This window comes from Streptomyces sp. NPDC050988 (genome assembly GCF_044456225.1).
GTDB lineage: Bacteria > Actinomycetota > Actinomycetes > Streptomycetales > Streptomycetaceae > Streptomyces.
The window spans coordinates 1-57,671 of record NZ_JBITFQ010000005.1; the positions used below are offsets into that span (position 1 = coordinate 1).

The window sequence follows — 57,671 nt, forward strand, 5'->3', positions numbered from 1 at the left end:
AAACGCCCGGTTACATTCCGAACCCGGAAGCTAAGCCTTACAGCGCCGATGGTACTGCAGGGGGGACCCTGTGGGAGAGTAGGACACCGCCGAACAAATATTGCAGAAAGCCCCCGCACTTCGGTGCGGGGGCTTTCTTGCGTTTCAGGGCTGTTCTGCAGTGGTTAAAGGCGGCCCGCTGCCTTGAGTGCCAGATATGCGTCCGCCAAGGCCGGCGGCAGGTCGTTCGGGGTCGCGTCGACGACAGTCACGCCGTGGCGCGTGAGTTGTTCCGCGGTGCGATGGCGTTCCGCCTGGGCTTGCGCTGCCGCAGCTGCCTCGTACACGGCTTCGGTGCTTCCCCGTGCGGCTGCCATTTGCTCTATGTGGGGGTCGGACACCGAAGCGACGAGGACTGTGTGGCGCTGGGTGAGGCGGGAGAGTACGGGAAGCAGGCCTTCCTCGATGGGGGCCGCGTCGAGGGTCGTGAGGAGCACGATCAGGGAGCGGCGGGGGGCCGTGCGGAGAGCGGTGGAGGTCAGACCGCGGGCATCCGTTTCGAGGAGTTCCGGTTCGAGGCGGGTCATGGCGTTGACCAGGGAGGGAAGGACATCGCCTGCGGATCGGCCCTGTACGAGGGCGCGTACGCGGCGGTCGTATGCGAGGAGGTCCACGCGGTCGCCGGCTCGGGAGGCCAGGGCCGCGAGGAGGAGGGCCGCGTCCATGGAGGCGTCGAGGCGGGGGATGTCTCCGACGCGGCCCGCTGACGTGCGGCCCGTGTCGAGGATCAGGAGGATGTGGCGGTCTCGTTCGGGGCGCCAGGTGCGTACGGCGACCGTGGACTGGCGGGCCGTGGCGCGCCAGTCGATCGAGCGGGTGTCGTCGCCGGGGACGTACTCGCGGAGGCTGTCGAATTCCGTGCCCTCGCCTCGGGTGAGGACGCTGGTGCGGCCGTCGAGTTCGCGCAGGCGGGCCAGCTTCGAGGGGAGGTGCTTGCGGCTGGTGAAGGGGGGCAGGACGCGTACCGTCCAGGGGACTTTGTGGCTGCCCTGGCGGGCGAGGAGACCGAGAGGACCGTACGAGCGGATGGTGACGCGGTCCGCGTGGCGGTCGCCGCGGCGGGTGGGGCGCAGACGGGTTGTCACGCGTCGGCGTTCGCCTGCGGGGACCGTGAGCTCGTGGCGGGACGCGGCGATCTCCGTGCCGGGCTGCCAGCTGCTCGGGGGCCAGGCGTCGCGGATGCGGGCGCGCAGCGGGCGGCCGGAGGTGTTGGTGACCGTGAGGGTGACGTCGGCTGTTTCGCCGAGGCGTGCCGAGGTGTCGCCGGAGCGGGTCAGGCCGAGGCTGCGTACGGGGGCCGCCAGGACGAAGTCGCAGGCGCAGGCAAGGGCCAGCGGGACGTACACGCCGAGGATGCCCGTCCAGCTGGGTTCCCAGAAGCCGACGGGGAGGGCGCCGAGGGCCGCCAGGAGCGCGGTGCGTCCGGTGAGGGCCATCAGCGGGGTACGGGGACGTGGGCGAGGATCGCGTTGATGACCGAGTCGGCCGTCACGCCCTCCATCTCAGCTTCCGGGCGGAGTTGGACGCGGTGGCGGAGGGTCGGGAGCGCGAGGGCTTTCACATCGTCCGGGATGACGTAGTCGCGGCCGGTCAGCCAGGCCCAGGCGCGGGCCGTGGCCTGGAGCGCCGTCGCGCCGCGCGGGGAGACGCCGAGGGTGAGGGACGGGGATTCGCGGGTGGCGCGGCAGATGTCCACTACGTAGCCGGTGATTTCGGGGGAGACCGTGGTCTTCGCGACTGCGGCGCGGGCGGCTTCGAGGTCGGCCGGGCCCGCTACGGGGCGTACGCCGGCGGCGCGCAGATCGCGCGGGTTGAAGCCCTCCGCGTGGCGGCTGAGGACGTTGATCTCGTCCTGGCGGGACGGGAGGGGGATCGTCAGCTTCAGGAGGAAACGGTCCAGCTGGGCTTCGGGGAGGGGGTACGTGCCCTCGTACTCGACCGGGTTCTGGGTCGCGGCGACCAGGAACGGCTCGGGGAGCGGGCGGGGGGTGCCGTCGACCGTGACCTGGCGTTCCTCCATCGCTTCGAGGAGCGAGGACTGGGTCTTGGGCGGCGTGCGGTTGATCTCGTCGGCGAGGAGGAGGTTCGTGAAGACCGGGCCGGGCTGGAAGGAGAACTCGGCGGTGCGGGAGTCGTAGACGAGGGAGCCCGTGATGTCGCTCGGCATCAGGTCGGGGGTGAACTGGACGCGCTTGGTGTCGAGTTCCAGTGCGGATGCGAGGGCCCGGACGAGCAGCGTTTTCGCCACTCCGGGGACGCCTTCGAGCAGGACGTGTCCGCGGCAGAGGAGGGCGACGACGAGGCCGGTGACGGCGGGGTCCTGGCCGACCACGGCTTTGGCGATCTCGGTGCGCAGGGCTTCCAGGGAGGAGCGGGCGGTGCCCGGATCCCCGGTGTACCCGGCGTTGTCAGTGGTCGGGGCCATCATGGACGGCGTACCTCTCTTTCGAGGGCGTCGAGTTGGTCGGCGAGGGCGATGAGGGCCGCGTCGTCGCTGGGTGGCGGCCCGAAGAGGAGGGAGTGCAGGGCCTGTCCTTCGCGGCGGAGCTGGGCGGACAGGGCGGGGAGCAGGGCCTCGGGCGCGTGCGCCTGGGCGGGGGAAACGCCGACGAGGGGGGCGAGGCGGGTGCGGGTGGTGGAGCGCAGAGCCGCGGAGGCGCGGTCGCGTGCGTTGGACTTGCGGTAGAGGCGGGCGCGGCCTTCGACGGTTTCGGAGGCGCGGATCGCGACGGGGAGTTTCTCGGGCACGAGCGGGCCGAGGCGGCGGGCGCGCCAGAGGGCGGCCAGGATCGCGGCGAAGAGGAGCTGCAGCGTGCCCCAGAGCCAGCCGGAGGGCATCAGGTCGAAGAAGCTGCGGTCACCGGCGTCGGTGGCCGAGTCGTCGGAGAGCGAGGGGAGGTACCAGACCAGGTGGGGGCGGGAACCGAGCAGTTGGAGGGCGAGCGAGGCGTTGCCCTGCTTGTCGAGGCGTTCGTTCTGGAGGATGTCGGGAGCACCGAGTACGACGGTGTCGCCGTTGCCCTCGGCCGCCGGGATGCGCAGCAGGGTGGGCATGCTGTCGCCGGGGTAGCAGGAGTCGGCGCCGGCCGCGCTCGTGGTGTAGCGGATGCCGCCCGTTTCGGCCTTACCCGCTCGTCGGGCGGCGGGCAGGGAGCACTGGGGCGACAGCGTGGTGTCGAAGCTGGGCGCGGGGTCGGCGTCCACTCCCGGGGCGAGGGTCCCGACGGACGGGGTGGTGGGGGCGACGAGGACAGTACGGCCGCCGGAGTTCGCGAACGCCGAGTGGAGGCGCTCCTGCTGACGGTCGGTGAGCAGGTCGGGGCGGGCGACCAGCAGGGTCGTGTCGGAGCCGGTGGCGGCCGCGGCCTCTTCCAGGGTGGTGACCACGCGGGTGGACACACCTTGGTCGGCGAGGAGTTCGGCGACGGCGCGGCTGCCGGAGGGGGTTGCGGAGCGCGGGTCGAGGCTGCCGCTCTCGGCGTCCGAGCGGACCGCGGCGATGGCGACGGCCGCCGCCAGGAGGATCACGAGTGCGAGCAGCACACCGCGCGAGCGGGTCCACAGCTGACGGGCGGTGGGAGAGGCCGAGGTGGACGGCGGGGTGGCCTTGGGCGTCTCGGGTGCGGGGGCCTCGGTGGTCACTCGGCGGCCCCCTGGTGGGCGCTGTGGGCCGTGCTGTGGGTGCTGCTCGCGAGGACCGGCCGGGTGCGTTCCAGTTCGCGGTCGAGTTGCGAGAGGCGTTGGTACGTCTCCGAGCCGGCCGTTCGTCCGCCGTACGTCACGTCGTCGAAGTCCCGGGCGGCGGCGCGCAGTCGGTCCGTGTGGGCGGGGAGTGTGCGGCCCGCTTCGGCGGCGGCCTCGTCGGCGGTGCGGCCGGGGCGGGGGTCGAGCAGGGCGCGTTCCTCCAGGGAGCGCACGACGGCGCGCATGCGCTCCTGGACGGCCTGGTTCCAGTGGGCCTGGGCCGCGTGTGCCTCGGCGGCCGCGCGGTGCTCGGCGGCGCTGCGCGGCCGGTCGTCGAAGAGCGGGGCCGCTGATGTCGGGCCGCGGCGTGGGGTGCCGAGGCGCCACCAGAGGGCGCCGATGAGGGCCAGGGCCGCCAGGACGACGACGAGGAGGCCGAGTGCGCCGCCGGGTGTCGCGGCGGAGGCGGCGTTGAACAGCTTGTCGACCCATTCCCAGAAGGCGTCCAGGGCTCGTTCGACAAGGCTGGGGTCGTTCTCGTGGTACATCCGCTTGGACAGCTCGCGCCGGGCCGCCTCCTGCGCGGGGTCGCGCGGGATGGTGACCGGCGGTTCGCCTTCGCCACGCGACAGCGTGAGTACGGTTGTGCCGTTGGCGCGTGGCAGCGCCAGTACCGCTGTGAGAACTCCCCCCGCCAGGCTCACTCCGTCAGCTCCCCGGGGTGGAGCCGGGGGTGCCGGAGCCGTAGTCCTGGACACCGGCCGCGCGGGCCAGGTCGAGGTCGAGGGCCTCGCGGCGGATGCGCTGGTCGATGTAGAGGAGCACGGAGACGCCGGCGGTGATCGGGAACGTGAGCATGGAGCCGATCACCGCGCCGATCCCGCTGATGATGAGGAACGTCCAGCCGAGGTCGCCGGTGCCGGTGTTGAGGAAGCCGGTGACCCCCTCCCCGCTGAGCGCGGAGGCGAGGAAGGCGAAGGGGATCACGATGATCGACGCCACGATGTTCGCGATGATCGTGGCGAGCAGCTGGATGCCGAAGACCCGCCACCAGGAGCCGCGGACGAGCTTCGCGGAGCGGCTCATCGACTTGAAGACGCTCTGCTTCTCCAGCATCAGGGCGGGCGAGGCCAGGGAGAAGCGGATCATCAGCCAGATCGCGACGACTGCCGCCGCCAGGCCGCCGAGGACGGCGAGCGCGATGGCGCCGTCACCTCCGCCGGCGAAGGCGACGAGGATGCCGGGCAGTGTGCCCAGGGCGCCGACGGTGATGGCGATGAGCGGGAGCAGGAAGGTCAGGCCGAAGAGCTTGGGCAGCTGCGGCCGTGCGTCGCTCCAGGCCTCCGCGGTGGTCACCGACTTGCCGAGTACGGCGCGGCTGGTCACGGTCGTGAGCAGGGCGGTCGCCACGATCGTGCCGAGCAGGGTGATCAGCAGGACGGCGCCGGAGTTCAGGAGGCTGTCGCCCAGGGCTCGCGACAGTTCGCCGGCGGTGGCGCTGGGGTCGTTGAGGGTCTCCGTGCTGGCGCTGTCGTCCAGGACGAAGCCCTGGAGCAGGATCACGGCGATCTGCGTGAAGACCGCCACGGTCAGCGAGATACCGAGCACGGTGCGCCAGTGCGTACGCATCGTGGACACCGCGCCGTCGAGGATCTCGCCGACGCCGAGCGGGCGGAGCGGGATGACGCCGGGCTTGGCTGCGGGCGGGGGACCGCCCCAGCCGCCTCCCCAGCCCGGGTGGCCGCCGGGGCCGTAACCGCCGGGGCCGCCGTAGCCACCAGGGCCGCCGGGACCTCCGTAGCCGCCGTACCCGCCGTACCCGCCGGGGCCGGAGGGCGGTTGGCCGCCCCAGCCCGGGCCCGCGGGGGGCTGGCCGCCCCAGCCCGGGCCGGGCGGTGGTGGCGGGGCCTGGGGCGGGGTGTCCTGGGGGCTGCCGGGGGACGGCCACTGGGCCGGCGGGGGCTGCTCCTTGGACCACTTCGGGCCGGGGCCGGACGGGTCGGCGCCCGGCTGGCCCGTGGGCTCCGTGGGCTCCGTGGGACCGGGCGGGTCCGCGGGCTCGGCAGGAGGGCCGGAAGCCGTCGGCTCCTGTCCGTTCTGCCCGTCGGAGGGGGCAGATCCGGGCGATGCCCAGCCCGGAGTGTCTTTCATCGTCGCTCCTTCACGGTGCCCGTCCGCGGTCGCGGCGGCAGGTTGGCAGCCATCGTGCCACGGTGTGGCCGGGAAGTGACCGGCTGCCGTATGGGCTGCACACCTTCAATTGTCCGGCCGGTACGGGGCAGACTGGGCGGATGGCTGATCAGTACGCGCAATCCCGCGAGAACCAGCGGCCCACCGAGACTCCGGCGATCCGTTGGGACGAGCCGCCGGAAGGCCCTGTGCTGGTCCTCCTCGACCAGACACGGCTGCCCGCCGAGGAGGTCGAGCTGGTGTGCACGGACGCGCCCGCCCTGGTGGAGGCGATCCGTACGCTCGCCGTGCGCGGGGCGCCGCTGCTCGGCATCGCGGGGGCCTACGGGGTCGCGCTCGCCGCCGCCCGGGGGTTCGACGTGGACGAGGCCGCGGCCTCGCTCGCGAGTGCTCGGCCGACCGCGGTGAACCTCTCGTACGGGGCGCGCAGGGCCCAGGCGGCCCACCTCGCGGTCCTGCGGGGTGGCGGTGACCAGAAGCAGGCCGCCGATGCCGCGCTGGCCGCAGCGAAGGCGCTGCACGCGGAGGACGCCGAGGCCAGCGCCCGGATGGCCACGCACGGGCTGGCGCTTCTCGACGAGCTTCTGCCCGGCGGAAATCACCGGATCCTGACGCACTGCAACACCGGTGCGCTGGTGTCCGGGGGCGAGGGCACGGCGTTCGCGGTGGCGCTCGCGGCGCACCGGGCGGGGCGGCTTCGCAGGCTCTGGGTGGACGAGACGCGGCCGTTGCTGCAAGGTGCTCGCCTGACGGCCTATGAGGCGGCGCGGAGCGGAATGGCGTACACCTTGCTCACGGACAACGCGGCGGGATCGCTGTTCTCGGCGGGAGAGGTGGACGCGGTGCTGATCGGTGCCGACCGGATCGCGGCCGACGGTTCGGTGGCGAACAAGGTGGGGAGCTATCCGCTCGCGGTGCTGGCCAGGTACCACCACGTGCCGTTCATCGTGGTGGCGCCGGTGACGACGGTGGATCCGGACACTCCGAACGGAGCAGCGATCGAGGTCGAGCAGCGTGCCGGACATGAAGTGACGGAGATCACAGCGCCCCAGGTGCCGGTGGCGGGAGCGGAAGCGGGAGGCGGGATACCGGTGGCACCCCTGGGGACCCAGGCGTACAACCCGGCGTTCGACGTGACGCCGCCCGAGCTGGTGACTGCGATCGTCACCGAAGAGGGCGCCGTGTCTCCTGTGACGGCTGAGGCGCTAGAAGAGCTGTGTGACAGGTCACGCCAGGTAACGATTTAGTTAATGGGATGATGTCGTTTATGAAGGGACGAGTCCTTGTCGTCGATGACGACACCGCACTGGCCGAGATGCTCGGCATTGTGTTGCGTGGTGAAGGTTTTGAGCCGTCTTTCGTAGCCGACGGCGACAAGGCGCTGGCCGCTTTCCGTGAGAGCAAGCCCGACCTGGTGCTCCTGGACCTGATGCTTCCCGGCCGGGACGGTATCGAGGTGTGCCGCCTGATCAGGGCGGAGTCCGGGGTACCGATCGTGATGCTCACCGCGAAGAGCGACACCGTCGATGTCGTGGTCGGCCTGGAGTCCGGCGCGGACGACTACATCGTGAAGCCGTTCAAGCCGAAGGAGCTGGTGGCCCGGATCCGGGCCAGGCTGCGCAGGTCGGAGGAGCCGGCGCCCGAGCAGCTCGCCATCGGTGATCTGGTCATCGACGTGGCCGGTCACTCTGTGAAGCGGGAGGGGGCGTCCATCGCGCTGACTCCGCTGGAGTTCGACCTGTTGGTGGCGCTGGCCCGCAAGCCGTGGCAGGTGTTCACGCGAGAGGTGCTCCTGGAGCAGGTGTGGGGCTACCGCCACGCGGCGGACACCCGGCTGGTGAACGTCCATGTGCAGCGGCTGCGCTCCAAGGTCGAGAAGGACCCGGAGCGGCCGGAGATCGTGGTGACCGTCCGTGGCGTCGGTTACAAGGCCGGACCGAGCTGACATGTCCCGGGACAGTGCCGCTTCGGCGCCCGGCCAGCCGGGGACCCGCGCGGGGCGGCCTGTCGGCCGGAAGACGACGGGCTCCCGCTGGGGACAGTTCACCGAGGGCGGGCTGCTGCAGGGCGGAGTCCAGGGCAGCCCGGTCCTTCGGCTGTTCATGCGCTGGGTGCGCCGTCCGCTGCTGCCCGTCATGCGGCTGTGGCGGCGCAACATCCAGCTCAAGGTCGTCGTCACGACCCTGCTGATGTCGCTGGGGGTCGTTCTGCTGCTGGGCTTCGTGGTGATCGGGCAGGTGCGCAACGGCCTGCTGGACGCCAAGGTGAAGGCCTCGCAGAGCCAGGCCACGGGCGGGTTCACGGTCGCCAAGCAGGAGGCCGACGACGCGGCGGGCGCGGGCGGGGACGACCGTTCCGGCCCGGACGACAACCCCGTCCAGAACGTCAGCGGGTGGATGAGCTCCCTCGTGCAGTCGCTCTCCAGCGGCGGTCAGGGCGCGTTCAGTGTCGTGACCCTCGGCACCACCTCCGCGGACAGTGACAGCAGGGGCCTCGGACCGCGTGCCGCGGGGTACGTCGACCCGAGCCTCAGCGTGCCCCAGGAGCTGCGCGAGCGGGTGGACGGCGGCACGGGCGCGGCCCAGAGCTATACCCGCATCTTCTACACCAACGGCCAGGCGTCCCAGCCGGCGCTGATCATCGGCACCCAGCTCAACGACCCCAAGAACGCCCCGTACCAGCTGTACTACCTCTTCCCTCTCACGCAGGAGGAGAAGTCGCTCAGCCTCGTCAAGGGGACGCTCGCGACGGCCGGCCTGTTCGTGGTGGTGCTGCTCGGGGCGATCGCCTGGCTCGTGGTGCGCCAGGTCGTCACGCCCGTACGGATGGCAGCCGGGATCGCCGAGCGGCTGTCCGCCGGGCGCCTCCAGGAACGTATGAAGGTCACCGGCGAGGACGACATCGCGCGGCTCGGCGAGGCCTTCAACAAGATGGCCCAGAACCTGCAGCTGAAGATCCAGCAGCTGGAGGACCTGTCGCGGATGCAGCGGCGGTTCGTCTCCGACGTGTCGCACGAGCTGCGTACGCCGCTGACGACCGTCCGGATGGCGGCCGACGTCATCCACGACGCGCGCGTGGACTTCGATCCGATGACCGCGCGGTCGGCCGAGCTGCTCGCCGACCAGCTGGACCGGTTCGAGACACTGCTCGCGGACCTGCTGGAGATCAGCCGCTTCGACGCGGGCGCGGCGGCCCTGGAGGCCGAGCCGATAGACCTGCGGGAGGTCGTACGCAGGGTCGTCAGCGGGGCCGAGCCGCTCGCCGACCGCAAGGGTACGCACATACAGGTGGTCGGGGACCAGCAGCCGGTGGTCGCCGAGGCGGACGCCCGGCGCGTGGAGCGGGTGCTGCGCAACCTCGTCGTCAACGCCGTGGAGCACGGCGAGGGCAAGGACGTCGTGGTCAAACTCGCCGCGGCGGGCGGGGCGGTCGCGGTCGCGGTGCGCGACTACGGAGTGGGGCTCAAGCCCGGCGAGGCGACCCGGGTGTTCAGCCGCTTCTGGCGGGCCGACCCGGCACGCGCGCGTACGACCGGGGGTACGGGCCTCGGGCTGTCCATCGCCCTGGAGGACGCGCGGCTGCACGGCGGCTGGCTGCAGGCCTGGGGTGAGCCGGGGGGCGGCTCGCAGTTCCGGCTGACGCTGCCGCGGACCGCGGACGAGCCGCTGCGGGGCTCGCCGATACCCCTGGAGCCCAAGGACTCGCGGCGCAACCGCGGACTGAACGACGCGGGACTGCCCCTCGGCGGCACCCAGAAGCTCGCCACAGTGCCCGCGCAGCCCGCCAGCGAGCGTGCCGTGCCGCCGCCGATGCTCGCCCCGCGGGTGACGGGCGCCGTGGACCCGGCCGCTCTGCCCGGCAACGGCGCGCGCGTGGTGCCGCGGCCCACCGCGGAAGCGCGCGGCCCGAGCACCGAGACGGCGGAGGAGGCCCCGTCCGAGGACGGCCGGGGAACCGGTGAGAGGCCGGAACAGTTGAAGCAGGGGGAGGAATCACGTGGGCGCTGACCGCGATCGGGGCGGCCGTCGGCGTCCGGTGCGTCTGATGACGTACGGCGTCTGCGGGGCCGTACTGCTGACCGGGTGCGCCTCGATGCCGGACGGCGGGGATCTGCGCGGGGTCGAGGCCTCGCAGCGGCCGGACCCGCAGGTCCGGGTCTTCGCCATGCCGCCGCGGGAGAACGCGCAGCCCGAGGAGATCGTGCAGGGCTTCCTGGAGGCTCTGACCAGCGACGATCCGGGATTTGAGACGGCACGCAAGTACCTGACGGGCGAGGCGTCCAAGGAGTGGCGTCCGAACCAGTCGACGACGGTGCTCGCGGACGGGCCGAACACCGCGGCGGAGCACAGCGGCAGCCGGGAGGCGACCGGTGACTACGTCTACTCGCTGACCGGCACCAGGGTCGCCAAGGTGGACTCGCAGTTCGCGTACGAACCCGCCGCGGGAACGTACAACGAGCTCGTGCACCTCGCGAAGTACAAGGAGAAGGACGGCAGCAAGCAGTGGCGCATCGACGAGCTGCCGCAGGGCCTCGTGATGGGGAAGTCCGACTTCCAGCGCAACTACCTGTCCGTCAACAAGTACTACTTCGCGTCGAACACGTCGGGCGGGACGGACGATCAGCTCGGGGCGGTCGCCGACCCCGTCTACGTGCGCGAGCAGGTGGACCCGGTGACGCAGATGGTCCGCTCGCTGCTGAAGGGGCCGACGAGCTGGCTCAAGCCGGTCGTCAGGTCCAGCTTCCCCACGGGTACGGCGTTGAAGAAGGGCGTCAAGACACTCGCGCCCGACGACCAGAACCGGCTGACGGTGCCGCTGAACGACAAGGCGGACCGGATCGGCCAGTCCGTGTGCACCGAGATGGCGGCCCAACTCCTGTTCACCCTCCAGGACCTGACGCCCACGGGCATCGACGAGGTGGAGCTGCAGCGTTCGGACGGCACGCAGTCGTGTGCGCTCGGAGCGAACAAGGCCGAGATCTACGTCGCCCACGGCCCGGCGAAGCGCGCGGAGTACGAGTACTTCATCGACGGTGAGAAGCGGCTCGTCCGGATAGCGAGCACGGGCAGCGAACAGGAGCCCGAGCCGGTTCCGGGTGCGCTCGGCGACGGCGACAAGGCGCTGCGGTCGGCCGCGGTCTCGCGGGACGAGGACAGCGCGGCCGGGGTGTCGCTCGACGGGCGCTCGCTGTACGTCGGGTCGCTCGCGTCGGGCGGTTCGCTCGGGGAGCCCGTGCTGCGCAGCAAGGCCAAGTCGGAGAACGATGGGCTGACGACTCCCAGTTGGGACGCGAGCGGGAACCTGTGGGTGGCCGACCGTGCCCCGAAGACCTCCGAACTGCTGCTGCTCGCCAAGGGCGCGGGTGAGCCTCTGGCCGTCACGACGCCCAGCCTCGACGGGCGGATCGAGGCGGTGCGGGTGGCCGCCGACGGGGTGCGGATCGCGCTGATCGTGCGGAAGGACGACCGGACGACCCTGCTCATGGGGCGCATCGAGCGGCAGAACGGATCGGACGGGAAGCCGTCCGTCTCGATCCACGAACTGCGGTCCGTGGCACCGCAGCTGGAAGAGGTCACGGCCATGTCCTGGGCCGGCGACAGCCGACTGGTCGTGGTCGGGCGCGAGGCCCGGGTCGTGCAGCAGATCCAGTACGTCCAGGTCGACGGCTCGACACCGGTCGGCCCGGCCCCCGCCGCGCTCACCGGCGTGAAGGAGATCGCCGCCTCCGAGGACGAACGGCTGCCCCTGGTGGCCCACTCGGAGGACGGGATCGTGCGGCTCTCGTCCGGGTCCCAGTGGCAGACGGTGGTCAAGAAGGGGATGGCGCCGGTCTATCCGGGGTGAGGTCTTGACGGGCCGGCCGGCCTGGGCCGGCTCGCTTTTCCTTTCCGGGCGCCTCACTCGTGTGGGTGACAACGTCCCTGTGGTTGCCCGGAGTTGTCCACAGGGAGTTGTCCACAGGGGTGGCCGGGGCGCTCGGGCGTTGGCACAGTGGTGGACATGCGGGGGTGGTGGCGGGACCTCACCGACCTGGTGCTGCCGGCCGAGTGCGGAGGCTGTGGGAGACCTCGCACGGTGCTCTGCCCGGAGTGCCGTGCCGCCCTGACGGGGGCCGTACCGAGCCGGGTGCGACCGGAGCCGGAACCACCGGGGCTGCCGGTGGTGCACGCGGCGGCTCCGTACGAGGACGAGGTGCGCGCGGTGCTCCTCGCCCACAAGGAACGGGGTGCGTTGATGCTCGCCGGGCCTCTGGGGGCGGCGCTGGCGGGGGCCGTACGGGTGGGGCTCGCGACCGGCGGCGGAAGCGGGGCGGCGGGGTTCGTGGCTGGTGGTCCCGTCGGAGCGGGTGGCTCCAGGACTCCAGTGTCGCTCGTTCCCGTGCCGTCCGCTCCCTGGGCGGTCCGGGCGCGTGGGCACGACCCGGCACGGCGGATCGCGCTCGCGGCGGCGGGTGAACTGCGGCGTACGGGGACACCGACCCGGGTAGTCGCCGTACTGCGGCAGCGGCGTGCCGTGGCCGACCAGTCGGGGCTCAACTCCCGGCAGCGGCTGGACAATCTCGCCGGCGCCCTGGAGGTGCCCGCGGGAGGAGCGCGGCTGCTGGCAGGCGGCGGGAGGGTCGTGATCGTCGACGACCTGATGACCACGGGCGCGTCCCTGGCGGAGGCGGCACGGGCCTTGAAGGCCGTTCTCGTGGCGGGAACCGGTCCTTACGGCCGAGTAACACCCAAAGTGACAGGGGAAGGTATGTCTCGAGCGACTGCGAGAGGTGTAGGCCGACCAGAAGCGGTCAGGGAAATGAGAGGTACGAACGGCGCCGAAGGCATGCTCGCAGCGGCTGTGGTCGCGGCGACTCCGGCATCTTTCGAAATAAACCGGAACTGACAGAGAAGTTGCGTCGTTGCAGGTAGTGAGAGGTTCCATTCACCTGAATGGAGGTACGTCGCAGTAGAGGGTGACGCCATCCGTCCAGGCGAGATATGTTCGGTTGTGAGGGAATGGCGGACGCCGTCCCTCGCATATCGGAATGCCGTGCCGTGGGTTTTCTGCAATCACCCGCGACGGTGGGTGGAGATCTTGCCCGCGGGGGAGGAGGAGGTGGAAGTCACCGAGTCCGAGGCTCCGCGAGTCGCTGGAGCCTGGTGCAAAAGGGAGATGCTCCGCCGTCGATGCGGAGTGATCCGGGAACGGAGTTCTGCGTGGACATCGTCGTCAAGGGCCGCAAGACCGAGGTGCCCGAGCGGTTCCGCAAGCACGTGGCCGAGAAGCTGAAGCTGGAGAAGATCCAGAAGCTCGACGGCAAGGTGATCAGCCTCGACGTCGAGGTGTCCAAGGAGCCCAACCCCCGACAGGCCGACCGCTCCGACCGAGTGGAGATCACGCTTCACTCCCGCGGTCCGGTGATCCGGGCGGAGGCAGCGGCAAGCGATCCGTACGCGGCGCTGGACCTGGCGGCAGACAAACTGGAAGCGCGACTGCGCAAGCAGCACGACAAGCGGTACACGCGCCGTGGAGCCCGCAGGATCTCGGCAGCCGAGGTCGCCGACCACGTCCCGGGCGCGGCCACGCTCAACGGGAACGGCAGTGTGGTCCACGAGGAAGAGCCCGAGGCGGTGCCGACCAAGAAGATCGGCTCGCTCGAGGTGAAGGGTGACGGCCCCCTCGTCGTCCGCGAGAAGACCCACGTCGCGTCCCCGATGACGCTCGACCAGGCGCTCTACGAGATGGAGCTGGTCGGGCACGACTTCTATCTGTTCGTCGACTCCGAGACCAAGGAACCGAGTGTCGTCTACCGGCGGCACGCGTACGACTACGGCGTCATCCACCTCAGCACGGACCCGATGGTCGCCAAGGCGCAGCAGGCCCCGGCAGGCGGGGCGCTGGGCGGCTGACCTCGCCCGGTGAGCTCCTCCGGCTTTCGGCCGGGGGGGAATCCCAGCGGTGCCCCTGGAGTGCCCGTGCGCCCCCAGGGGCACCGGTGTGCGACCCCTTTGTGCCCCGCTCTGTCGTCCCGTTGTAGCCCGGGCATGAAATCATGGCCGTACCGGCCCAACCGGTGGGCCGTTGCCTCGGGTTGGCGATGGCACAAGAAACACAGGCCACGGCCTTCAGGGGGAGGAACCATGGCGGACAGCTTCGGACCGATGCGTGACGAAGATGCCGACGACGGCGTCGTCGGCATGGGCCCGGACGCGGGGTCCCCACGCAAGGAACCCATCAGGGTCCTTGTCGTGGATGACCATGCCCTCTTCCGTCGCGGCCTGGAGATCGTGCTCGCCGCTGAGGAGGACATCCAGGTCGTCGGCGAGGCGGGTGACGGTGCGGAGGCGGTCGACAAGGCCGCCGATCTGCTGCCGGACATCGTGCTGATGGACGTACGGATGCCCAAGCGCGGCGGGATCGAGGCGTGCACCTCCATCAAGGAGGTCGCACCCAGCGCGAAGATCATCATGCTGACGATCAGCGACGAGGAGGCCGACCTCTACGACGCGATCAAGGCGGGGGCCACCGGATATCTCCTCAAGGAGATCTCCACGGACGAGGTGGCCACGGCCATTCGTGCCGTTGCGGACGGGCAGTCGCAGATCAGTCCGTCGATGGCGTCGAAACTGCTCACCGAGTTCAAGTCGATGATCCAGCGCACGGACGAGCGGCGGCTGGTGCCGGCGCCTCGGCTCACCGAGCGTGAGCTGGAGGTTCTCAAGCTTGTGGCGACCGGGATGAACAACCGGGATATCGCCAAGGAGTTGTTCATCTCCGAGAACACCGTGAAGAACCATGTGCGGAACATTCTGGAGAAGCTGCAGTTGCACTCCAGGATGGAGGCCGTGGTGTATGCGATGCGGGAGAAGATTCTTGAGATTCGTTAGCGGCAGCAGCGTGGTGGGGGCGGGGGTCGGTTCGTAGCTGCGGGTCGGTGGGGGCTTGGCGCGCAGTTCCCCGCGCCCCTAAAGGGGCACTCCTAGCCCAGCGTCCGGCTCAACTCCGTTGTCAGGGCCTCTCGCAAGGCCGGAGTGTTCGCTCGCTCCACCCGGATGTTCGTGCAGTCGACCCAGGTGGCTGCCTCCAGGAGGGCCTGGGCCACTGCCGGTACGGCCTTGGGGCTGTCGAGGGTGACCTGCTTGGCGACCAGTGTGGCGCCCTCGCGGGCCGGGTCCACGCGGCCGACGAGGTGGCCGCCGGCGAGGACCGGCATGGCGAAGTAGCCGTAGACCCGCTTCGGCTTGGGGACGTAGGCCTCCAGGCGGTGGGTGAAGCCGAAGATGCGCTCAGTGCGTGCCCGTTCCCAGACCAGGGAGTCGAACGGCGACAGGAGCGTGGTGCGGTGGCGGCCCCGCGGAGGCGTCTCCAGGGCCGCGGGATCCGCCCAGGCGGGCTTGGACCAGCCCTCCACCGTGACCGGGACCAGACCGGAGTCCGCGAGCACCGCGTCCACCTGCTCGCCCCTGAGGCGGTGGTAGTCGGCGATGTCCGCGCGTGTGCCGACGCCCAGCGACTGCCCCGCGAGCCGGACCAGACGGCGTAGGCACTCCGTGTCGTCCAGCTCGTCGTGGAGCAGGTCGCCCGGGATGGCGCGCTCGGCGAGGTCGTACACCCGCTTCCAGCCTCTGCGCTCCGTGCACACCACCTCGCCGTACATCAGCGCGCGCTCGACCGCGACCTTCGTGCCCGACCAGTCCCACCACTCGCTGGTCTTCTTCGCGCCGCCCAAGTCGGTGGCCGTGAGCGGGCCTTCGGCCTTCAGCTGCTTGATGACCTGGTCGTACGTGCCGTCCGGCAGGTCGTGGTTCCAGTGCGGGCGAGCGCGGTAGGCGCGGCGGCGGAACGCGAAGTGCGGCCACTCCTCGACGGGGAGGATGCAGGCGGCGTGAGACCAGTACTCGAAGGCGTGCGGGCTCGGCGGAGCCGTGCCGTCGGACGCGGGCGTCCAGTAGGCGCCGTCCACCGTCTTGCGGCCGACCGCGCCCAGGCGGGCGTACGGGATGAGTTCGTGGGAGCGGGCCAGGACGGAGATCGTGTCGAGCTGGACCGCGCCCAGGTGCCGCAGTACGCCTCGGACGCCGCCCCTGCGGTCGGGGGCGCCCAGGAAACCCTGGGCGCGCAGGGCGATTCGGCGGGCCTCGTCGGCGGTGAGTTCGGCGGTGGGGCGCGGCAGACTCGTCATGGTCCGCACGATATGCGGTGCCACTGACAATGGTCCCTGAGCTGCGAGAACTGCCGGATGAGGCAGCCGGGGGGACGGGCGGGTGCCGGGAGTTCAGCCCTCTCCTGGAGTGGGCAGGTAGGGCGCTGTCGACGGCAGGCCCAGGTCCGACGGGAGCAGGGATCCGATCCAGCAGTCGCGGCGTACGCCCTTGTTGTTGATGCCGGAACGAAGGGTGCCTTCGATGGTGAAGCCGGCGCGTTCGGCGACCGCGCGGGAGCCCGTGTTGCCGACCTCGGCCCGCCACTCGACGCGGTCGATCGCCAGCTGGGTGAACGCCCAGCGGGAGGCGGTGAGGGCGGCCTCGGTGATGTAGCCGTTGCCCCGGTGTTCCTTCGTCGCCCAGAAACCGATCTCGCCGACCCCCAGGGAGCGCATCGTGATGGCGAGCATGCCGGCGAGTTCACCGCCGACGGGCAGGAAGACACCGAAGGTGAACATCGAGCAGTCCACCCAGCCGTCGGGCACCATCTGCTCGGTGAAGGCCGTGGCGTGCTCGGGCAGATAGGGCGACGGGATCGTGGTCCAGCGCTGGATGTCGGGATCCTGGACGGCGTCGTACACGGCGTCGGTGTCGTGCGGTCCCACCGTGCGCAGCAGGAGCCGTTCGGAGGTCAGTGTGACGGGGTCCATCGGCCGATTCTGCTCGGGCTTCGGTGCGGAAGCCATCACTTTAGCCCTGTGTGAGGCGGCGGTTACCTTTCGTAGCGCTTGCGCGGCACCTTCCGCATCCTCCGCCCGTTGTCCTAGTGGCTGTCACATGCAGACCTCCCGGCGCGGTGGGGTCCTCGCTTACGATGGCCGTTGCTCAAGCTGTGATTTGAAACCGTCATTGAAGCCGACCGTCCCAGGCCCGACCGGCAAGGAGACAAACCCCCGTGTCCGTCCTCTCGAAGATCATGCGTGCAGGCGAAGGAAAGATCCTGCGCAAGCTGCACCGCATCGCGGACCAGGTCAACTCCATCGAAGAGGACTTCGTTGGCCTCTCCGACGCCGAGCTGCGAGCCCTGACCGATGAGTACAAGCAGCGGTACGCCGACGGCGAAAGCCTCGACGACCTGCTGCCCGAGGCGTTCGCGACCGTCCGCGAGGCCGCCAAGCGCGTCCTCGGCCAGCGTCACTACGACGTACAGATCATGGGCGGCGCCGCGCTCCACCTCGGCCATGTCGCCGAGATGAAGACCGGTGAGGGCAAGACCCTGGTCGGCACGCTGCCCACGTATCTGAACGCCCTCTCCGGAGACGGCGTTCACCTCATCACGGTCAACGACTACCTGGCCGAGCGCGACTCCGAGATGATGGGCCGTGTCCACAAGTTCCTGGGCCTGAGCGTCGGCTGCATCCTGGCCAACATGACGCCGGCCCAGCGCCGCGAGCAGTACGGGTGCGACATCACGTACGGCACGAACAACGAGTTCGGCTTCGACTACCTGCGCGACAACATGGCGTGGTCGCAGGACGAACTGGTGCAGCGCGGCCACAACTTCGCGGTGGTCGACGAGGTCGACTCGATCCTCGTCGACGAGGCCCGTACGCCGCTGATCATCTCCGGCCCGGCCGACCAGGCCACCAAGTGGTACGGCGACTTCGCGAAGCTCGTCACGCGCCTGAAGAAGGGCGAGGCGGGCAACACCCTCAAGGGCATCGAGGAAACCGGCGACTACGAGGTCGACGAGAAGAAGCGCACCGTCGCCATCCACGAGCCCGGCGTCGCCAAGGTCGAGGACTGGCTGGGCATCGACAACCTCTACGAGTCGGTGAACACGCCTCTGGTGGGCTACCTGAACAACGCCATCAAGGCCAAGGAGCTCTTCAAGAAGGACAAGGACTACGTCGTCATCGACGGCGAAGTCATGATCGTCGACGAGCACACCGGCCGTATCCTCGCCGGCCGCCGCTACAACGAGGGCATGCACCAGGCGATCGAGGCGAAGGAAGGGGTGGACATCAAGGACGAGAACCAGACGCTCGCCACGATCACCCTGCAGAACTTCTTCCGCCTCTACGACAAGCTCTCCGGCATGACCGGTACGGCGATGACCGAGGCGGCCGAGTTCCACCAGATCTACAAGCTCGGCGTCGTCCCGATCCCGACCAACCGGCCCATGGTCCGCAAGGACCAGTCGGACCTGATCTACCGCACCGAGGTCGCGAAGTTCGACGCGGTGGTCGACGACATCGCCGAGAAGCACGAGAAGGGCCAGCCGATCCTCGTCGGTACGACGTCGGTCGAGAAGTCCGAGTACCTCTCGCAGCAGCTCTCCAAGCGAGGTATCCAGCACGAGGTGCTGAACGCGAAGCAGCACGACCGCGAGGCCCCGATCATCGCCCAGGCCGGCCGCAAGGGCGCCGTCACCGTCGCCACGAACATGGCCGGCCGTGGTACGGACATCAAGCTCGGCGGCAACCCGGACGACCTCGCCGAGGCCGAGCTGCGCCAGCGCGGCCTCGACCCCGAGGAGCACATCGAGGAGTGGGCCGCCGCGCTGCCCGCCGCCCTGGAGCGGGCCGAGAAGGCCGTGCAGGCCGAGTTCGAAGAGGTCAAGGACCTCGGCGGGCTCTACGTCCTTGGCACCGAGCGGCACGAGTCCCGCCGCATCGACAACCAGCTGCGCGGCCGCTCCGGCCGTCAGGGCGACCCGGGTGAGTCCCGCTTCTACCTCTCGCTGGGCGACGACCTGATGCGCCTCTTCAAGGCCCAGATGGTCGAGCGCGTCATGTCGATGGCGAACGTCCCTGACGATGTGCCGATCGAGAACAAGATGGTCACCCGAGCCATCGCCTCCGCCCAGTCGCAGGTCGAGACGCAGAACTTCGAGACCCGCAAGAACGTCCTCAAGTACGACGAGGTCCTCAACCGGCAGCGCGAGGTCATCTACGGCGAGCGTCGTCGCGTCCTGGAGGGCGAGGATCTGCAGGAGCAGATCCAGCACTTCATGAACGACACGATCGACGCGTACATCGACGCGGAGACCGCCGAGGGCTTCGCCGAGGAGTGGGACGTCGACCGGCTGTGGGGCGCCTTCAAGCAGCTCTACCCGGTGAAGGTCACCGTCGAGGAGCTGGAGGAGGCGGCCGGCGACCGTGCCGGTCTGACCGCCGAGTTCATCTCCGAGTCCATCAAGGACGACATCTACGAGCAGTACTCGGCGCGTGAGGAGCAGCTCGGCTCCGAGATCATGCGTGAGCTGGAGCGCCGGGTCGTGCTGTCGGTCCTGGACCGCAAGTGGCGCGAGCACCTCTACGAGATGGACTACCTCCAGGAGGGCATCGGCCTGCGCGCGATGGCCCAGAAGGACCCGCTGGTCGAGTACCAGCGCGAGGGCTTCGACATGTTCACCGCCATGATGGACGGCATCAAGGAGGAGTCCGTCGGCTACCTGTTCAACCTGGAGGTCCAGGTCGAGCAGCAGGTCGAGGAGGTCCCGGTCGAGGACGCGAAGCCGTCGCTCGCCAAGGGGGACGCGGTTCCGGCCGGTTCCTCCCGTCCGGAGATCCGCGCCAAGGGGCTCGACACTCCGCAGCGTCCGGACCGGCTGCACTTCTCCGCGCCCACCGTGGACGGTGAGGGTGGCATCGTCGAGGGCGACTTCGCCAACGACGACGAGCCGGTGCGGTCGGAGTCGGACGGGCTTACGCGCGCGGAGCGGCGTAAGCAGCAGAAGGGTGGGCGTCGCCGCAAGAAGTGACGGTTCGCTCCGCGGGGCCGGCGGTTCGCTCTGCGGGGTGGGCAGTTGAAGGGCCGGGCACCTATGGGTGCCCGGCCCTTTGCGTTGGGTTGGCCTGCTGCCCGGGTGTTGTCGGCTGCGGGCCGGTGGGGCTTGTCGCGCAGTTCCTCGCGCCCCTGAGGTGGGTGGGCGTTGGGGTGCGTAGTGGGTGCGGCGTGGCTTGGGTTGCTCGCGCCGTTCCCCGCGCCCCTTACGGGGCGCTCAGGGGCTGTGGGTCAGTCCTCTGTTGGGCGTGGCATGCGGGCGCCGCCCAGTTCTACCGCCGTGCAGCGCCAGCGGAGGTCGGGGCCCTGTTCCAGGCGGAAGGCCATGGCGCGGAGCTGGTCGCCCGCTCCGATGCGGGCGAAGGCCTCGACGGCGCCCGGGCGGGGGACGTAGTAGCCGATGTCGCGGACGACGGGGCGGGTGCCGCGGGCGCGGAGGGGGCCGCGTTCGGCGAGCCAGGCCAGTTCGTCGTACGCGCGTCCCGCGGTGTGCCGGAGCATGCAGTGGACGGGGCGCTGACCACTCAGAACGGCCACCAGGCGGTCGGCGAACAGGTCGGTGGGGCGAGGCTGCCGGGGTGCACCCGGCAGGCTCTCAGCAGGGGCTGTGGGGGTCCTCCGGGGCGGGGCTCCGGACGGGACCGGCGAGGCGGTCGGGACGGTGCTCGGGACGATGGTCCTGACGGTGCTCGGGGTGGTGGCTGTGGTCAGGGTGGTGCCCGCCCGCCTCGTGCGCGGTGTGCCTCCGCCCGGTGTCGTACGCGGTGAGCCACCGCCCGGGCGGCGCGTGTCGTGGCGTACGGGCGGGCGGGTGCCCGGGGCGCCCGTGGTGCGCTTCGTCCTGGTCATCACCTTGTTCACGGCGGGATCCCCATTCCGTCGGACCGACTGGATACCGGTCGGTAACTTTCTGTTGGGGATCTTGTACGAGGCCGGAGCGGGCGGCCGCAAGGACGCTGGGCGCGCGTCGGGGGTGCCGGAATCTTCACCTATCAGGGTGACGGGGGAGGGCGGGAGGCTTGGCGGGGCTGGGGTGTACCGGGTGATGTGCGAGGCGGGTGGTGGACGCCGCCGGAGGGGCGGCCGGGACTCGAAAGGGGACGCCCGCACGTATCCTGAAGGCTCTCCGGGAGGCGCGAAGCCGCCCTCTTGGAGGCCTCCGACGGCGAGTCCCGACGGCGAGTCCAGGTGAATCTCGACGGTGAATCCCGACCGTGAATCCCGGCGGAGAGATCGACCACGCGATCCGACTACGAAAGCGGCCAGCCATGCGCGTCTACGTCCCCCTGACCCTCTCCGGTCTCGCCGAGGCGTACAAGACGGGTGAGCTGGGGTCGGGGCCCTTCGTCGCGTACGCCGTCACGCCCGCGCTGCGGGAGTGGTACCTGTCCGACGACATCGAGGAACTGGAGTACGCGGCGCTGAACCGGGCCGCGCTCGCCTCCCTCAGGCTTGTCGCGCTCGACCCCGGGGCCCCGCGACGGCGCGTCGTCGTCGCCGTGGACGTGCCGGACGGGGCCGCGGTCGCCGACCCCGACCGGGGGCTCGATTCCTCGGCGCTCGGTGAGGTGCGGGTCGGCGGAGCCGTGGCGCTGGCCAAGGCCGCGGCCGTGCACCTGGACTCGGACGAGGCCGAGGCGGACGTGACGGCGGCCGTGGACGTGCTGGGCGCGGCCGACCGGGGTGACGACGACGCGCAGTTCGTCGTGGACGGGGCCGAGGACCACGAGCTGCTGTGGTTCGCCACGCAGGAGATTCCGAACCTGGTGGGGCTGGGCGACTGACGGGCCGGCCGCCTCGTCGCGGCTCCTGGGGGCGCGCACGGAAGCACGCCGGATGTGTTGTCAGTGTGGCCGGGTATTTTTTTGGTATGGGGATGCACGGAGCGGCACACATTGTCTGGGACTGGAACGGAACCCTGTTCCACGACAACACGGCGATCATCGGCGCGACGAACGCGGCGTTCGCCGAGCTGGGCATGGAACCGATCACGCTGGAGAAGTACCGGGAGCTGTACTGCGTTCCGGTGCCGAAGTTCTACGAGCGGCTGATAGGGCGGCTGCCCACGGACGAGGAGTGGGAGGTCATGGACGCGACCTTCCACCGGTACTACACCGAGCACCGGGTGGGCTGCGGGCTCACCGACGGGGTGCCCGGGCTGCTCGCCGACTGGGCGTCGGCCGGTCGCAGTCAGTCGCTCCTGAGCATGTACGGGCACGACGAACTCGTCCCGTTGGTACGGGGGTTCGGGATCGAGCCCCATTTCATACGGGTGGACGGGCGCACCGGGCCGTCCGGGGGCAGCAAGGCCGAGCACATGGTCCGGCATGTGGGGGCGCTGGCGGGTGTGGAACCCGCTCGTACGGTGGTGATCGGGGACGCGGCGGACGACGCGGTCGCGGCGCTGCACGTGGGGGCGCGGGCCGTGCTCTACACCGGTGGGTCGCACAGCCGGGCCAGCCTTGAGGGGGTTGGGGTGCCGGTTGTCGACAGCCTGGAGGAGGCCGTCGCTGCGGCCGAGCGGTTGGCGGCCTGAGGGCCTGAGGTGGGTCCCCCTTGGCGGAACTGGGGGCTTCGCCCCCAGGCCCCCCTGGTGCGTTGTCGGCTGCGGGGCCGTCGTGGCTTGTCGCGCAGTTCCCCGCGCCCCTGACGGGGCGGGGGGAAACTGTGCAGAGTGTCAAAAAGGGGACCCCTCTTTTGTACACATACGGCTCATGACGGGGGGCCCGTGGAGAGCGATAGCCTTGTGCCGTGATCAGCGCGATACGTCGCGGGGGCCTTGTTGCCCCTGCCCTGCGCCCGGAACGCACGGACTACATCCGTGACCGGGCGGTCGCTGGTCTCCCCGGGTGGGGAAGCGCAGAAAACGCCGCATACGCGGCAGGCGCAGGTGCACCGAGAGCAGCGTCACAGCCTCCGGAGCGGCCGAGAATGGCCGATAACGCCCCGCTCATCTCTCATCGCGGCATAGCGTCGAACGAGACCGGACACCCCGCGTCGCGGCGCTACGTCACTTCACGTTCTACGACGTCACGCAACGGCGCGCGACAGGAGCCAGAGGACAATGCAGACCAAGCTGGACGAAGCCAAGGCCGAGCTGCTCGAACGGGCCGCCCGGGTAGCTGAGAACAGCCCTGTCGGGGGGAATCTTCACCTGCCGACCGGGAAGACGGGCGCGAGCGCTCCCGACCAGGACACCCTGCTCGCGTTCCTCCAGCGCTACTACCTGCACACCGCCCCCGAAGACCTCACCGACCGAGACCCGGACGACGTCTTCGGAGCCGCCTTCTCGCACTACCGGCTGGCCGAGAACCGACCTCAGGGCACGGCCAACGTGAGAGTCCACACCCCGACGGTCGAGGAGAACGGCTGGACCTGCAGCCACTCCGTCGTCGAGGTCGTCACGGACGACATGCCCTTCCTCGTCGACTCGGTGACCAACGAGCTGTCCCGGCAGGGGCGCGGGATCCATGTCGTCATCCACCCGCAGGTCATCGTGCGGCGCGATCTCACCGGCAAGCTCATCGAGGTCCTGAAGACCCGGCCCACCGGCGAGCTGCCCCACGACGCCTTCGTCGAGTCCTGGATCCACGTTGAGATCGACCGCGAGACCGACCGCGCCGATCTCAAGCAGATCACCGCCGACCTGGTGCGCGTCCTGTCCGACGCCCGTGAGGCCGTCGAGGACTGGGAGAAGATGCGCGACTCCGCGCTGCGCATCGCCGACGAGCTGCCCACCGAGCCGACCGCCGACGACCTGCGCGACCAGGAGGTGGAGGAGGCCCGCGAGCTGCTGCGCTGGCTCGCGGACGACCACTTCACCTTCCTCGGGTACCGGGAGTACGAGCTGCGCGAGGACGACTCGCTCGCCGCCGTTCCCGGCACCGGACTGGGCATCCTGCGCTCCGATCCGCACCACGCGACCGACGAGAGCCACCCGGTCAGCCCGTCCTTCGAGCGGCTGCCCGCCGACGCCCGCGCCAAGGCCCGCGAGCACAAGCTCCTGGTCCTCACCAAGGCCAACAGCCGTGCCACCGTGCACCGGCCCTCCTACCTCGACTACGTCGGCGTGAAGAAGTTCGACGGGGACGGCAACGTCGTCGGCGAGCGCCGTTTTCTGGGCCTCTTCTCCTCCGCCGCGTACACCGAGTCCGTCCGTCGCGTCCCCGTCGTCCGGCGCAAGGTCGAGGAAGTCCTCAAGGGCGCGGGATTCCTGCCCAACAGCCACGACGGGCGCGACCTCCTCCAGATCCTGGAGACGTACCCGCGCGACGAGCTCTTCCAGACCCCGCCCGACGAGCTGCGGGCGATCGTCACCTCCGTCCTGTACCTCCAGGAGCGGCGGCGCCTGCGGCTCTACCTGCGGCAGGACGAGTACGGGCGCTACTACTCGGCGCTCGTCTACCTCCCGCGCGACCGCTACACCACCGGCGTGCGCCTGCGGATCATCGACATCCTGAAGGAGGAGCTCGGCGGCATCAGCGTCGACTTCACCGCCTGGAACACCGAGTCGATCCTCTCCCGGCTGCACTTCGTGGTCCGGGTCCCGCAGGGCACCGAGCTGCCGCAGCTCAGCGACGCCGACAAGGACCGTATCGAGGCGCGGCTCGTCGAGGCCGCCCGCTCCTGGGCCGACGGCTTCGCCGAGGCACTGAACGCGGAGTGCGGCGAGGAGCGCGCCGCCGAACTGCTGCGCCGGTACGGCAACGCCATCCCCGAGGGCTACAAGGCCGACCACAACCCGCGCACCGCGGTCGCCGACCTGGTCCATCTGGAGAAGCTCGGCAACGGCAAGAACTTCGCGCTCAGCCTGTACGAGCCGGTGGGGGCCGCCCCCGGCGAGCGACGTTTCAAGATCTACCGCACCGGGGAGTCGGTCTCCCTCTCCGCCGTCCTGCCGGTCCTCACCCGGCTCGGCGTCGAGGTCACCGACGAGCGTCCGTACGAGCTGCGCTGCTCGGACCGCGCGTCCGCGTGGATCTACGACTTCGGCCTGCGCCTGCCCAAGTCGGGCAGCGGCAACGGCGATCACCTCGGTGACGACGGCCGCGAGCGGTTCCAGGAGGCCTTCTCGGCGACCTGGACCGGGCAGGCCGAGAACGACGGCTTCAACTCCCTCGTCCTGAGCGCCGGGCTGAACTGGCGGCAGGCGATGGTGCTGCGCGCGTACGCCAAGTACCTGCGGCAGGCCGGTTCGACGTTCAGCCAGGACTACATGGAGGACACCCTCCGCAACAACGTCCACACCACCCGGCTGCTCGTCTCGCTCTTCGAGGCACGGATGTCGCCGGACCGCCAGCGCGCCGGCCTCGAACTGACCGACGCCCTGCTGGAGGAGCTGGACGCCGCCCTCGACCAGGTCGCGAGCCTGGACGAGGACCGGATCCTCCGCTCGTTCCTCACCGTCATCAAGGCGACCCTGCGCACGAACTTCTTCCAGGAGGCGGGTGGCGGCGAGCCGCACACCTACGTCTCCATGAAGTTCGACCCGCAGGCCATCCCGGACCTGCCGGCGCCGCGTCCGGCGTACGAGATCTGGGTGTACTCGCCGCGCGTGGAGGGCGTCCACCTCAGGTTCGGCAAGGTCGCGCGAGGCGGGCTGCGCTGGTCCGACCGGCGTGAGGACTTCCGGACCGAGATCCTCGGCCTGGTCAAGGCGCAGATGGTCAAGAACACCGTCATCGTGCCCGTCGGCGCCAAGGGCGGCTTCGTCGCCAAGCAACTGCCCGACCCGGCCGTGGACCGCGACGCCTGGCTGGCCGAGGGCATCCGCAGCTACAAGACCTTCATCTCGGCGCTGCTCGACATCACCGACAACATGGTGGCCGGCGAGGTCGTACCGCCCGCCGACGTCGTCCGGCACGACGAGGACGACACGTACCTCGTCGTCGCCGCGGACAAGGGCACGGCGACGTTCTCCGACATCGCCAACGGCGTCGCGGAGAGCTACAACTTCTGGCTCGGGGACGCCTTCGCCTCCGGCGGCTCGGCCGGCTACGACCACAAGAAGATGGGCATCACCGCCCGCGGCGCCTGGGAGTCCGTCAAGCGGCACTTCCGGGAGCTGGCCGTCAACACACAGACCGAGGACTTCACGGTCGTCGGCGTGGGTGACATGTCCGGTGACGTGTTCGGCAACGGCATGCTGCTCAGCGAGCACATCCGGGTGGTCGCCGCCTTCGACCACCGGCACATCTTCATCGACCCGAACCCGGACGCGGCCACCTCGTACGCCGAGCGCCGTCGCCTCTTCGAGCTGCCACGCTCCTCCTGGGAGGAGTACGACAAGACACTGCTGTCGCAGGGCGGCGGCATCTTCCCCCGTACGGCCAAGGCCATCCAGCTCAACAGCCACATCCGCGAGGCCCTCGGCATCGAGGGCAACGTCGCCAAGATGACCCCCGCCGACCTGATGCGGGCGATCCTCAAGGCGCCGGTGGACCTGCTGTGGAACGGCGGCATCGGTACGTACGTGAAGGCGTCGACCGAGTCGCACGCGGACGTCGGCGACAAGGCCAACGACGCGATCCGCGTGGACGGCGCCGACCTGAGGGTCAAGGTCGTCGGCGAGGGCGGCAACCTCGGCCTCACGCAGCTCGGCCGCATCGAGTTCGCGCAGGCCGGCGGCAAGGTCAACACCGACGCCATCGACAACAGCGCGGGCGTGGACACCTCCGACCACGAGGTGAACATCAAGATCCTGCTCAACGCGGTGGTCGCGGACGGCGACATGACCGTCAAGCAGCGCAACAAGCTGCTCGCCGAGATGACCGACGAGGTCGGCGCGCTCGTCCTGCGCAACAACTACGCGCAGAACACGGCCCTGGCCAACGCGCTCGCCCAGTCCAAGGACATGCTCCACGCCCAGCAGCGCTTCATGCGCCACCTGGTCCGCGAGGGCCATCTGGACCGGGCGCTGGAGTTCCTGCCGACCGACCGGCAGATCCGGGAGCGGCTCGGCACCGGGCAGGGTCTGACCTCGCCGGAGACGGCCGTGCTCCTCGCATACACGAAGATCACGGTCTCCGACGAGCTGCTGCACACGTCGCTGCCCGACGACGTGTATCTGCGGAGCCTGCTGCACGCGTACTTCCCGACCGCGCTGCGCGAGCAGTTCATCGAGCAGATCGACAACCATCCGCTGTCGCGCGAGATCGTCACGACCGTGCTGGTCAACGACACCGTCAACACCGGCGGTACGAGCTTCCTGCACCGGCTCCGCGAGGAGACCGGAGCCTCCCTGGAGGAGATCGTCCGGGCGCAGACCGCGGCCCGCGCGATCTTCAACTCCAGCGAGGTGTGGGACGCCGTCGAGGCGCTCGACAACACGGTCGACGCGGGTGTCCAGACCCGGATCCGGCTGCACTCACGGCGGCTCGTCGAGCGGGGCACGCGGTGGTTGCTCAACAACCGGCCGCAGCCGTTGCAGCTCGCCGAGACGATCGACTTCTTCCGGGAAGGGGTCACGCGGGTCTGGGCCGAGCTGCCCAAGCTGCTGCGGGGCGCGGATCTGGAGTGGTACCAGCAGATCTACGACGAGCTGTCCGGGGCCGGGGTGCCCGACGAGCTCGCCCAGCGGGTGGCCGGGTTCTCGTCCGCCTTCCCGTCGCTCGACATCGTGGCGGTGGGGGACCGGGTCGGCAAGGACCCGATGGACGTCGCCGAGGTCTACTACGACCTCGCCGACCGGCTGCGGGTCACCCAGCTCATGGACCGCATCATCGAGCTGCCCCGTGCGGACCGGTGGCAGTCCATGGCCCGGGCGTCCATCCGTGAGGACCTGTACGCGGCGCATGCCGCGCTGACCGCGGATGTGCTCGCCGTCGGGAACGGGGAGTCCACGCCTGAGCAGCGGTTCAAGGCGTGGGAGGAGAAGAACGCGGCGATTCTTTCTCGGGCGCGGACGACTCTGGAGGAGATCCAGGGGTCCGAGGCGTTCGATCTCGCGAATCTGTCGGTCGCGATGAGGACGATGCGGACGATGCTGCGTACGCGGTCGTAGTCCGCGGGACCGGAGGAGGGGCGCCCTGCGGGTTGGGGGCGCCCCTTCTTTTTTCGCCCCCGCCGCCCCTACCCATTCCCGTCCCTTCTGGGGGCTGCGCCCCCAGGCCCCCGCTTATCGGCCTGAACGGCCTCGTCCTCAAACGCCGGACGGGCTAACAACCAGCCCCTCCGGCGTTTGAGGAGCGGGGGTTCGGGGGCTGGCCCCCGAGTAGTGACGGGAATGGGTAGGGGCGGCGGGGGCGAAATCCCCCCGGAGCAACCCGGGCCCCTCGATCAACATCTACCTAAGTGGCCCCCAAGCGGCCTACACCCCGTACAGGGTCCAGCGAGGGACACTTAGGATAAATAGGATGAACGAGGAATCGCTTCCCGCGCCGGGTGCACCGGACGTATCCGTCGTCGTGATCGTCTACAACGACGAGACACGGCTACCCACAGCCGTGCAGTCCGTGCTGGAGCAGACCTTGCGGAACGTCGAGGTCGTAATCGTGGACGACCGGAGCACGGACGGGTCGTACGAGGTGGCGAAGGAGCTGGCCGCCGCGCACCCCGGCAGGGTCCGTGCCTTCCAGCTGGAGCGGAACAGCGGAGGGTGCGGGGCTCCCCGCAACCACGGCATCGCCCAGGCACGCGGCACGTACGTCCTCTTCCTCGACAGCGACGACGTACTGGAGCGCAACGCCTGCCGGAACATGCTGGAGGCGGCCGAGACGACCGGCGCGGACCTGGTGTCCGGGATGTGCGTGCGGGTGCACGTGGACTCGCGGAACGGCAAGGAGGTCAAGTGGTACCCCTGGCTGTACGCCCGCACCCGCACCCTGGAGTCGATCTCCGAGCTGCCCGACCTGCTGGTCTTCGACACCCTCTCGACGAACAAGTGCTATCGGCGGGAGTTTCTGGTCGAGCAGGGGCTCGCCTTCCCTGTCGGGATTCACTACGAAGATCTGCTCTTCTCCGCTCAGGCCTACGCCGCCGCCCGCCGGATCACCCTCATCCCGAACCGCGTCTACGACTGGAACGTCGTCGACAAGGCCGCGACCAAGTCGATCAGCAACCGGCGCGCCGAGATCGCCAACTTCACGCACCGGATGGAGATCCATCGGCGGGTCGATCAACTCCTCGCCGACAAGGGTCTGTTGGAGCTGAAGTTCCACAAGGACGTCAAGTTCCTCAAGCACGACCTGGTGCTGCACCTGCGTGACCTGCCGTTCCGGGACGCCTCCTACCGGGAGGAGTTCGCCGCGATCGCCCGCGACTACCTGGAGTCCATCGACCGCGCCGCCTTCGACGAGGTGGAGCCCATCCACGCCATCTGCGCCTATCTGCTGCAGAAGAGCGACTGGGACAACCTCCTGCCGGCCGTGGACACGCTCACCAACCGCGACAAGATCTCCGCGCCGATGGTGGAGCGCGACGGCCGGATCTACTGGTGTGCCGAACACCTCGACGATCACCTCGACGGCGACTTCGCCCGGCACGTCCTCGACGTCACCGAACTCGGCTACCACGCCAAGCCCGTCGAGAAGATGTTCCTGCGCAATGTGCTGACCACGTATGAGGAGGACGCCGGTACCGTTCGGCTAGCCGGGCGCGTTACCAATCCCCTTGGCGTCGTTCCGCCCGGTGCCCGGCTCACCGGCGAGCTGGAGTTCGCCGCCCGTCGCAAAGGCGTGCGCTTTCAGGTCTTCCGCTTCCCCGTCGCCACCCTGCGGCACGAGGGCGAGGCAATCGCCTGGGAGACGTCGGCCGACCTCGCGCGCGGGCTGCGGCCGCTGGGCATCGTGGACGCGGTGTGGGACGTACGGCTGCACCTCGACGTCGACGGCGTACGCACCACCACGCGCCTCACCGCCTCCGAACCCGGGCTGGCCGACGGGCAGTTGCCCGTGCGGCCCCGGCTCACGCGGCTGGTCGCCGACCACGTCACGCCCGAGATCTCCTCGCGCGGGCATCTCTCCTTCCGGATCGTGACCCGCGAGAAGGTGGACGCGCTCGTCGAGAAGGGCGTGCGGGGCGCGCCAGGCCGGTTCGCCAAGTCCGGGTACCGGAAGGCGAAGCAGGTGCGCAGGAAACTCACCTCCGGCGACACCAAGATCCGCCTCTACCACGAGGTGTTCAGCCGGCTGCCCGTGAAGAAGGGGCTCGTCGTCTTCGAGAGCCACCTGGGCCGGCAGTACAGCGACAGCCCGAAGGCGATCTACGAGGAGATGCGGCGCCAGGGGCTCGACTTCGAGGCCGTGTGGTCGTACACGGGCAGCGGTCCTTCCGGGTTTCCGGCCGACGCCACTCTCGTACGCCGCTGGTCACTGCCCTATCTGAAGGCGCTGGCGCAGGCCGAGTTCTGGGTCGACAACCAGAGCTATCCGCTGAAGCTCACCAAGCGGCCGGAGACGACCTACCTCCAGACCTGGCACGGCTCGGCGCTCAAGCGGATGGGTTTCGACGAGCCCGAGTGGAAGCTCAGGTCCCGGCCCGAGCAGGCCGAACAACAGCGCACCCTCGACCGCTTCGACCGGTTCCTGATCCGCTCCGAGCACGATGTACGCACCCTCGCCCGGGCGTTCCGCCTGAAGGAGAAGACGCTGTTGCGGGTGGGCTATCCCCGCAACGACGCCCTCGTGCATGCCAGGAGGAGGGAAGAGGAAGTCGGCCTCCGCGAACGCGGTGCCCTCGCCGCCGAGTTGGGGATTCCCGGTGACAAGGCCCTACTGCTCTACGCTCCCACCTTCCGTCAACACGGCGGCAGGCAGCGGCGGTTCGAGCTGCCCTTCGACGTGGAGCGGTTCGCCGACACGTTCGGGGACCGGTACGTCCTGCTCGTGCGCTCGCACTACCTCAACCACGTCGTGCTCCCGCCGTCCGTGCGCGGGCGCGTCATCGACGTATCCGCACACCACGACGTGACCCCGCTGCTCGCGCTCGCCGACGGGCTGATCACCGACTACTCGTCCGTGATGTTCGACTACGCGCTCCTCGGCCGGCCGATGTTCTTCTTCGCCTACGACTACGAGGAGTACGTGCACGAGGGCCGCGGCACCTACTTCGACCTGCTGGAGCGGGCGCCGGGCCCGGTCGTGCGCACCGAGGAGGAGCTGCACACCGCCCTCGCCTCCCTGGACGAGCAGTCCGTGAAGTACGCGGAGGCACGGGAGGGGTTCGTGGCGGAATTCGGCGAGTACGACAAGGGGAACGCCGCCCAGAGCATCGTCGACCAGTTCTTCGCGCAGTGGAGGCGTGGATGACCCTCGTGAGCACCGATCCGCAGCGGGACGTCTTCTTCGTCTCCAACAGTGTCAATGAGCTGGGCGGAGTGACCAGTTGGTCCCACCAGATGGCCCGGCTCCTCACCGAGCGCGGGCATCGCGTCCATGTCGTCGGCATTACTCCGCCCGGTGTCGTGCAGGAACTCGGCGAAGTGCCCTACCCGATGACGACGTTGTACGCCGGACAGCCGCCGCGGCCCGGCCGGGCGCGTGAGGCGAGCATGCGCGAGCAGGCCGTCAAGCTCACCGCGCTGTTTGGGGCGGCGCGGCCTGGCGCGGTTGTCATCGTCACACAGGTGTGGGCCATGGAGTGGGTCGCGCAGGCCGACACCCACGGGCTGACCGTGATCGGCATGAGCCACGAGTCGTTCGACTACTCGAAGGCGTCCTCGCGTTTCCAGCGGGTGCGGAAGTACTACCAGGACGTCGACCGCATGCTGGCGCTGACCCGCGAGGACGCCGACCTGTGGATCGGACAGGGCCTCAACAACGCCTCGTACATGCCGAATCCGCTGCCCTTCATGCCCGAGGTGCCCTCGCCGCGCACCGAGAAGGCGGTCATCAGCATCGGGCGGCTGCACGACCAGAAGGGCATCGACATGCTCCTCGACACCTGGGCGGAGGTCGCGCCGCGCCATCCCGACTGGCGGCTGCGCATCTACGGCTCGGGCGAGGACGAGGAGATCCTCAAGAAGCAGTGCACGGCTCTCGGACTCGACAACTCCGTGGACTGGATGGGGCGTACGAGCGATGTGCCGGGTGCCCTGCGCGGCGGTTCCGTTTTCGTCCAGTCCTCCCGCGGCGAGGGTTTCCCGCTCGCCCTCATGGAGGCCATGGCGACCGCCGTACCCTGTGCCGCCTTCGACTGCGCCCCCGGCGTCCACGAGATCGTCCACGACGGCGAGGACGGTCTGCTCGCCACCCTGGGCAACACCGGTGAACTGGCCCGCCGCCTCGACACGTTGATGTCCGACAAGGAGCTGCGGGACCGTATGGGGGAGCGGGCCCGCATCAACATCCAGCGTTACACGACGACCGAGATCGTCAACAGGTGGGAGGACCTGTTCGGCTTCCTCGAACGCTGATCCCCGGCGGATCTCCGGCGAATCCCCGGCGGGTCCCGGTTGTTCGTCGGCTGCGGGCGCGCTGTGGTTGCTCGCGCAGTTCCCCGCGCCCCTTAGGGGGCTTTTCCCCCACCTCCGGTGAACTTCTCGTATTCCTTCAGCACTTCCTCTGTGGGCCCGTCCATACGAAGCTCGCCGCGTTCGAGCCACAGCACCCGGTCGCACGTGTCCCGGATCGACTTGTTGTTGTGGCTCACCAGGAACACCGTTCCTGCGTGCTTCCGCAGCTCCCGGATTCGGTCCTCGGACCTCTTCTGGAAGGAGCGGTCCCCGGTGGCCAGGGCCTCGTCGATCATCAGCACGTCGTGGTCCTTGGCCGCGGCGATGGAGAAGCGGAGCCGCGCGGCCATTCCGGACGAGTACGTCCGCATGGGCAGCGTGATGAAGTCGCCCTTCTCGTTGATGCCGGAGAAGTCGACGATCTCCTGATAGCGCTCGCGCACCTGTTCCCGGGACATTCCCATGGCGAGGCCGCCGAGATAGACGTTGCGCTCTCCGGTCAGGTCGTTCATCAGGGCGGCGTTCACGCCGAGCAGTGAGGGCTGCCCGTCCGTGTAGATCCGCCCGTGCTCCACCGGAAGCAGTCCGGCGACGGCCTTGAGCAGTGTGGACTTTCCGGACCCGTTGGTGCCGATGAGCCCGATCGCCTCCCCCCGGTACGCGGTGAAGGAGACCGCCTTCACGGCGTGCACCTTCCGCACACCCGAGGCCTGTTCGGTCTTCTTCCGGCGCAGGATGCGATTGAGGGCGGCGGTGGCGCTGCCGCGGCCGGCCCCCGTGCCGTTGACGCGGTAGACGATGTCGACGCGGTCGGCGACGACGGTGGGGATGGGGGTGTCGTTGGGTTCAGCCACGGCCGTACGTCTCCTCAGCCTTCCAGAAGTAGATGAAGCCGCCGACGCCGGCGAGCAGCGCCCAGCCGACCGCGAGCGCCCACACGTGGTGGGGCAGCTGGCTCGCGTGGAAGGTGTCGATGAGCGCGAACCGCATGAGGTCGATGTAGACCGCGGCCGGGTTGCACTCCAGGGCGACCAGCACGATGTGCGGCATGTCCTGGTGGGCGGTGAGCACCTTGTCGATGCTCCACATGACACCGGACACGTACATCCAGGTGCGCAGCACGAACGGCATCAGCTGTGCGATGTCCGGCGTCCTGGCGCCCATCCGGGCCATGATCATCGCCACGCCCGCGTTGAACACGAACTGCAGTGCCAGGGCGGGAACGACCAGGAGCCAGGACACGCTCACGGGCACGCCGACGCAGAGCAGGATCACGAACAGCGCGGCCATCGAGAACAGCAACTGCTGGAGCTGCTGCAGCGCGTACGACACCGGGAGCGCGGCCCGCGGGAAGTGCAGGGCGCGCACCAGGCCGAGGCTGCCGGAGATCGCCCGGGTGCCCGCCATGATCGAACTCTGGGTGAACGTCCACACGAAGACACCGGTGACCAGGAACGGGATGTAGTCCGGTACGCCGCGGCTCGTGCCCATGAGCTCGCCGAAGATGAAGTAGTAGACCGCCGCGTTCAGCAGGGGCGTGGCCACCTGCCAGACCTGGCCGAGCTTCGCCTGGCTGTACTGGGCGGTGAGCTTGGCCGTGGCGAACGCCGTGATGAAGTGCCGGCGCGCCCACAACTGGCGGACGTACGCGGGCAGCGAGGGGCGGGCGCCGCAGACCGTGAGGCCGTACCGGGCGGCCAGCACCGCGGCGTCGTCGGGCGGGGCGGCCGATGCCGGCACCGGGCCGGGTGCCGGGGGCGGTGTGTGGAGGACCTGACTCACATCCGCTGCTTTCGCTCGGAGCGCGGGGCTCGTGGGAGGGGTGCGCGAACTCTTCTTTTACGTCGCTACGGGCCCGTCTTTACTCGCACCTGAGACCCTCTTTACGTCGGGACGGAACCGTATCGTCGTCACGTGAGCGTAGGCCGATCTCACGTCGGAACGCAACCGTTTCGTCGTCACGCCCCTATGCTGTTCGACATGACGACGAACGCGGACGGGTCCCCGACGAACGCCGAAGGGGCCCCGGAAGGCCCGCAGCAGCCGCGCCGCCGGGCTCCCGCCGGGGCGGCGGTGCTCCGGGAGGATGTGACGGAGGCCATCAGGGCGGCCGTCTTCGAGGAGCTCGCGGCCGTCGGATACGCGCGGATGTCCATCGAGGGGATCGCGCGCCGCGCGGGTGTGGGCAAGACCGCGGTGTACCGCCGGTGGCGTTCCAAGCTGCACCTGGTGCTCGACCTGGTGTCGGCGGTCGCCGTTCAGGGCCTGCCGGCGCCCGACACGGGCTCCCTGGAGGGCGACCTGCGCCTCCTGTACGAGGTGACGTCACGGGCCCTGCGTCACCCTGTCGCCTCGCAGATCATCCCCGACCTTCAGGCCGAGGCGGCCCGTAATCCGGACATCGCCGAGGCCATGCAGAAGGCCCTGCGGGAGGGGCAGGAGGGCGTCGCCAGCGGCATCGTCGCCGCGGCGGAGAGGCGCGGCGAGGTCCGGATGGGCATCGACGACGAGCTGGCCCTCGACCTGATCTCCGGACCGCTGTACTGGCGCTCGGTGGTGATCCGCAGCCCCAAGCTGCCCAAGGGGTATCTGGAGAGCCTGGCCCGGGCCACGGCGGTGGCACTCAAGGCGCTGTAGGCCTCGAAGACGCTGCAGGGCCTCGAAGCGGTCGAACGGATCGAAGGCGCCGCAGGGCCTCGAAGCGGTCGAACGGATCGAAGGGGCTGAAGGCGTCGAAGGGCGTCGAAGGGTCCTGAAGGGCATCGAAATGGCGTCGCCCGGTCAAGAAGTCGGCGTTCGAGTTCGGGTCTCGGCGGTTGGCCGAGGCTGGTCCCGTTCATGCCACGGAGCCAGGAATCGCCGCAGCTCCGGACCCCTTGCGGGGTGCCCCGGCAAGGGGCGTCAACCCCGTAGCGTCCGGATCGTTGTCATCCGGGCCTCACTTTCGAGGCCCTCGGGGGCGCATACTGGACTGACGATGACGAAGCCATCCGCGCCCCGGCGCCACCTGTCCACCAGTCCCTTCAAAGCTCCGGTTGTCCCGGTCGCCAAGCACTTCGCCCTGGGTGACCGTGTTACGCACGACCAGTTCGGCCTGGGCAGGATCGTCGGCGTCGAGGAGGGCATCGCGATGCTCGTCGACTTCGGCTCCCGCCAGGCCCGTATCGTCAGCCCCTACACCCGCATGGACAAGCTCTGACGGATCCCGTCAGTACACCCGTCAGGCACTCGCCGCGGCCCCGGACGATGTCCGGCCCGCGGCGAGCGCGTTTTCCGAACCTTCTGGACCAGGTCTCCGAGCCAGGGGCGACCCCGGCCTCCGGCTCCTAGGCCTCCGGCCCCTCACCCCGCCGGGCCTCGGGGTGGAGCCGTACCCACCCCTCCCAGGCCGACGTGATCATGTCGTGGACGTCGTGCTTGGCCTTCCAGGCCAGTTCCGCGGCGATGTGGTCGGCGGAGGCGACGACGCGGGGCGGGTCGCCGGGGCGGCGCGGGGTGACGGCCGGGGCGAGCGTGTGGCCGGTGACCTCGTTGATGCGGTCGATCATCTCCCGGACCGAGACGCCCTCACCGCGGCCGATGTTGAGGGTCAGGTCCGTGCCGGGCGCGGCGGCCAGCCGGCGGGCGGCCGCCACATGGGCCTCCGCGAGGTCGGCGACGTGGATGTAGTCGCGGACGCAGGTGCCGTCAGGAGTCGGGTAGTCGTCGCCGAAGACGCGCGGGGGCACGCCCTCCGTGAGCTTTTCGAAGACCATGGGGATCAGGTTGAAGACGCCCGTGTCGGCCAGCTCCGGCGCGGCGGCGCCCGCCACGTTGAAGTAGCGCAGGGAAGCCGTCGACAGACCGTGGGCGCGGCCCGTGGCGCGGACCAGCCACTCACCCGCGAGCTTGGTCTCGCCGTACGGGCTCATCGGCACACAGGGTGTCTCCTCGGTCACGAGGTTGACGTCCGGCATGCCGTACACCGCCGCGGAGGACGAGAACACGAAGGACGGCACCGCGGCGGCCGTGACCGCCTGCAGCAGCACCCGCAGCCCCTCGACGTTCTCGCGGTAGTAGTGCAGCGGCAGCTCCACGGACTCGCCGACCTGCTTCTTCGCCGCCAGATGGACGACGCCCGTGACCGCGTGGTCCTTGAGCGCCCGGGCCACGCGCTCTCCGTCCAGGGTCGAGCCGACGACCAGCGGCACCCCGTCGGGCACGCGCTCGGCGATCCCGGTGGACAGGTCGTCGTACACCACGGCCCGTTCGCCCGCCTCGGTCATCGCACGGACGACGTGCGCCCCGATGTAGCCGGCGCCGCCGGTGATCAGCCAGGTCATGTATCGGCCGTCCCCTCGTGTGTCGGTTCGTCTGTCGGTCGAGCCGACTGTCAGTGAAGCAAACGCCTCATTCTGCGGCGCACCACGGTGGTCATTCCACGCCAACCGGGCGCCAGCCGCAGCGCGAGCGAGCCCGCGTGGGTCGCGTACGGCTGGACGAGCAGCAGCCCGTGCCGGCCGTTCGGCACGACGGACCGGCGGAGCAGGCCCGGGCCCGCGACGGCGTGCGCGGTGGTCTCGCGGCTCGTGCCGTCGTGGAAGCGCAGGAGAAGACGCAGGTCCCAGGTGCCGGAGCCGAGCGCCGCGAGGTCGACGGCCGCCTCGGCCGTCCAGGAGTCGGTGCCCCCGTCGCCGACCGAGCCGTCGCCGACCGAGCCGTCGCCGACGGGATCGGGGTCGTCGGGCAGGAACCGGGCCGTCACCGTGAGCCCGACCGACCCGTCGTGCCGGTTCACGAACTCGGCGTCCACGGACGCCGGCGCCGCGTCAGCCATCCGCCCGTACAGCTCGTGCAGGCGCAGCCGAAGCCGGGCGGCACGCGCGCGTGGCCGCAGTTCCGCGTCGACGGCCACAGGGAGGAGGCGTACGGGCCGGAACAGCAGGTGTTCCAGAGTCACTTGGGTCAGGTCGGCGGACCAGACGGGCGTGCCGTCCGCGAGCCGTGCGTACGGCGGCCGCAGCCGGGCCGGGCGTGCCGCGACCTCCTTGACGCGGGTCAGGTCGCGGGGCTCCTCGGAGGCCGTCACGACCTGTGCGACGACCCGTCCCGGCGCCGGCGCGAGCGCGAGGTCGGCCGCGTCGAACGTCGCGAGGTACGCGCGCGTGAGGGCCCACCACTCCCTCCGGTACACGGGACCGCGCTGATCGAGCTCGCGCGCGTACATCCGCAGCGAGTGGTCGAGGAACCGCGCGCGCGTCGCCCGCGCCAGCCGCTTCTCACCGGCGGCCAGGAGGATGTCGTACGAGAGGGCGTGGGCGGCGATCCTGGACCGCCAGTTGCCGACGCCCGCCCGGTCCAGCGAGATCGACAGCCGCTCGGCGCTCCGGCGCACGTGCCAGACGTACACAGTGTCCGGGATCAGCGCGATACGCGGACCGGCGGCGAGCACGCGCGCGGTGAAGACGAAGTCCTCGTAGGGGAAGCGTCCTTCGGGGAAGCGGATGGCGTGCTCGCGCAGGAAGTCGGTGCGGTAGAGCTTGTTGACGCACAGAGTGTCGTGGACCAGGTGGGTGCGGCGGGACGGGTGCTTCACCAGGGCGGCCCTGGCGTACAACTCGGGCTGCCAGGGGACCTCGCGGCCGGACGGCAGCTCGCGGCGCACACACAGACCGGCGGCGACCTCGGCCCCGCGCCCGGCGGCCGCGTCGAGGAGCGCGTCCACCGCGCCGGGCGGCAGGACGTCGTCGCTGTCCAGGAACATCACGTACGGGGCCGTGGCGGCGTCGATCCCGTCGTTGCGCGGGCTGCCGCAACCGCCGCTGTTGACCTTGCGGCGGAGCACCTTCAGGCGCGGTTCGTCGAGGGCGAGGCGGTCCAGGAGGTCCGCGCTGCCGTCCGTCGAGCAGTCGTCCACGGCGATCACCTCGCGGACGGCGGGCCCCTGCGCGAGGGCCGAGCGCACCGCGTCCGTCACATGGGCGGCGTCGTCGTACCCGATGACCACGACGCACACCTGTGAGTGGTGGGGAGGTATGGCTTGGATGGGTCGCATGGCTTCCACAGGGCGAAATGGTGGCTGGTGTAGGTAATTTTCCGTTAAGAGGTACTTACTGTCTCGTGGGGAAGATGACGGGAATTGTGTGAGGGTTCCGTCTCCGCTGATCGAATTCCAGTGGACCGGACTCCGGTCGGCCGGGTTCCCGCGGTCCACAGGCGGCGGAAGGAGAGCGCCGCGGCCCCGACGAGCAGCCCGTTGCGGACGAGCATCAGCAGGGTGCCGGTCCAGGTGCAGTCCATGACGTCCCTGTAGAGGACGGGATACGCGAGGGCGCTGGCCGCCGCGGACGCCATGATCAGCACGGCCACCGGACGCTGCGAGGTGTGCCGCGAGGTCAGACACACCGCGGCCAGGCCGAGCAGCCACACCAGGTACTGGGGGCTGATCACCCGGCTCGTCACGGTGAACAGCAGTACGGCACAGAGCGCGGCGTCGTACGGAGTCGCCGGCGTCCAGTGCCGGGCCCGCAGGCGCCACAGCAGCAGGGCCCCGAAGGCGACGACGGTGAGTGCCAGCGACCCCGCGGCGATGGTGCTGACGTACGGCCCCGTGAACTCCATCGCCCCGTACCGGTATCGCACCTGCCCCGGCCAGCCCGCGTGCCGAGCGAAGGAGAGGGCCGTTCCGCCGAGCGACTCGATCTGTACGCCCCGGCCGCCCTGCTGGCGCAGGAAGTCGAAGGGGTGACGGAAGAGCGCGGCGAGCGCGATGAGCAGCACGCCCGCGGTGACGGCCGCCGAGGTCCACACCTCCCTCGTCGTACGCCCCCTGGGGGTGCCGATCAGGATCAGCGCCGGCCACACCTTCACGAGGGCGCCCAGCGCCGCGAACGCACCGCACGCGCGCGTGGAGCGCGAAAACGTCAACAGGGCGATGACGGCGAGGGCGGTGACCTGTACGTCGTAGCGGGCGAGCGGGAGGTGCAGGAGGAGGGGGAGGCCCGCGATCCACAGGGCCGCGCCGCGCAGGCTGCGGCCCGTCCGGGTGCCCGCGCGCGTGAGGGCGGCGGCGACCAGGGCGTCGGCGGCGAGCGCGAGAAGCACGAACGCCTGGAAGTACGTCAGCCCCGGCAGCAGTCCGGGGGACAACAGGACCGGGCCCGCGCCCGGCGGGTACTGCCACAGCCGGTCGCCCGAGGGGAACGTGCCGTGGGCGAGCACGCCGTACCAGCGGGCGTACAGCTCGTGCACCTCGCGCGCGACCCCGCCGATGCCCAACGGGGCATGCCCGTCCCGGGCGAGCAGCCACAGCATCAGGGCGCGGGTGGTGAGCCAGCCGACGGCGACGAGGAGGAGACGGGGCTTCATCCAGGGCTTCACCCGACGGATCGTAAGCCGCAAGAAGGCATATAACGTCTGATGACGGGTCAATCACCTTCGAAGGCTGACTAATAGCACAAAATCTGGGGCATGGTCGTCAAGCGTCCGCAGGTTGCCGTCGCCGTGCTCGTACCCGTACTCGTCATGTCCGGGATCGGTCTCTGGGGGATCGATCGCGGCGGGATGTGGCGGGACGAGGCGGTCACCTTCCAGGTGGCGCGGCGCTCGCTCCCGCAGATCTGGCAGTTGCTGCACTCCGTGGACGCGGTGCACGGCCTCTACTACCTCCTCATGCACCCCGTCCTTGCCGTCCACCCCGGAGAGGTCGCCCTGCGCGTCCCCTCGCTCTGCGCGGCCGCCGCGACCGCGGGCCTGGTCGCGGCCCTCGGCGCCCGGCTCGCCCGCCCGAGGGTGGGCCTGTGGGCAGGCCTTCTGTACGCCGTGACCCCCATGGCCGGGCACTTCGCCCAGGAGGGGCGCTCGTACGCACTGGTTGCCGCCGGGGTCGCGGCGTCGACGCTGCTGCTGGCGCGGGCGGTGACGGCCGACGCGGACGGAAACGGGGGTGGGGACGGGGACGGGGACGGGAATGGGGACGGGGGCGGGGAGCTGGGAGACGAGCCCGTGGGCCGGCTCGCCCGGCACGCGCGCGTGGTCGGCTGGTGCGCGTACGGAGGGGTCGTCGCCGTCACCGTCCTGCTGCACGAGTTCGCGGTACTGATCCTGCTCGCGCACGCCGCCACCCTGGCCCTCGCCCGGATGCCCCGCCGCGTGTGGCGCGACTGGGCCTGCGCCGCGGGTGCCGTCCTCCTCGCCCTGCTTCCGCTCGCCCTGATCTCCAGCGGCCAGGCGGAGCAGGTCGCCTGGCTCCGGCCCCCGGGCGGCGGCACCGTCGAACGCCTGCTGCGCTCCTTCACCGGCCCGACCCAGCTGGTCCTCGGCCCGTATCTGCTGCTCATCGCCCTCGCCCTGCGCCACCCGTTCACCCCACCGGCCCGCCGCGGCGAACTCTCCCTCCCCACGGTCGCCCTGCCCCTCCTGCTCCTCCCGCCCGCGGCCCTCATCGCGGTCTCGCGCCACTGGCCGCTCTACGACGACCGCTATGTGCTGTACGCGCTCGCCGGGGCGCCCCTGCTGGCGGCGGCGGGGGCGGAACGGCTGGTCCTGGCGGCGCGGCGGGTGGGTTTTGGGCGGAGTGAGGCGGATGGCTTGATGCGGGGCGTGGCGGGCGGTCCTGGTGCCGGTGCCGGTGCCGGTGTCAATTCTGATTCCGGTCCTGGTTCCGGTCCCGAACCCGGTCTCGTACGAGGCGTCCGCGTGCCGTACGCCGCCACGCTGGTCGGCGTACTGGCCATCACCCTCGCCTTCGTCTCGCAGCTCCCCGTCCTCCGGGAGGACCGGGACCCCGCCCGCCGCCCCGACAATCTCGCCGTCGTCTCGGCCGCGGCCGCCCAGCGGATGAGCCCCGGCGACTCCGTTCTCTTCCTGCCGTCGATCGGCAGGCGCTCCGCGCTGGCGTACCCGAAGGGGTTCCAGGGCACGCGGGACATCGCACTGGAGGAGCCCGCACCCGTCTCCGGCACGCTCTACGGGCGCGAGACCGGCCCGGACGAGCTGCGCCGCAGACTCGCCGGCCTGGACCGCGTGTGGGTGGTCGCCGAGCCGTACGCGCTGAAGTCGGCCTGGTATCCGAGCGATCCGACCGAGCGGGTCAAACTCACCGTCGTGGGCGAGGAGTTCGTGCCGCGCGCGGAGTTCGTACGGAAGGGCTCGATTCTGCGGCTGTATGTGCGGAGGGCTCCGACGATGTGAGGGGCGGGGGTGCGGCTGCTGTCGAGTGCCCGGTGGCACGTGGCGCGAGGTGCGTGATGCGCGATGCGTGGGTGGGCGGTGGTTACGCGCCGCCGCCCGGGGTCTCGTCCAGGGCCGCCGCGTCCAGCGCGTCCGTGAGCTTGTCGAGCCGGGCGCGCAGTTCGAGGATCTCGTCCAGCTCGAAGCTCGTCGCGGCGGCGATCCGGCGCGGTACGCGCAGTGCCTGCTCGCGCATGGCCGTGCCCTCGTCCGTGAGCCCGACCACCACGGACCGCTCGTCGCGCGCACTGCGCTCACGCCGTACGAGGCCCGCCGCCTCCAGTCGCTTCAGCAGCGGCGACAGCGTGCCGGAGTCGAGCCGCAGGTGCTCGCCGACCTTCTTCACGGGCAGCTCGCCGTGCTCCCACAGGACGAGCATGACCAGGTACTGGGGGTAGGTGAGCCCCAGGTCCTTCAGGATGACCCGGTACACGCCGCCGAAGGCGCGGGAGGCCGCGTTCAGGGAGAAGCAGATCTGCTGGTCGAGGCGGAGGAAGTCCTCGTCCCGTACGGAGTGCTGTACGGGGTGCTGTACGGCGGGGTCGGGTGCGGGCGTCGTGGTCATGTCCCCAGGATACCTCCGGTGCATCATTTAGTTGTGCGCAACTTAATTGTGTGCTCTACTTGTGGTCGTGAGGGGGGCCGGTCAAGGCCCGCCGATACGACGTTGACCCTGAGAGGGATGGTTTTCATGGACGCGCTCTACACCGCTGTCGCCACCGCCACCCACGGCCGTGACGGCCGGGCCTACAGCTCCGACGGCAAGCTCGACCTGGAGCTGGGTATACCCGTGGAGATGGGCGGCAACGGTCAGGGCACGAACCCGGAGCAGTTGTTCGCTGCCGGTTACTCGGCCTGTTTCGCCAGCGCGCTCGGTGTGGTCGGTCGTATGGCGAAGGTCGATGTCAGTGACGCGGCGGTGACCGCCGAGGTCGGTATCGGCAAGCAGGGGGAGGGCTTCGCCCTCGCTGTCACGCTCCGCGTGGAGCTGCCCGAGTCCGTGGACGCCGAGACCGGCCGCAAGCTGATCGAGCAGGCCCACCAGGTGTGCCCGTACTCCAACGCGACCCGGGGCAACATTCCGGTGGAGCTCGTCGTCGAGTAGTAGCTTTCCTCGCCCCCGCCGCCCCTACCCATTCCCGTCACTTACTCAGGGGCTCCGCCCCCGAACCCCCGGTATCGCGCTGCCGCGCTCGTCCTCAAACGCCGGACGGGCTGAGATGTGTGTGCGGGTGAGTCGTGGCTGGTCGCGCAGTTCCCCGCGCCCCTAAAGATTGCGCAGTTCCCCGCGCCCCTGATCAGGGGCGCGGGGAACTGCGCAATCTTTCAGCCCCTCCGGCGTTTGAGGAGCGGGGGTTCGGGGGCGGAGCCCCTGAGTCAGGGACGGGATTGGGTAGGGGCGGCGGGGGCGAGAAAACTCCGCCAACAGCAAGGGCACACCCACCACCGGCACCAGCCACACCATCACCATCAACCGGTCGATGCGGATGTCGGGATGGGCGGCGATGCTCAGCACACCGGTGCCGGCCGCAGCGACGAGGAGCACCCCGAAGGCGGGCCACCGCCGAAGCGCCCCCCACCCGCCGGCGACCACCAGCGCCAGGAACAGCGGATCGACCAGCTGCCGCCGCAGCCACTCCGTCCAGAAGTTGAGCTCCAGGTGGAGGAACTCCCACCACGCCCGCTCCCGGTCCGGCCGGTTGAAGTGGTCGGTGAGGAGGTCCTGAAGGCTGTCGGACTCCGAGGGGTACGGGAGCAGCCGGGTCAGGAGCAGGACGCCCACGGCCGCCCCCACGGTCACCTTCAGCAGCGTCTTCACGGCGTCACCGACCGGCCGCCCCGCCCGCCTCCGGTACAGGCCGATCACCCCGAGCCCCCCGGCCAGACACACCGACAGGAACAGCGCCTGCGAGTGCTTCACGGTGAACAGCAGCGCCAGCGAGACACCGACCAGCCCGGCGGCCCCCGCCCGCCCCCGCAACACCAGCGCACACCCCCACAGCACCGCCAGAGTGAGCGCCATCATCGTGCCCTCGGTCATGGGCCGCATCGCGGTCGCACCGGTCGGCAGGACGTAGTACAGCGCCTGCCCGGTCAGGGCCAACCCCACCGGCACGCCCACCGTTCGCAGGACGAGGAACACCAGCACGCCCCCGGCCGCCGCGACACAGACCCCCGCCGCCCACAGCCCCCACGTCACCCCGAGCACCGTCACGAACGGCACGAGCAGCAGCGGATACCCGGGCCGCACCTCGAAGATCCGCATGAACCGCTCGCTCATGAACGGCGCCGTCCACCCGGACGTCTGCCCCGCGTCCAGCCGCCGGCCGACGCTCCACTCGTAGTAGCCCCGGCACTCGTCCCGGACCTCCGGCCCCGGATCGGGAGCCCGGAAGCGCCGCACGTCCACACTGTGGTTCCGCGACGCGGTCTCGGCCCGGCTCGCGCACACGTACGCGATCGTGCGCCCCGCCGCCTCCTCCTTGTCCGCACCGCCCAGACTCAGCGCGTACGACAGGTAGTTGCGGCTGTCGGGTGTGTCCCGTCCGGTGACGTTGGCGAGCTGGAGGCAGCCGAAGAGGGCGGCGAGGAACAGCACCCACACGGCGGGCCGAGCGTTCACGAGCGGGCCAGCTGCTCGCTCGGGACGCCGGGCGCGGGGACCGTGGGCGGCACGGCGGCCAGGTCCTCGCCGAGCATCAGCAGCCGTACGACCCGCTCCGACGCCCGCCCGTCGTCGTAACCGCCGAACCGCTCCCGGAAGGCCTCCCGCAGCCGCGCCGCCTCCTCGTCCCGCCACGCGCCCGACGCGAACAGCCGCGCCAACTCGCCCTCGTCGCGCGCCACATGACCCGGCGGGCGCTCGGTCACGTCGAAGTACGTGCCGCGTCCGGCGAGGTAGGTGTCCCAGTCGTAGGCATGCAGGACGATCGGCCGGTCGAGGTGGGCGTAGTCGAACATCAGGGACGAGTAGTCGGTGATCAGCGCGTCCGAGGCGAGCATCAGGTCCTCGACGTTCGGCTCGTCGGTGACGTCCAGGAGCACACCCCGCCGCGCCAAGTCCTTGAGTTCCAGGCCGCGTTCGTGGCGCTGGGCCAGTGATGGGTGGAGGCGGACCGCCAGGACGTGGTCGCCCGGCAGCCCCGCGACCAGACGCTCCAGGTCGCAGTCGGGCGCGTAACCGCCCTGACGGTGGTCGCGGTTGGTCGGCGCGTACAGGATCAGGGTCCGCTCGTCCGGAACACCCAGCCGCTCCCGCACCGCCTCCCGCCGGCCCGGCTCCGGCCGGACCAGGCAGTCGTTGCGCGGGCTGCCCGAGCGCAGGGACACGAAGTCGCAGGGGTACGCGCGGTCCCAGACCAGCTCCGAGTGCGCGTTAGCGACCAGGCTGTAGTCCCAGCGGTCGGCGCGCCTCAGCATCTTCGGGACGCTGAAACCCCGTCGCGCGCCTGGGTACTTGAGCAGGTCCGCGCCCATCGACTTGAGCGGGGTGCCCTGGTGGGTGTGGATGTGCACCGCGCCCTCGCGCTTGACCAGGTCGTTCGCCCAATTGACGTTGTTGACCAGGTACTTGGCCCTCGCCGTCACCTTCCGGTACGCCCGGCTGCCCGGCAGGACGTGCTCGATGTCCGGCGGCAGCGTGTCCACGTACTCCTTCCCGACCACCCACACACCCCGGATGTGCGGGGCGATCTCCCGCGCCTTGCGGTGGATCGCGGCCGGATCGCCCAGGACGCCCCGGTGCGAGAAGGCCGAGTACACGGCCAGGTTGGGGTCGAGTGCCCGCCGCAGGACCAGCCGTCGGTGCGTCGCGAGCAGCACCCTGCGCAGTCGCCGTCGCCAGACCCGGTAGCGCCTGCGCAGGCCCGCCCGCCGCACGGCGGCCGTGCGGTGCAGGCCGTAGAGGGCGTACGGGGCCCGGGCGAGCAGCGTGAAGGACACCCGCGGGATCTGCTCACCGAGCCGGTGTCCGCTCGGGCGGTACGTCCGCAGGTCCCGCGCCGCCCGCCGGTGGAACTCGGGGCGGGCCGACGGCGGTACGCGGTCCTGCTGGCGGAGGATGAAGAGGTAGTGGTCCGCCATGTGGTCGTAGAGGAACCCGCGCCACCGCTCAAGCTCCGGCCGCTCGGCGATGAACCGGAACAGCCGCTCGTACTGCGCGAACACCTCGAAGTGCTCGCGGCTCGGCGTGCGCATCGCGTTGCCCCGGCGGCGCTGCCGGTAGTACACGCAGATCCGGTCGACGAGCGTGATCGTGCGGGCCGTCCACAGCGTCTGGTAGACGACCACGGCGTCCTCGTAGAAGCCGGTGGGGAAGGTGAAACCGCCCTCGCGGAAGAAGTCGAGGCGGTACGCCTTGTTCCAGACGACCGTGAACAGGTCGAGCAGATCGGGGCGTTCGGCGACCGTGAACACCTCGGGGCCCGGCGCCTCGAAGACCGCCGCGTCCCGGTTGCGCTTCACCGCGCCGTGCCAGTGCGTGCGCGCGTAGTCGAACAGGACGATGTCAGGCCGCGAGGTCGTGTCGATGCGCTCGGCGATCGCCCGCAGGGTGCCCGGTGTGTAGCTGTCGTCGCTGTCGAGGAACAGCAGGTACTCGCCCCGCGCCAGCTTCGCGCCATGGTTGCGGGCCGGGCCGATACCGCCGTTGACCGGCAGATGGACGGGCACGACCCGCTCGTCACGGGCCGCGAACTCGTCGATGATCGCCGAACTCCCGTCCGGGGAGCAGTCGTTGACGACGATCAGCTCGAAGTCGCCGTACGACTGGTCGAGGACCGACTCCAGGCATACGCGCAGATAGCCCTGCACGTTGTGGACGGGCACGACGATGCTGAAGCGGGGCATGGCACCTCCAGGTCCGGGAACCGGCGGGGATTTCGGGGGACTTGACGGAGGCATCAGCGGGCCGGTGCGTGGGCCGGTGGGCCGACGACGACCGCCGGTCTCGCCGCCGGAACGGGGAGGCGTTCGTGCAACGGCACCACCGGCGGCAGCTCCTCCTCGGGCTGCCCCAGCAGCACCCGCCGTACGACCCGCTCGGCGGCCCGCCCGTCGTCGAACCGGCAGAAGCGCTCCCGGAACCGGTCCCGCAGCCCGGCGGACCGCTCGTCCGCCCACTCGCCCGTCGTGAAGACCCGGATCAACTCGTCCTGCGTACGGGCGACATGACCGGGCGGCTCGGCCAGCAGGTCGAAGTAGACGCCCCGGGTGTCCCGGTAGACGTCCCAGTCGTCGGCGTACGTCACGATCGGCCGGTCCAGGTTGGCGTAGTCGAACATGATCGACGAGTAGTCCGTGATCAGGGCGTCCGAGGCCAGACAGATGTCCTCGGTCTCCCGAGAGGCCGTGACGTCGATCAACCGGCCGGAGGCCACGGCCTGTTGGAGGTCCGCGTCGCCTTCGAGGAAGTAGTGCGCCCGCAGCAGCACCATGAACTCCGGTCCCAGCTCCGCACAGAATCGGGCCAGGTCGAACTGGGCCGACACATCACGCGGATAGTCGCGGTACGTCGGCGCGTACAGCAGTGCCACCCGGTCCTCGGGAATGCCGAGCCGCTCGCGGATCGCGGTGACCTCGGCCGGATCCGCCGTGTAGAAGCGGTCGTTGCGTGGATAGCCGTACTCCAGGTGCGTGAAGGCGCTGGGGTAGGCGCCCGACCAGACCTCCGTGGAGTGCGCGTTGGAGGAGAGGGAGTAGTCCCAGCGGTCCGCGCGCTCCATCAGCCGGCCGAAGCTTCCGGTGGCCGCGGCGACCGCCCGGTACTCGATCTGGTCGACGCCCATCCGCTTCAGCGGCGTCCCGTGATGGGTCTGGACGTGCACGGTCCCGGGGCGTTTGACCACGGCTGTCTCGAAGTTGACGTTGTTGAACGTGTACTTGGCCCGGGCCATCACCTCCCAGTACCGCCTGCTCCCGATCACCACGCTCTCCACGTCCTCGGGCATGTTCGCCGCGTCCTGCTCCCGCACCAGGAACACCGACCTGATGTGCGGGGCGAGTTCGCGTGCCTTGCGGTGGATGGCGGCCGGGTTGCAGGCGTAGCCGCGGCCCCAGTACGCCGCGTAGACGGCGAGGTTCTCGTCGAGGGACCTGCGGAGGTACCGCCGGTACGGGCCGTGGGGGCGGCCGCGCCGCCATCTGCGGGCGGCGCGGATCGCGAACGCGCGGGCCCGCTCCGACCGTCGCTCGGCACCGAGGAGCGCGCGGAACGTGGCGTACGCGCCGCGCGCCAGCAGCCGCCCGCGCAGACCCTTGGCGCGGTGGCCGCGCGGACGGTGGCGGCGGTACAGCCTGCCCGCCCGGCGGAAGAAGGCCCTGCGGCAGGACGTGGCCGCCGTGTCGAGGACCTCGGCGAAGAGATGGTCGAAGAGGGCGCGCGATGTGTCCTGGTCCAGGTCCTGTTCGGCTGCCCGCCTCAGCACCAGCTCCACCTGGTCGAGGAGTTGACGCTGTGCGTCGGGTGTCGTGCGGCCGCCGCTGGCGCTGGGGCGCCGCTCGTGACGTCGTACGCAGACCGTGTCCAGCGCGGCGGTTTCCCCGGCCGCGAGGGTCACCAGCCCGGACCAGCCGATGTCCGTGAAGTGCCCTTCGGGGAAGGTGAGTTGGTGATCGGTGAGAAACGCCCTTCGGTAGGCCGTGGCCCAGACCGGGTGCCGTACGTCCGTGGGGTCGCCGTCATCGCCCCCCTCCGGCACCGGTTCGCCCACCCACCACGGCACGCGCTCGTGGGCGAGGTACAGGACGTCGACCTCGCCGGTTTTCCGGAGCCGGGCGTCCATCGCGGCGAGTGCTCCCGGCGTGAGCACGTCGGTCGCGTTCAGGAAGAGCAGGTACGTGCCGGTGGCCGCGTGCATGCCTGCGGCGCGTGAGCCGGTGGGGTGGGTGACGCGGGGGTCTCTTTCGGCGTACTCCCCGGTGACGGTCGCCGCCGGGGAGTCGGGGGTGTCGCAGACCGTGATCAGTTCGAAGTCGGTGAAGGACTGGGTCACGACCGAGTCGAGGGCGGTGGGGAGGCGCCCCGCGAGGCCTTGTGCGGTGACGATGACGCTGAAGCGGGGCATGTGGTGCGGGGCTCTTTCTGTGACGGGGGGTGGATCGGTCGGTTTGCGGGGTGCGGGTGAGTGGGGGCTGGTCGCGCAGTTCCCCGCGCCCCTGGGTGAGTGGGTGGTCCGTGTGGTGTGTTGGGTGCGGGTTCGTTTGGGCTGAGCGCGCAGTTCCCCGCGCCCCTTGAAGGCAAGGGCTACCGCCCCCCAAGACAAAAGCCTGGGGCGCAGCCCCGCTTTTAGGGGCGCGGGGAACTGCGCGACCAGCCCCCACCGGGCCCGCACCCGACAACAGGGCCCGCGCCCTAAAGACAAGGGGCCTGGCCTGCCGGTGTGGGGACCGTGGCCAGTGGCGTCGTGACGGACTGGTCCGCCGCCGACCGGGCGGGATTGCGCGCCGTGAGCGGCACCACCGCCGGCAACCCCGACGTCTCGCCCAGCACGACGTGGCGAACGACCCGCTCGGCCACGTGCCCGTCGTCGTACGGGCAGAAGCGGTCCCGGAACGCCGACCGGAGCTGCGTGGAGCGGGAGCCGCGCCAGTGGCCCGTCGCGAAGATGTCGATCAGTTCGTCCTCGCTGCGCGCCACCGCACCCGGCGGGAACGCGCGCAGGTCGAAGTACGTCCCGCGAGCCGCCTCGTACGCCTCCCAGTCGTCCGCGTGGATCACGATCGGCCGGTCGAGGCCCGCGTAGTCGAACATCAGGGAGGAGTAGTCGGTGATCAGCGCGTCCGAGGCGAGGCACAGGGACTCGATGCTCGGATGGTCCGACACGTCGATGAGCCGGCCGCCGCTCCGCGCGAGCGGGGCCCCGTACGCGTGGTGCGCGCGGGCCAGCAGGACGAAGCGGGGGCCGAGTTGGCGCAGCACCCGCTCCAGGTCGAGCGCGGTGCGCTGGGTGCGCTGGTAGTCGCGGTGCGTGGGCGCGTACAGGACGGCGACCGCGCCCTCGGGGATGCCGAGGTTCTCGCGCAGCCGGGCCACTTCGGCCGAACTCGCCTGCTGGAACCGGTCGTTGCGCGGCTGGCCGTACTCCAGCGTCGTGTAGCCGGACGGGAAGACGCGCTCCCAGACGAGGGTGGAGTGGCGGTTGGCGGACAGGCAGTAGTCCCACTGGTCGGCGTCGCGCAGCAGGGCGGTGAAGTCCGTGCCGCGGGCCGCCGCCGGGTGCTCCTGGAGGTCCAGGCCCATGTGCTTGAGCGGTGTGCCGTGCTGGGTCTGGACGAGGATCTGGCCGGGGCGCTTGACCAGCCGACGGTCGAAGTCGGTGTTGTTCACGAGGTACTTGGAGCGGGCGAGAGCCGTCCAGTACGCGGCGGTGCCCGGAGTCAGCCTGCGGGTCGCCGTCGGGATCGTGTGGTGGAACTCGGGGCGCGCGATCCATGCGGTGCGCACGTCCGGCGCGTACGTCCGGAACGCGGACTCCAGTGCCCCCGGGTTGCAGCCGTGGCCGCGGCCGCCGTGGCTGGTGAACACGGCCTGGTCGGCCCGGACGGGAAGCCGGAGCTGGACCTTGTAGTGCAGCCGGAGTGCGGCCGTGCGGAGGGTCCGGGCCAGTGCGCCGGTGAGGCGCGTGACGCCTCGCTCGATCCGCACCGCCGCCCACAGCGAGCGGTAGGTGCGGTGACTGCCCAGGCGTACCAGCGCGTGCCGCAGCCGGTTCTCGGACGGGACGTCGGCGGCCCGTACGCGGTAACGGACGTAGTGGGCACGGGCTTTGCGCAGGAACTGGGCGCGGGAGCCGTGCGGCAGCCGGTCGCGCTTGAGGAACACGGCCGACAGGTGGTCGACCATGCGGTGGAACAGGACCGGCCGCCAGTGCGCCAGTTCGGGGTACGCGTCGAGATGCGCGAAGACCCGGTCGTACTGGTCGAAGATGTCGAAGTGCTTGTCGCTGACCGTGCCGAGGATGTTTCCCCGGCGGCGCTGGCGGTAGTGGACGCAGACGCGGTCGAGTGTCGCGATCGTCTCGGCGGCCATCAGGACCGGGGACGTCCAGGGGGTGTCCTCGTAGTAGCCGGGCGGGAAGGCGAAACCCTCCCCGGCGATGAACTCCCGGCGGTACGCCTTGTTCCACACGACCATGAGGACCTTCAGCAGGCCCGGCCGGTCGTCGAGCCTGAACGGCGCCGGCGCGTCCTCGGTGAGCTGGCCCGCCTGTACGTTGCGTACCGTCTCGCCCGACCAGAAGGTGCGCGCGTAGTCGTAGACCAGGACGTCCGGGTCGCCGGTCTCCTTGACGCGGTCGGCGATGGCCCGCAGGGCGTCCGGGGTGAGGGTGTCGTCGCCGTCCAGGAAGATCAGGTAGTCGCCGGTCGCGTACCGCATACCAGCGTTGCGGGCCCGGCCGAGGCCCACGTTCTCCTTGAGGTGGACGGCCCGCACACGGGGGTCGGCGGCCGCGAACTCGTCGATGATCGCGCCGCAGGCATCGGGTGAGCAGTCGTCCACCGCGATCAACTCGAGGTCGGTGAAGGACTGTTCGAGAACGGATGCCATGCACTCGTGCAGATATGCCTGCACCTGGTACGCGGGGACAATGACACTGAACCGGGGCAAGGGACATCCTTGTGTCGGCGCGGGCATACTGCCCGGAAACGGCCGAAGGGGTTACCGGGTTACGCCGGATGCGGCATGTGGGGGACCCCGGGTGAACGCGAAGGGGCGGGCCGATGGCGGCCCGCCCCTCGCGATGTGTACTCCGGGTGCCCGACCCGGATGTCCCGGACGCTACTTCACCGCGCCCGCCATCACACCGGACACGAACTGCCGCTGGAACGCGAAGAACACGGCCAGCGGGATGACCATCGAGATGAACGCGCCGGGCGCCAGCGTCTCGATGTTGCCGGAGAACTGGCGGGTCTGCTCGGTCAGCGCGACGGTCAGCGGCCGCGAGTCGGAGTCCGAGAAGACCAGCGCCACCAGCATGTCGTTCCACACCCACAGGAACTGGAAGATGCCGAGCGACGCGATCGCGGGCGCGCCGAGCGGCAGGATCACGGTGGTGAACAGGCGGGTCTCGCTCGCGCCGTCGAGCCGTGCGGCCTCCAGGAGTTCACGGGGGATCTCCGCGAAGAAGTTCCGCAGCAGGAAGATCGCGAACGGCAGGCCGAAACCCACGTGGAACAGGACGACACCGATGATGGTGCCGAAGATCCCGAGATCGCCGAAGAGTTCGGACAGCGGGATCAGAGCGATCTGCACCGGCACCACGAGCAGCGCCACCACGGCCAGGAACCACCAGTCGCGGCCCTTGAAGTCCATCCAGGCGAAGGCGTATCCGGCCATGGCCCCGATGACGATGACCAGGGCGGTGGCCGGCACGGTGATCCAGATCGTGTTGAGCAGGGAGTCGGTGATCGCCTCCTTGCCGAGCAGGGTCGAGTAGCTCTCGGTGGTGAGCTGGGACGGCTTGCTGAAGACCGTCCACCAGCCGGAGTCGGCGATGTCGGTCGGGTCACGGAACGACGAGGCGAGCAGCCCGACCGTCGGCGTCACCCAGAGCAGTGCGATCAGGATGAGGAAGACCCGCATCACACCGCCGGTCGCGCCGCTCGCCAGCCTGGAGACGAGCGACCGCTCGGGCGGACCGGCCGCTTCCGCGGCCTCCGGCGGGGCTTTCAGAGGTACGGAGGGTGCGGTCACCGTCGGCGCTCCCTTCGCAGTCGGCGGATGTTGACGATCATCACCGGCATGACGAGCAGCAGCAGGACCACACCGATCGCGCTGGCGAGGCCGAGGTTTCCGCCACCGCCGGTGTACGAGTTGTAGAGCTGCAGGGCCAGGACGTTGGCCTCGTCCTGGGTGGGTTGCGGGGCGATGATGTAGATCAGGTCGAAGATCTTCATCACGTTGATGATCAGCGTGATGAGCACGACCACGAGGACCGGAGCGAGCAGAGGGACCGTGACCCTGCGGAACACCTGCCATTCGTTGGCCCCGTCGACCCGGGCCGCCTCCAGGAGGTTGCGGTCCACCCCGGCGAGACCCGCCGCGATGAGCACCATCGCGAAGCCCGCCCACATCCACGCGTACGAACCGATGATGGCCGGTGTGATCAGGCTCGGGCCGAGCCAGTCGACGCCGTTGTAGGGCGCCGCGAAGTTCGAGGACGGCAGGCGCAGTTGGGCCCCGTCGGCGGAGGCCGGCAGCGTGAACGTACCGTCGTCGCCCGCCTTCGCGGAGGCCACGACCCTGCCGTCCTTGACCGCCTCGACCTTGATGCCGGGCAGGGCCTTCTCACCCGCGTCGATGGCGCCCTTCTCGCCACCGCCGCCCAGTTTGAAGTCCAGCCAGACCGTGCCGGACACCCCGTCGCCCGAGGCCTGGGCGGCCTTGGCGTCCCCGGGGCTGCCGGGCACCTTGTTCGGGGCGATGCCGACCAGCGGGATCAGGGCCGGGGAGCCCGCGCTCACCGTGCCCGTGGAGGTGAAGGAGCCCCCGCCGGACGCCTTGAGGTCGCTCTCGGTCGACGGGCGTGCCTTCGGATAGACCGACGACTCGGCGAAGGTGTCGTGCACGCCCACCACCACGGCGTTCGCCACGCCCTGGTCGGGGTCCGCCTCGTACACGAGCCGGAAGATGATGCCCGCGGCCAGCATGGAAATGGCCATCGGCATGAAGATGATGAGCTTGAACGCCGTTGCCCAGCGCACCCGTTCGGTCAGCACGGCGAAGATCAGGCCGAGCCCGGTGACCAGCGCCGGGGCGACCGCCACCCAGATCGCGGTGTTCTTGACCGCGGTGAACGTGGCGTCGTCCGTGAAGATGTCGCCGTAGTTGCCCAGCCCCACGAAGCCCGAACCGTCGGCATCGTAGAGACTGCGCCAGACCGAGTACCCGATCGGGTAGACCACGAGCGCGCCGAGCAGCACGATCGCGGGCAGCAGGAACAGTCCTGCCACCCACGGCCGGGTACCCATCACACTCTTGCGTTTTCCGGCGGGGGGCACCGGACCTGCCGGGCCCCCCGCCGTCGCCACCTGCGACGACATGGGCTGCCGTCAGCCCTTGTACGCCTTGGCGGCGGCCGTTTCGAGCGCCTGCTGCGCGCCCTCGACGTCCGAGGGGGTCTTCAGGAAGTCCTGCAGCGCCTTCCACTCGCCCGCGCCCTGGGTGCCACCGAAGGCGGCCGGGGCCTGGTCGGACATGTCGAAGCGGAAGTCGTCGCCCGCGTCGAGCAGCGCCTTGGCGATGTCCGAGGCCACGGCGTCCTTGTAACTCTTCAGGTCCATCTCCTTGTTGGGGGAGATGATCCCGCCCTGCGCCGCCCACAGCTCGGCCGCGTCGGTCGAGGCGAGGAAGGTGATCAGGGCCTGCGAGGCCTTGTCGTCCTTCAGGATCACGGCCACGTCACCACCGCTGACCACCGGCGACTCGTCGCCGACCGCCGGGAACGGGAAGACCTTGGCGTCCGTTCCGATCTTGGCCTTCGTGTCGGCGTTGATGTTCGCCGCGACGAAGTCGCCCTCGTAGACCATCGCGGCCGGGGTGTCGCCCGAGAAGGTCTTCGTCACCGACTTGGGGAACTCGGTGCGCAGCGCGCCGGCCTTGCCGCCCGCGATCAGGTCGTCCTTGCCCCACAGCTGGCCCAGTGTGGTCAGGGCCTCCTTCACGGAGGGGTCCGTCCACTTGATCTCGTGCTTCGCCAGCTGGTCGTACTTCTCCGGGCCCGCCTGCGAGAGATAGATGTTCTCGAACCAGTCGGTGAGGGTCCAGCCGTCCTGGCCGCCGATGGAGACCGCGGGCGAACCGGCGTCCGACAGCGTCTGGGCGGTCTGGAGGAACTCGTCCCAGGTCTTGGGTTCCGCGGTGATGCCGGCCGCCTCGAACGCGGCCGTGTTGTACCAGACCAGGGACTTGTTGGCGGCCTTCGCGTAGACGCCGTACTGCTTGCCCTTGTAGGCGCCCAGGTCCTTCCAGCCCGTCGAGAAGTTCTTGTCGATCTGCGCCTGGGCCTCGGCGCCGAGGGGCTTGACCCAGCCCTTGTCGACGAACTGGTGCAGCACACCGACCTGCGGCAGGAACGCCACGTTCGGCGGCTTGCCGCCCTGGATCTTCGTGCCCAGGAAGGTGGACGTGTTGTTGCCGGTCGGTACGAAGCTGACCTCCGCGCCCGTCCGCTCCTCGAACTCGTCCAGGACCTTGGTGAAGTTGTCCTGCTCAGGGCCGGTCCAGACGGCCGCGACCTCCAGCTTCTGGCCGTCGAGCTTGGGGAGCTCGACACTGGCGGCGCTGCCGCCGGTCTCGCTTCCCCCGCCGCCCTCGTCGCTCTTGTCGTCGTCTCCGCCGCACGCCGTGAGCGTGAGCGCCATCGCCCCCGCGACGACGGCGGCCGCGGTTCGTGCGGTCCTGCTCATCTTGTGCGACTTGTGCGGCTTGTGGTGCGGCCTGTGTGTACGAAGCGTGTTGCTGCGCATGACTTGCCCCGTTCTTCGTCGAACGTCCGAGCGCTGTCCGTGCGCTCTTGGTCTACGCCCGTGTGCTTGGGGGCGGCAAGAGCGCCTGCGCTGTCAAGACCGTGATCGTAACCGCGTCGTGACGTGGGGTGTTTCTCGCCCCCGCCGCCCCTACCCATTCCCGTCCTTCTGGGGCTCCGCCCCAGACCCCGTGGGGGTGCGTTGTCGGGTGCGGGCCGGTGGGGGCTGATCGCGCAGTTCCCCGCGCCCCTAAAAACCTAAGGGGCGCGGGGAACTGCGCAATCTTTTGGGGGTTCGGGGGCGAAGCCCCTGAGTAGTGACGGGAATGGGTAGGGGCGGCGGGGGCGAGAAAACGCCGGACGAACCCGGTGCTAAAGAAGCGACGGCACCTCCGTCGCCGAGACGGAGCGGGCGGCCCGCTCCAGGGCGCTGGCCAGGAGGGCCAGGTCCGTGGGCCCGTTGCCCAGCTCGCGGACGGGCCGCCGCGCGGGCGGATCACCCATGCGGGCCCACTCCAGCGGAACGACAGTGGGCCGCAGAGTCGCCGTACGAGGAATACGACCAGTGACCCGGCCCCCCTGGAACGGCGTTGACCGACCGGCCGGTCCGCCGAGCCGTCCCCGCCCGGGCGCGGGCTCCTCCGGCCCGGCCACCACCGCTTCGAGGACAACCCGAAGCGTCGCCCGCCGAGCCAGCTCCGTCTCGTCCGTCCGCTCCCCACCCCCGGTCGCAGCCACCAGATGCACCCCGAGCCGCTCCCCGTCCCGCGCCACGGCTTCCAGCGCCCGCACGACCGAACCGGCGGCCGGGCGCCCGGGGGAGCCCAGCGCGGGCGAGAGCAACGCGTCGAGATCGTCGACGACCACGACGAGCCGGGGGAGCGGAGGCCCCGCGTCCGGCCGGGGCCGACTCGCGACGGGACGCAGCCGGAGGGTGGAACTGGAGGGCGTGTCGAGGTCCCCGGCACCGGCGGACCCGCCTGCTGTACCGCCTGCCTGCCTGGCCGCCGAACCCGCCGAACCGGCCGAGCGCTGGGCGACGACACGGCCCGACGCCCCCTGCCGGTCCTGCCGATCCTGTCGGGCCTGCCTGTCCTGCCGGTCCTGTCGGTCCTGGAGGGAGTGCCACTCGGCGAAGTCGAGCCGGCCGAGCAGCTCGGCCCGCCGCTTCAGCTCGGCGGCCAGGGACTGGGCGAACTCCCGCATCCGTACGGGATCGTGCGCGCCCAGATGCGTCGTGACGTGAGGCAGGTCCGTACACACCTGGAGCCCGTCCCCGCGCGCGGCCGCGCCACCGCTGCCCGTGCCGTCCCGGCCGTCGATGAGCACGATGCCGATCCTGTCGGGCCGCTCCGCGGCGGCGAGTGAGGCGGCCACCGAACGCAGCAGTTCCGTACGCCCGCTGCCCGAGGGGCCCTCGACCAGCAGATGCGGTCCCTCGACCGCGAGGTCCACGGAGACGGGCCCGCGGGGACCGGCGCCGAGCACGGCCGTGGCCCGGCCACCGAGCGCCTCCGTGTCGTCGGCCGCGTCCGCCCAGCGCGCCATCAGCGACGCCGGGGTGGCCCTCGCCAGGCCCAACTCGTCCAGGAGGCGGGCGGATTGGGGCAGCGGCGCGGACACCCGGGTGTGTCGCTCACCCGCCACACCGTCCGCGCGGAGCGGCGCCAGCGCCCGGGCGAACCGCTCGGCCCAGGCCATGGATACGGCGTCCACGGCGGCGACCGTGCCGTGACCCACGGGCCCGCCCTGCGTGGCGGACGGGGAACCGCCCGCCTGCTTGCCGTGCGCCACGCGCAGCAGCCGCAGCGCCGTCGCCACGTCACCGCTGAGCAGCGCGACGGCACCGCACTCCCGGAAGGCGGGCGAGGCCGCACAGGCCGCCTCGTACGTGTCCGTCACCGGTGAGGCGGGCGACGCGGCCGGTGTCTCGACGAGACAGATGACGTGGATACCGGCCTGGGGCCCCTCGGCCGCGAGCCGTGACACGGCCTCCCGCACCCCGGCCGACCCGGGGTCCCCGTCCACCACGACGACGGTGTGGGGGCCCGGCCACTCGGTCTCCGCCGGATCGTCGGACCGCGCCCAGGAGGGCCGCCTGGCCCGCCCTCGGGCTGCCGCGTCACTGGTCTGCGTACCGCTGCGGGGGAGTCCCAGGTGGGTGATGTTGCTGTCGCGTGCGGTGGGGTGGGCGCGGGGCAACGCCGGGGAACCGGAACCGGTGCGCTCACCGTCCCGCGCCGGGTCGTCGTCGGACGGGTGCCTCGGCCGGGCCGTGCCGTCGGAGGAGGAAGGAGAGGGTGAGGACGAGGTGCCGGCGCGGCCGCTCGCGCCACCGTCATGGCCCCGCTCGCCGCCCGGCTCCCGTCGCTCGCCGGGCCGTTGTACGGCCCCGAAGGCCCCGCTGTCGTCCGGTGAGCCCCCGCCGAGGCGAGGCCCGCCGCCGGTGGATCCGGTGGACACGGAGGCCCGGCCCGCTTCCGCCAGGTGGTCCTCCAGTCGGCGGACCAGCTCCTCCGTACGTGCCGTCGCCTGTTCGCGGTCGTAGGCGAGGAGGAGACGGCAGTCCTGGCCGTGGGTGGGACGGAGATGGGGGAGCCAGCCGAGCCAGGACCACTCGGCGGTGCGCTCCTCCACGGAACGCGAGCGGTCCGTGCTGATCAGGGTGATTTCCAGGGCGTCGGGCGAGTGCAGCGCGGCGAGCTGGGCGACCACAGCGCGGGCGAGGCCCGAGAGGCGCCCGCGTGGCCCGGCCAGGCCCAGCGCTCCGACCTC

39 protein-coding genes and 1 rRNA gene (1 of these 40 running past the window's edge) are annotated in these 57,671 nt (G+C 70.5%); 18 read left to right on the forward strand and 22 right to left on the reverse strand.

The genetic code is table 11. From position 1 onward, the window contains the following. Window positions 1-95, forward strand: a 5S ribosomal RNA gene (gene rrf / locus ACIBEI_RS13845); the annotation flags it as partial. A 69-nt stretch (window positions 96-164) separates the two neighbouring features. Here rrf and ACIBEI_RS13850 read toward each other — a convergent pair. Genes ACIBEI_RS13850 through ACIBEI_RS13870 form a run of 5 tightly spaced genes read right to left on the reverse strand, consistent with a single transcriptional unit; the run spans window position 165 to window position 5,874 of the window. Further along, complete coding sequence (locus tag ACIBEI_RS13850) at window positions 165-1,475, reverse strand: DUF58 domain-containing protein (RefSeq protein ID WP_398888352.1); 1,311 nt, start codon at window positions 1,473-1,475, stop codon at window positions 165-167. Next, a complete protein-coding gene (locus tag ACIBEI_RS13855; RefSeq protein ID WP_398888354.1) occupies window positions 1,475-2,467 on the reverse strand; it encodes an AAA family ATPase in 993 nt (330 codons plus the stop codon). The genes ACIBEI_RS13850 and ACIBEI_RS13855 overlap by 1 nt, the downstream gene beginning before the upstream one ends. Then, window positions 2,464-3,681: a DUF4350 domain-containing protein gene (locus ACIBEI_RS13860; RefSeq protein WP_398888356.1), complete on the reverse strand. Its 1,218-nt coding sequence runs from the start codon at window positions 3,679-3,681 to the stop codon at window positions 2,464-2,466. Before ACIBEI_RS13860 ends, ACIBEI_RS13855 begins: the two co-directional genes overlap by 4 nt. Continuing rightward, window positions 3,678-4,427: a DUF4129 domain-containing protein gene (locus ACIBEI_RS13865; RefSeq protein ID WP_398888358.1), complete on the reverse strand. Its 750-nt coding sequence runs from the start codon at window positions 4,425-4,427 to the stop codon at window positions 3,678-3,680. Before ACIBEI_RS13865 ends, ACIBEI_RS13860 begins: the two co-directional genes overlap by 4 nt. Before the next feature lie 4 nt (window positions 4,428-4,431). Further along, window positions 4,432-5,874 carry a glycerophosphoryl diester phosphodiesterase membrane domain-containing protein gene (locus ACIBEI_RS13870; RefSeq protein ID WP_398888360.1) on the reverse strand — a complete coding sequence of 481 codons (1,443 nt, stop codon included), beginning with the start codon at window positions 5,872-5,874 and terminating at the stop codon, window positions 4,432-4,434. A 140-nt stretch (window positions 5,875-6,014) separates the two neighbouring features. Here ACIBEI_RS13870 and mtnA point away from each other — a divergent pair, with 140 nt between their 5' ends. The 7 genes from mtnA to ACIBEI_RS13905 all read left to right on the forward strand — a co-directional run bounded on the left by mtnA (window position 6,015) and on the right by ACIBEI_RS13905 (window position 14,783). Further along, entirely contained in the window at window positions 6,015-7,160 is a 1,146-nt protein-coding gene (gene mtnA, locus ACIBEI_RS13875; protein WP_398888362.1) for an S-methyl-5-thioribose-1-phosphate isomerase, read from the forward strand. An 8-nt stretch (window positions 7,161-7,168) separates the two neighbouring features. Beyond that, entirely contained in the window at window positions 7,169-7,858 is a 690-nt protein-coding gene (gene mtrA / locus ACIBEI_RS13880; protein WP_307539839.1) for a two-component system response regulator MtrA, read from the forward strand. Window position 7,859: 1 nt separating this feature from the next. Further along, complete coding sequence (mtrB, locus tag ACIBEI_RS13885) at window positions 7,860-9,920, forward strand: MtrAB system histidine kinase MtrB (RefSeq protein ID WP_398888365.1); 2,061 nt, start codon at window positions 7,860-7,862, stop codon at window positions 9,918-9,920. Then, window positions 9,910-11,757 (forward strand): LpqB family beta-propeller domain-containing protein, encoded by a 1,848-nt coding sequence (locus ACIBEI_RS13890; RefSeq protein WP_398888367.1) that lies wholly within the window; start codon window positions 9,910-9,912, stop codon window positions 11,755-11,757. Before mtrB ends, ACIBEI_RS13890 begins: the two co-directional genes overlap by 11 nt. A gap of 156 nt (window positions 11,758-11,913) precedes the next feature. Then, complete coding sequence (locus tag ACIBEI_RS13895) at window positions 11,914-12,798, forward strand: ComF family protein (RefSeq protein WP_398888369.1); 885 nt, start codon at window positions 11,914-11,916, stop codon at window positions 12,796-12,798. 314 nt (window positions 12,799-13,112) lie between these two features. Beyond that, a complete protein-coding gene (gene hpf, locus ACIBEI_RS13900) occupies window positions 13,113-13,805 on the forward strand; it encodes a ribosome hibernation-promoting factor, HPF/YfiA family (protein ID WP_373466762.1) in 693 nt (230 codons plus the stop codon). 231 nt (window positions 13,806-14,036) lie between these two features. Then, entirely contained in the window at window positions 14,037-14,783 is a 747-nt protein-coding gene (locus ACIBEI_RS13905; protein WP_055617175.1) for a response regulator transcription factor, read from the forward strand. A 92-nt stretch (window positions 14,784-14,875) separates the two neighbouring features. Here ACIBEI_RS13905 and ACIBEI_RS13910 read toward each other — a convergent pair whose 3' ends face one another. After that, on the reverse strand, window positions 14,876-16,078 hold the full coding sequence (locus ACIBEI_RS13910) for a winged helix-turn-helix domain-containing protein (protein ID WP_398888373.1): 1,203 nt from the start codon (window positions 16,076-16,078) through the stop codon (window positions 14,876-14,878). A 93-nt stretch (window positions 16,079-16,171) separates the two neighbouring features. Further along, on the reverse strand, window positions 16,172-16,750 hold the full coding sequence (locus tag ACIBEI_RS13915; protein WP_398888375.1) for a GNAT family N-acetyltransferase: 579 nt from the start codon (window positions 16,748-16,750) through the stop codon (window positions 16,172-16,174). Between the two features lie 245 nt (window positions 16,751-16,995). On the opposite strand from ACIBEI_RS13915, the gene secA reads away from it, so the two are divergent. Continuing rightward, entirely contained in the window at window positions 16,996-19,806 is a 2,811-nt protein-coding gene (secA, locus tag ACIBEI_RS13920; protein WP_398888377.1) for a preprotein translocase subunit SecA, read from the forward strand. A 254-nt stretch (window positions 19,807-20,060) separates the two neighbouring features. On the opposite strand, the gene ACIBEI_RS13925 is transcribed toward secA, so the two are convergent. Then, a complete protein-coding gene (locus ACIBEI_RS13925) occupies window positions 20,061-20,690 on the reverse strand; it encodes an Rv3235 family protein (protein WP_398888379.1) in 630 nt (209 codons plus the stop codon). A gap of 407 nt (window positions 20,691-21,097) precedes the next feature. Here ACIBEI_RS13925 and ACIBEI_RS13930 point away from each other — a divergent pair, with 407 nt between their 5' ends. The 5 genes from ACIBEI_RS13930 (at window position 21,098) to ACIBEI_RS13950 (ending at window position 32,181) form a co-directional block, all read left to right on the forward strand. Further along, complete coding sequence (locus ACIBEI_RS13930) at window positions 21,098-21,613, forward strand: DUF6912 family protein (RefSeq protein WP_398888381.1); 516 nt, start codon at window positions 21,098-21,100, stop codon at window positions 21,611-21,613. A gap of 86 nt (window positions 21,614-21,699) precedes the next feature. After that, on the forward strand, window positions 21,700-22,365 hold the full coding sequence (locus tag ACIBEI_RS13935) for an HAD family hydrolase (RefSeq protein WP_398888383.1): 666 nt from the start codon (window positions 21,700-21,702) through the stop codon (window positions 22,363-22,365). Window positions 22,366-22,893: 528 nt separating this feature from the next. Further along, on the forward strand, window positions 22,894-27,831 hold the full coding sequence (locus ACIBEI_RS13940; RefSeq protein ID WP_398888385.1) for an NAD-glutamate dehydrogenase: 4,938 nt from the start codon (window positions 22,894-22,896) through the stop codon (window positions 27,829-27,831). Window positions 27,832-28,183: 352 nt separating this feature from the next. Next, a complete protein-coding gene (locus tag ACIBEI_RS13945; protein ID WP_398888387.1) occupies window positions 28,184-31,075 on the forward strand; it encodes a CDP-glycerol glycerophosphotransferase family protein in 2,892 nt (963 codons plus the stop codon). After that, window positions 31,072-32,181: a glycosyltransferase gene (locus tag ACIBEI_RS13950; RefSeq protein WP_398888389.1), complete on the forward strand. Its 1,110-nt coding sequence runs from the start codon at window positions 31,072-31,074 to the stop codon at window positions 32,179-32,181. The genes ACIBEI_RS13945 and ACIBEI_RS13950 overlap by 4 nt, the downstream gene beginning before the upstream one ends. Before the next feature lie 92 nt (window positions 32,182-32,273). Here ACIBEI_RS13950 and ACIBEI_RS13955 read toward each other — a convergent pair whose 3' ends face one another. Continuing rightward, window positions 32,274-33,074 carry an ABC transporter ATP-binding protein gene (locus ACIBEI_RS13955; protein WP_398888391.1) on the reverse strand — a complete coding sequence of 267 codons (801 nt, stop codon included), beginning with the start codon at window positions 33,072-33,074 and terminating at the stop codon, window positions 32,274-32,276. Beyond that, a complete protein-coding gene (locus ACIBEI_RS13960; protein WP_398888393.1) occupies window positions 33,067-34,002 on the reverse strand; it encodes an ABC transporter permease in 936 nt (311 codons plus the stop codon). The genes ACIBEI_RS13955 and ACIBEI_RS13960 overlap by 8 nt, the downstream gene beginning before the upstream one ends. Before the next feature lie 198 nt (window positions 34,003-34,200). Between ACIBEI_RS13960 and ACIBEI_RS13965 the strand changes: the two genes are divergently transcribed. Both ACIBEI_RS13965 and ACIBEI_RS13970 read left to right on the forward strand, forming a co-directional pair. Beyond that, entirely contained in the window at window positions 34,201-34,857 is a 657-nt protein-coding gene (locus ACIBEI_RS13965; RefSeq protein ID WP_398888395.1) for a TetR/AcrR family transcriptional regulator, read from the forward strand. 340 nt (window positions 34,858-35,197) lie between these two features. Then, window positions 35,198-35,419 (forward strand): hypothetical protein, encoded by a 222-nt coding sequence (locus ACIBEI_RS13970; protein WP_055517933.1) that lies wholly within the window; start codon window positions 35,198-35,200, stop codon window positions 35,417-35,419. A 127-nt stretch (window positions 35,420-35,546) separates the two neighbouring features. Here the strand turns inward: ACIBEI_RS13970 and galE are convergent, their stop codons facing one another. Genes galE through ACIBEI_RS13985 form a run of 3 tightly spaced genes read right to left on the reverse strand, consistent with a single transcriptional unit; the run spans window position 35,547 to window position 39,567 of the window. Continuing rightward, window positions 35,547-36,542: a UDP-glucose 4-epimerase GalE gene (gene galE, locus ACIBEI_RS13975; protein WP_398888397.1), complete on the reverse strand. Its 996-nt coding sequence runs from the start codon at window positions 36,540-36,542 to the stop codon at window positions 35,547-35,549. A 50-nt stretch (window positions 36,543-36,592) separates the two neighbouring features. After that, complete coding sequence (locus tag ACIBEI_RS13980; RefSeq protein ID WP_398888399.1) at window positions 36,593-38,254, reverse strand: glycosyltransferase family 2 protein; 1,662 nt, start codon at window positions 38,252-38,254, stop codon at window positions 36,593-36,595. 44 nt (window positions 38,255-38,298) lie between these two features. Beyond that, the gene (locus ACIBEI_RS13985) at window positions 38,299-39,567 is read right to left on the reverse strand and encodes a glycosyltransferase 87 family protein (protein WP_398888986.1); all 1,269 of its coding nucleotides are present in this window, start codon (window positions 39,565-39,567) and stop codon (window positions 38,299-38,301) included. Window positions 39,568-39,669: 102 nt separating this feature from the next. On the opposite strand from ACIBEI_RS13985, the gene ACIBEI_RS13990 reads away from it, so the two are divergent. Further along, window positions 39,670-41,391 (forward strand): hypothetical protein, encoded by a 1,722-nt coding sequence (locus ACIBEI_RS13990; RefSeq protein WP_398888401.1) that lies wholly within the window; start codon window positions 39,670-39,672, stop codon window positions 41,389-41,391. An 82-nt stretch (window positions 41,392-41,473) separates the two neighbouring features. Here the strand turns inward: ACIBEI_RS13990 and ACIBEI_RS13995 are convergent, their stop codons facing one another. Next, complete coding sequence (locus ACIBEI_RS13995; protein ID WP_398888403.1) at window positions 41,474-41,995, reverse strand: MarR family winged helix-turn-helix transcriptional regulator; 522 nt, start codon at window positions 41,993-41,995, stop codon at window positions 41,474-41,476. Window positions 41,996-42,121: 126 nt separating this feature from the next. On the opposite strand from ACIBEI_RS13995, the gene ACIBEI_RS14000 reads away from it, so the two are divergent. Next, window positions 42,122-42,535, forward strand: a complete 414-nt coding sequence (locus tag ACIBEI_RS14000; protein WP_189843537.1) for an organic hydroperoxide resistance protein — start codon at window positions 42,122-42,124, stop codon at window positions 42,533-42,535. Window positions 42,536-42,697: 162 nt separating this feature from the next. Here the strand turns inward: ACIBEI_RS14000 and ACIBEI_RS14005 are convergent, their stop codons facing one another. The 8 genes from ACIBEI_RS14005 to ACIBEI_RS14040 form a co-directional block, all read right to left on the reverse strand. After that, window positions 42,698-44,053, reverse strand: coding sequence for a hypothetical protein (locus tag ACIBEI_RS14005; RefSeq protein WP_398888405.1), 1,356 nt, complete (start codon window positions 44,051-44,053; stop codon window positions 42,698-42,700). After that, window positions 44,050-46,278 (reverse strand): CDP-glycerol glycerophosphotransferase family protein, encoded by a 2,229-nt coding sequence (locus ACIBEI_RS14010; protein WP_398888407.1) that lies wholly within the window; start codon window positions 46,276-46,278, stop codon window positions 44,050-44,052. Before ACIBEI_RS14010 ends, ACIBEI_RS14005 begins: the two co-directional genes overlap by 4 nt. Window positions 46,279-46,331: 53 nt before the next feature. Continuing rightward, complete coding sequence (locus ACIBEI_RS14015; RefSeq protein WP_398888409.1) at window positions 46,332-48,494, reverse strand: CDP-glycerol glycerophosphotransferase family protein; 2,163 nt, start codon at window positions 48,492-48,494, stop codon at window positions 46,332-46,334. A gap of 287 nt (window positions 48,495-48,781) precedes the next feature. Further along, window positions 48,782-51,037, reverse strand: coding sequence for a CDP-glycerol glycerophosphotransferase family protein (locus tag ACIBEI_RS14020; protein WP_398888411.1), 2,256 nt, complete (start codon window positions 51,035-51,037; stop codon window positions 48,782-48,784). Window positions 51,038-51,208: 171 nt separating this feature from the next. After that, window positions 51,209-52,012, reverse strand: coding sequence for a carbohydrate ABC transporter permease (locus ACIBEI_RS14025; protein WP_398888988.1), 804 nt, complete (start codon window positions 52,010-52,012; stop codon window positions 51,209-51,211). A gap of 107 nt (window positions 52,013-52,119) precedes the next feature. Continuing rightward, complete coding sequence (locus ACIBEI_RS14030; RefSeq protein ID WP_398888413.1) at window positions 52,120-53,400, reverse strand: carbohydrate ABC transporter permease; 1,281 nt, start codon at window positions 53,398-53,400, stop codon at window positions 52,120-52,122. Between the two features lie 81 nt (window positions 53,401-53,481). After that, entirely contained in the window at window positions 53,482-54,897 is a 1,416-nt protein-coding gene (locus tag ACIBEI_RS14035; protein ID WP_398888415.1) for an ABC transporter substrate-binding protein, read from the reverse strand. Window positions 54,898-55,268: 371 nt separating this feature from the next. After that, window positions 55,269-57,671 carry the 3' portion of an FtsK/SpoIIIE domain-containing protein gene (locus ACIBEI_RS14040; protein WP_398888418.1) on the reverse strand. Its footprint extends 1,404 nt past the window's final position, so only the last 2,403 of its 3,807 coding nucleotides appear in the window; its start codon lies beyond the right edge, outside the window; its stop codon occupies window positions 55,269-55,271.

Excerpts from the sequence above, each read along its gene's own strand:
- ACIBEI_RS13850 (WP_398888352.1), bottom strand. The coding sequence starts at position 1,475 with ATGGCCCTCACCGGACGCACCGCGCTCCTGGCGGCCCTCGGCGCCCTC.
- ACIBEI_RS13855 (WP_398888354.1), bottom strand. The coding sequence starts at position 2,467 with ATGATGGCCCCGACCACTGACAACGCCGGGTACACCGGGGATCCGGGC.
- ACIBEI_RS13870 (WP_398888360.1), bottom strand. The coding sequence starts at position 5,874 with ATGAAAGACACTCCGGGCTGGGCATCGCCCGGATCTGCCCCCTCCGAC.
- mtnA (WP_398888362.1), top strand. The coding sequence starts at position 6,015 with ATGGCTGATCAGTACGCGCAATCCCGCGAGAACCAGCGGCCCACCGAG.
- mtrA (WP_307539839.1), top strand. The coding sequence starts at position 7,169 with ATGATGTCGTTTATGAAGGGACGAGTCCTTGTCGTCGATGACGACACC.
- mtrB (WP_398888365.1), top strand. The coding sequence starts at position 7,860 with ATGTCCCGGGACAGTGCCGCTTCGGCGCCCGGCCAGCCGGGGACCCGC.
- ACIBEI_RS13895 (WP_398888369.1), top strand. The coding sequence starts at position 11,914 with ATGCGGGGGTGGTGGCGGGACCTCACCGACCTGGTGCTGCCGGCCGAG.
- ACIBEI_RS13905 (WP_055617175.1), top strand. The coding sequence starts at position 14,037 with ATGGCGGACAGCTTCGGACCGATGCGTGACGAAGATGCCGACGACGGC.
- ACIBEI_RS13910 (WP_398888373.1), bottom strand. The coding sequence starts at position 16,078 with ATGACGAGTCTGCCGCGCCCCACCGCCGAACTCACCGCCGACGAGGCC.
- ACIBEI_RS13915 (WP_398888375.1), bottom strand. The coding sequence starts at position 16,750 with ATGGACCCCGTCACACTGACCTCCGAACGGCTCCTGCTGCGCACGGTG.
- ACIBEI_RS13930 (WP_398888381.1), top strand. The coding sequence starts at position 21,098 with ATGCGCGTCTACGTCCCCCTGACCCTCTCCGGTCTCGCCGAGGCGTAC.
- ACIBEI_RS13935 (WP_398888383.1), top strand. The coding sequence starts at position 21,700 with ATGGGGATGCACGGAGCGGCACACATTGTCTGGGACTGGAACGGAACC.
- ACIBEI_RS13940 (WP_398888385.1), top strand. The coding sequence starts at position 22,894 with ATGCAGACCAAGCTGGACGAAGCCAAGGCCGAGCTGCTCGAACGGGCC.
- ACIBEI_RS13945 (WP_398888387.1), top strand. The coding sequence starts at position 28,184 with ATGAACGAGGAATCGCTTCCCGCGCCGGGTGCACCGGACGTATCCGTC.
- ACIBEI_RS13950 (WP_398888389.1), top strand. The coding sequence starts at position 31,072 with ATGACCCTCGTGAGCACCGATCCGCAGCGGGACGTCTTCTTCGTCTCC.
- ACIBEI_RS13965 (WP_398888395.1), top strand. The coding sequence starts at position 34,201 with ATGACGACGAACGCGGACGGGTCCCCGACGAACGCCGAAGGGGCCCCG.
- ACIBEI_RS13970 (WP_055517933.1), top strand. The coding sequence starts at position 35,198 with ATGACGAAGCCATCCGCGCCCCGGCGCCACCTGTCCACCAGTCCCTTC.
- galE (WP_398888397.1), bottom strand. The coding sequence starts at position 36,542 with ATGACCTGGCTGATCACCGGCGGCGCCGGCTACATCGGGGCGCACGTC.
- ACIBEI_RS13980 (WP_398888399.1), bottom strand. The coding sequence starts at position 38,254 with ATGCGACCCATCCAAGCCATACCTCCCCACCACTCACAGGTGTGCGTC.
- ACIBEI_RS13985 (WP_398888986.1), bottom strand. The coding sequence starts at position 39,567 with ATGAAGCCCCGTCTCCTCCTCGTCGCCGTCGGCTGGCTCACCACCCGC.
- ACIBEI_RS13990 (WP_398888401.1), top strand. The coding sequence starts at position 39,670 with ATGGTCGTCAAGCGTCCGCAGGTTGCCGTCGCCGTGCTCGTACCCGTA.
- ACIBEI_RS13995 (WP_398888403.1), bottom strand. The coding sequence starts at position 41,995 with ATGACCACGACGCCCGCACCCGACCCCGCCGTACAGCACCCCGTACAG.
- ACIBEI_RS14000 (WP_189843537.1), top strand. The coding sequence starts at position 42,122 with ATGGACGCGCTCTACACCGCTGTCGCCACCGCCACCCACGGCCGTGAC.
- ACIBEI_RS14010 (WP_398888407.1), bottom strand. The coding sequence starts at position 46,278 with ATGCCCCGCTTCAGCATCGTCGTGCCCGTCCACAACGTGCAGGGCTAT.
- ACIBEI_RS14015 (WP_398888409.1), bottom strand. The coding sequence starts at position 48,494 with ATGCCCCGCTTCAGCGTCATCGTCACCGCACAAGGCCTCGCGGGGCGC.
- ACIBEI_RS14025 (WP_398888988.1), bottom strand. The coding sequence starts at position 52,012 with ATGCGGGTCTTCCTCATCCTGATCGCACTGCTCTGGGTGACGCCGACG.
- ACIBEI_RS14030 (WP_398888413.1), bottom strand. The coding sequence starts at position 53,400 with ATGGGTACCCGGCCGTGGGTGGCAGGACTGTTCCTGCTGCCCGCGATC.
- ACIBEI_RS14035 (WP_398888415.1), bottom strand. The coding sequence starts at position 54,897 with ATGCGCAGCAACACGCTTCGTACACACAGGCCGCACCACAAGCCGCAC.